53 protein-coding genes, 2 tRNA genes, 2 rRNA genes, 9 pseudogenes and 1 riboswitch (2 of these 67 only partly in view) are annotated in these 57,671 nt (G+C 41.1%); of the genes and pseudogenes, 22 read left to right on the forward strand and 44 right to left on the reverse strand.

The annotated features are described in order from the left end of the window. The 4 genes from M1D69_RS17990 to M1D69_RS18005 form a co-directional block, all read right to left on the reverse strand. Positions 1 to 640, reverse strand: a 23S ribosomal RNA gene (locus tag M1D69_RS17990) (it extends 2,288 nt beyond the left edge of the window). A 169-nt stretch (positions 641 to 809) separates the two neighbouring features. After that, positions 810 to 2,359 (reverse strand): 16S ribosomal RNA (locus tag M1D69_RS17995). The 16S and 23S rRNA genes sit together here with 2 tRNA genes alongside, the layout of an rRNA operon. A 105-nt stretch (positions 2,360 to 2,464) precedes the next feature. Further along, positions 2,465 to 2,538: transfer RNA gene (locus tag M1D69_RS18000), tRNA-Gly, on the reverse strand. Positions 2,539 to 2,551: 13 nt separating this feature from the next. Next, a tRNA-Arg gene (locus tag M1D69_RS18005) sits at positions 2,552 to 2,628 on the reverse strand. Positions 2,629 to 2,962: 334 nt separating this feature from the next. Between M1D69_RS18005 and M1D69_RS18010 the strand changes: the two genes are divergently transcribed. Then, positions 2,963 to 3,817 (forward strand): manganese catalase family protein, encoded by an 855-nt coding sequence (locus M1D69_RS18010; protein WP_458105300.1) that lies wholly within the window; start codon positions 2,963 to 2,965, stop codon positions 3,815 to 3,817. A gap of 57 nt (positions 3,818 to 3,874) precedes the next feature. On the opposite strand, the gene M1D69_RS18015 is transcribed toward M1D69_RS18010, so the two are convergent. From M1D69_RS18015 to M1D69_RS18050, 8 genes are all read right to left on the reverse strand, one after another. Further along, complete coding sequence (locus M1D69_RS18015; RefSeq protein ID WP_458105299.1) at positions 3,875 to 4,963, reverse strand: glycoside hydrolase family 26 protein; 1,089 nt, start codon at positions 4,961 to 4,963, stop codon at positions 3,875 to 3,877. A gap of 19 nt (positions 4,964 to 4,982) precedes the next feature. Beyond that, positions 4,983 to 5,930: a mannose-6-phosphate isomerase, class I gene (manA, locus tag M1D69_RS18020; protein WP_458105298.1), complete on the reverse strand. Its 948-nt coding sequence runs from the start codon at positions 5,928 to 5,930 to the stop codon at positions 4,983 to 4,985. Continuing rightward, positions 5,927 to 6,826, reverse strand: a complete 900-nt coding sequence (locus M1D69_RS18025; protein ID WP_458105297.1) for an ROK family protein — start codon at positions 6,824 to 6,826, stop codon at positions 5,927 to 5,929. The genes manA and M1D69_RS18025 overlap by 4 nt, the downstream gene beginning before the upstream one ends. A 28-nt stretch (positions 6,827 to 6,854) precedes the next feature. Continuing rightward, positions 6,855 to 7,568, reverse strand: coding sequence for a transcriptional regulator GmuR (gene gmuR / locus M1D69_RS18030; protein WP_044161575.1), 714 nt, complete (start codon positions 7,566 to 7,568; stop codon positions 6,855 to 6,857). Positions 7,569 to 7,718: 150 nt separating this feature from the next. After that, positions 7,719 to 9,116, reverse strand: a complete 1,398-nt coding sequence (locus M1D69_RS18035) for a glycoside hydrolase family 1 protein (RefSeq protein WP_458105296.1) — start codon at positions 9,114 to 9,116, stop codon at positions 7,719 to 7,721. Positions 9,117 to 9,134: 18 nt separating this feature from the next. Next, positions 9,135 to 10,460 carry a PTS cellobiose transporter subunit IIC gene (gene celB, locus M1D69_RS18040; RefSeq protein WP_458105295.1) on the reverse strand — a complete coding sequence of 442 codons (1,326 nt, stop codon included), beginning with the start codon at positions 10,458 to 10,460 and terminating at the stop codon, positions 9,135 to 9,137. Positions 10,461 to 10,477: 17 nt separating this feature from the next. Then, positions 10,478 to 10,810 carry a PTS lactose/cellobiose transporter subunit IIA gene (locus tag M1D69_RS18045; protein WP_105955091.1) on the reverse strand — a complete coding sequence of 111 codons (333 nt, stop codon included), beginning with the start codon at positions 10,808 to 10,810 and terminating at the stop codon, positions 10,478 to 10,480. Further along, on the reverse strand, positions 10,810 to 11,121 hold the full coding sequence (locus M1D69_RS18050; protein WP_458105294.1) for a PTS sugar transporter subunit IIB: 312 nt from the start codon (positions 11,119 to 11,121) through the stop codon (positions 10,810 to 10,812). Before M1D69_RS18050 ends, M1D69_RS18045 begins: the two co-directional genes overlap by 1 nt. 178 nt (positions 11,122 to 11,299) lie before the next feature. After that, positions 11,300 to 11,399: riboswitch (purine riboswitch) on the forward strand. A 54-nt stretch (positions 11,400 to 11,453) separates the two neighbouring features. Here M1D69_RS18050 and pbuE point away from each other — a divergent pair. Further along, positions 11,454 to 12,620, forward strand: a complete 1,167-nt coding sequence (pbuE, locus tag M1D69_RS18055) for a purine transporter PbuE (RefSeq protein WP_105955092.1) — start codon at positions 11,454 to 11,456, stop codon at positions 12,618 to 12,620. Positions 12,621 to 12,636: 16 nt separating this feature from the next. Here pbuE and M1D69_RS18060 read toward each other — a convergent pair whose 3' ends face one another. Further along, positions 12,637 to 13,203 (reverse strand): YdhK family protein, encoded by a 567-nt coding sequence (locus tag M1D69_RS18060; protein ID WP_458105293.1) that lies wholly within the window; start codon positions 13,201 to 13,203, stop codon positions 12,637 to 12,639. 219 nt (positions 13,204 to 13,422) lie between these two features. Beyond that, on the reverse strand, positions 13,423 to 14,400 hold the full coding sequence (locus tag M1D69_RS18065; protein ID WP_458105292.1) for an HD domain-containing protein: 978 nt from the start codon (positions 14,398 to 14,400) through the stop codon (positions 13,423 to 13,425). A 117-nt stretch (positions 14,401 to 14,517) separates the two neighbouring features. On the opposite strand from M1D69_RS18065, the pseudogene M1D69_RS18070 reads away from it, so the two are divergent. From M1D69_RS18070 to M1D69_RS18085, 4 genes and pseudogenes are all read left to right on the forward strand, one after another. Next, positions 14,518 to 14,948 (forward strand): annotated as a pseudogene (locus M1D69_RS18070) (GNAT family N-acetyltransferase); the annotation flags it as partial. A 19-nt stretch (positions 14,949 to 14,967) separates the two neighbouring features. Then, positions 14,968 to 15,304 (forward strand): annotated as a pseudogene (locus tag M1D69_RS18075) (DUF4944 domain-containing protein); the annotation flags it as partial. Positions 15,305 to 15,907: 603 nt separating this feature from the next. After that, positions 15,908 to 17,296, forward strand: coding sequence for an alkaline phosphatase PhoB (gene phoB / locus M1D69_RS18080; protein ID WP_458105291.1), 1,389 nt, complete (start codon positions 15,908 to 15,910; stop codon positions 17,294 to 17,296). 63 nt (positions 17,297 to 17,359) lie between these two features. Continuing rightward, complete coding sequence (locus M1D69_RS18085) at positions 17,360 to 18,067, forward strand: membrane lipoprotein lipid attachment site-containing protein (RefSeq protein ID WP_458105290.1); 708 nt, start codon at positions 17,360 to 17,362, stop codon at positions 18,065 to 18,067. Positions 18,068 to 18,182: 115 nt separating this feature from the next. On the opposite strand, the gene M1D69_RS18090 is transcribed toward M1D69_RS18085, so the two are convergent. The 3 genes from M1D69_RS18090 to M1D69_RS18100 form a co-directional block, all read right to left on the reverse strand. Further along, the gene (locus M1D69_RS18090) at positions 18,183 to 19,349 is read right to left on the reverse strand and encodes a macrolide family glycosyltransferase (protein ID WP_458105289.1); all 1,167 of its coding nucleotides are present in this window, start codon (positions 19,347 to 19,349) and stop codon (positions 18,183 to 18,185) included. 462 nt (positions 19,350 to 19,811) lie between these two features. After that, a complete protein-coding gene (locus tag M1D69_RS18095) occupies positions 19,812 to 21,074 on the reverse strand; it encodes a glycoside hydrolase family 18 protein (RefSeq protein ID WP_059334605.1) in 1,263 nt (420 codons plus the stop codon). Positions 21,075 to 21,211: 137 nt separating this feature from the next. After that, positions 21,212 to 21,886, reverse strand: a complete 675-nt coding sequence (locus M1D69_RS18100; protein ID WP_458105288.1) for a GntR family transcriptional regulator — start codon at positions 21,884 to 21,886, stop codon at positions 21,212 to 21,214. Positions 21,887 to 22,138: 252 nt separating this feature from the next. On the opposite strand from M1D69_RS18100, the gene M1D69_RS18105 reads away from it, so the two are divergent. Next, positions 22,139 to 22,876, forward strand: coding sequence for a sulfite exporter TauE/SafE family protein (locus M1D69_RS18105; protein WP_458105287.1), 738 nt, complete (start codon positions 22,139 to 22,141; stop codon positions 22,874 to 22,876). 40 nt (positions 22,877 to 22,916) lie between these two features. Here the strand turns inward: M1D69_RS18105 and M1D69_RS18110 are convergent, their stop codons facing one another. The 3 genes from M1D69_RS18110 to M1D69_RS18120 form a co-directional block, all read right to left on the reverse strand. After that, positions 22,917 to 24,122, reverse strand: coding sequence for a Bcr/CflA family efflux MFS transporter (locus M1D69_RS18110; protein ID WP_024120381.1), 1,206 nt, complete (start codon positions 24,120 to 24,122; stop codon positions 22,917 to 22,919). A gap of 198 nt (positions 24,123 to 24,320) precedes the next feature. Then, positions 24,321 to 24,644, reverse strand: coding sequence for an AzlD domain-containing protein (locus tag M1D69_RS18115; RefSeq protein WP_458105286.1), 324 nt, complete (start codon positions 24,642 to 24,644; stop codon positions 24,321 to 24,323). After that, complete coding sequence (locus tag M1D69_RS18120) at positions 24,641 to 25,366, reverse strand: AzlC family ABC transporter permease (RefSeq protein WP_458105285.1); 726 nt, start codon at positions 25,364 to 25,366, stop codon at positions 24,641 to 24,643. Before M1D69_RS18120 ends, M1D69_RS18115 begins: the two co-directional genes overlap by 4 nt. 118 nt (positions 25,367 to 25,484) lie before the next feature. On the opposite strand from M1D69_RS18120, the gene M1D69_RS18125 reads away from it, so the two are divergent. The 3 genes and pseudogenes from M1D69_RS18125 to M1D69_RS18135 all read left to right on the forward strand — a co-directional run bounded on the left by M1D69_RS18125 (position 25,485) and on the right by M1D69_RS18135 (position 27,261). After that, positions 25,485 to 26,042 (forward strand): helix-turn-helix domain-containing protein, encoded by a 558-nt coding sequence (locus M1D69_RS18125; protein ID WP_044161601.1) that lies wholly within the window; start codon positions 25,485 to 25,487, stop codon positions 26,040 to 26,042. A gap of 81 nt (positions 26,043 to 26,123) precedes the next feature. Continuing rightward, positions 26,124 to 26,616: pseudogene (locus M1D69_RS18130) on the forward strand (MarR family transcriptional regulator). A gap of 15 nt (positions 26,617 to 26,631) precedes the next feature. After that, on the forward strand, positions 26,632 to 27,261 hold the full coding sequence (locus M1D69_RS18135) for a nitroreductase family protein (RefSeq protein ID WP_458105284.1): 630 nt from the start codon (positions 26,632 to 26,634) through the stop codon (positions 27,259 to 27,261). 40 nt (positions 27,262 to 27,301) lie between these two features. Here the strand turns inward: M1D69_RS18135 and M1D69_RS18140 are convergent. From M1D69_RS18140 to M1D69_RS18150, 3 genes and pseudogenes are all read right to left on the reverse strand, one after another. After that, positions 27,302 to 27,595, reverse strand: a pseudogene (locus M1D69_RS18140) (SDR family oxidoreductase); the annotation flags it as partial. 37 nt (positions 27,596 to 27,632) lie between these two features. Beyond that, positions 27,633 to 30,290: an MMPL family transporter gene (locus tag M1D69_RS18145; RefSeq protein ID WP_458105283.1), complete on the reverse strand. Its 2,658-nt coding sequence runs from the start codon at positions 30,288 to 30,290 to the stop codon at positions 27,633 to 27,635. Then, on the reverse strand, positions 30,287 to 30,745 hold the full coding sequence (locus M1D69_RS18150) for a MarR family transcriptional regulator (protein ID WP_458105282.1): 459 nt from the start codon (positions 30,743 to 30,745) through the stop codon (positions 30,287 to 30,289). Before M1D69_RS18150 ends, M1D69_RS18145 begins: the two co-directional genes overlap by 4 nt. Positions 30,746 to 30,912: 167 nt before the next feature. Here M1D69_RS18150 and dinB point away from each other — a divergent pair, with 167 nt between their 5' ends. From dinB to abc-f, 3 genes are all read left to right on the forward strand, one after another. Beyond that, a complete protein-coding gene (dinB, locus tag M1D69_RS18155) occupies positions 30,913 to 31,422 on the forward strand; it encodes a damage-inducible protein DinB (RefSeq protein WP_458105281.1) in 510 nt (169 codons plus the stop codon). Between the two features lie 178 nt (positions 31,423 to 31,600). Continuing rightward, positions 31,601 to 32,980, forward strand: coding sequence for an amino acid permease (locus M1D69_RS18160; RefSeq protein ID WP_458105280.1), 1,380 nt, complete (start codon positions 31,601 to 31,603; stop codon positions 32,978 to 32,980). 321 nt (positions 32,981 to 33,301) lie between these two features. Then, positions 33,302 to 34,936, forward strand: a complete 1,635-nt coding sequence (gene abc-f / locus M1D69_RS18165; RefSeq protein WP_458105279.1) for a ribosomal protection-like ABC-F family protein — start codon at positions 33,302 to 33,304, stop codon at positions 34,934 to 34,936. On the opposite strand, the pseudogene M1D69_RS18170 reads toward abc-f, so the two are convergent. From M1D69_RS18170 to M1D69_RS18190, 5 genes and pseudogenes are all read right to left on the reverse strand, one after another. After that, positions 34,925 to 35,243, reverse strand: a pseudogene (locus M1D69_RS18170) (hypothetical protein); the annotation flags it as partial. The gene abc-f and the pseudogene M1D69_RS18170 sit on opposite strands and share 12 nt — an antisense overlap. Before the next feature lie 94 nt (positions 35,244 to 35,337). Next, a complete protein-coding gene (locus M1D69_RS18175) occupies positions 35,338 to 35,811 on the reverse strand; it encodes a GNAT family N-acetyltransferase (protein ID WP_458105278.1) in 474 nt (157 codons plus the stop codon). Positions 35,812 to 35,966: 155 nt separating this feature from the next. Beyond that, positions 35,967 to 36,311: a DoxX family protein gene (locus tag M1D69_RS18180; protein WP_458105277.1), complete on the reverse strand. Its 345-nt coding sequence runs from the start codon at positions 36,309 to 36,311 to the stop codon at positions 35,967 to 35,969. After that, complete coding sequence (locus M1D69_RS18185; protein ID WP_458105276.1) at positions 36,308 to 36,907, reverse strand: TetR/AcrR family transcriptional regulator; 600 nt, start codon at positions 36,905 to 36,907, stop codon at positions 36,308 to 36,310. Before M1D69_RS18185 ends, M1D69_RS18180 begins: the two co-directional genes overlap by 4 nt. Positions 36,908 to 37,066: 159 nt before the next feature. Then, positions 37,067 to 37,402 carry a thioredoxin family protein gene (locus M1D69_RS18190; RefSeq protein ID WP_229043621.1) on the reverse strand — a complete coding sequence of 112 codons (336 nt, stop codon included), beginning with the start codon at positions 37,400 to 37,402 and terminating at the stop codon, positions 37,067 to 37,069. 329 nt (positions 37,403 to 37,731) lie between these two features. Here M1D69_RS18190 and M1D69_RS18195 point away from each other — a divergent pair, with 329 nt between their 5' ends. Then, positions 37,732 to 38,316: a DUF421 domain-containing protein gene (locus M1D69_RS18195; protein ID WP_229043622.1), complete on the forward strand. Its 585-nt coding sequence runs from the start codon at positions 37,732 to 37,734 to the stop codon at positions 38,314 to 38,316. Between the two features lie 291 nt (positions 38,317 to 38,607). Here M1D69_RS18195 and M1D69_RS18200 read toward each other — a convergent pair whose 3' ends face one another. Next, complete coding sequence (locus M1D69_RS18200; protein ID WP_229043627.1) at positions 38,608 to 39,027, reverse strand: Lrp/AsnC family transcriptional regulator; 420 nt, start codon at positions 39,025 to 39,027, stop codon at positions 38,608 to 38,610. Positions 39,028 to 39,318: 291 nt separating this feature from the next. On the opposite strand from M1D69_RS18200, the gene M1D69_RS18205 reads away from it, so the two are divergent. Continuing rightward, the gene (locus M1D69_RS18205) at positions 39,319 to 40,080 is read left to right on the forward strand and encodes an MBL fold metallo-hydrolase (protein WP_229043623.1); all 762 of its coding nucleotides are present in this window, start codon (positions 39,319 to 39,321) and stop codon (positions 40,078 to 40,080) included. An 85-nt stretch (positions 40,081 to 40,165) separates the two neighbouring features. Here the strand turns inward: M1D69_RS18205 and M1D69_RS18210 are convergent, their stop codons facing one another. After that, complete coding sequence (locus M1D69_RS18210; RefSeq protein WP_458105275.1) at positions 40,166 to 40,939, reverse strand: GNAT family N-acetyltransferase; 774 nt, start codon at positions 40,937 to 40,939, stop codon at positions 40,166 to 40,168. Between the two features lie 368 nt (positions 40,940 to 41,307). On the opposite strand from M1D69_RS18210, the gene M1D69_RS18215 reads away from it, so the two are divergent. Beyond that, the gene (locus M1D69_RS18215) at positions 41,308 to 42,201 is read left to right on the forward strand and encodes an alpha/beta fold hydrolase (protein ID WP_458105274.1); all 894 of its coding nucleotides are present in this window, start codon (positions 41,308 to 41,310) and stop codon (positions 42,199 to 42,201) included. A 119-nt stretch (positions 42,202 to 42,320) separates the two neighbouring features. Here M1D69_RS18215 and pdxR read toward each other — a convergent pair whose 3' ends face one another. Beyond that, positions 42,321 to 43,769, reverse strand: coding sequence for a MocR-like pyridoxine biosynthesis transcription factor PdxR (gene pdxR, locus M1D69_RS18220; RefSeq protein WP_458105273.1), 1,449 nt, complete (start codon positions 43,767 to 43,769; stop codon positions 42,321 to 42,323). 133 nt (positions 43,770 to 43,902) lie between these two features. On the opposite strand from pdxR, the gene M1D69_RS18225 reads away from it, so the two are divergent. Then, entirely contained in the window at positions 43,903 to 44,802 is a 900-nt protein-coding gene (locus M1D69_RS18225; protein WP_458105272.1) for a DMT family transporter, read from the forward strand. Positions 44,803 to 45,005: 203 nt separating this feature from the next. Here M1D69_RS18225 and M1D69_RS18230 read toward each other — a convergent pair whose 3' ends face one another. Continuing rightward, a complete protein-coding gene (locus tag M1D69_RS18230; RefSeq protein ID WP_458105271.1) occupies positions 45,006 to 45,431 on the reverse strand; it encodes a MaoC family dehydratase in 426 nt (141 codons plus the stop codon). Positions 45,432 to 45,922: 491 nt separating this feature from the next. Then, positions 45,923 to 46,208: pseudogene (locus tag M1D69_RS18235) on the reverse strand (mannose-6-phosphate isomerase); the annotation flags it as partial. Positions 46,209 to 46,229: 21 nt separating this feature from the next. Here M1D69_RS18235 and M1D69_RS18240 point away from each other — a divergent pair. Continuing rightward, a complete protein-coding gene (locus tag M1D69_RS18240) occupies positions 46,230 to 46,688 on the forward strand; it encodes an N-acetyltransferase family protein (protein ID WP_458105270.1) in 459 nt (152 codons plus the stop codon). Between the two features lie 126 nt (positions 46,689 to 46,814). Here M1D69_RS18240 and M1D69_RS18245 read toward each other — a convergent pair whose 3' ends face one another. The 4 genes and pseudogenes from M1D69_RS18245 to M1D69_RS18260 all read right to left on the reverse strand — a co-directional run bounded on the left by M1D69_RS18245 (position 46,815) and on the right by M1D69_RS18260 (position 50,040). Continuing rightward, positions 46,815 to 47,705 carry a Vgb family protein gene (locus M1D69_RS18245; protein ID WP_458105269.1) on the reverse strand — a complete coding sequence of 297 codons (891 nt, stop codon included), beginning with the start codon at positions 47,703 to 47,705 and terminating at the stop codon, positions 46,815 to 46,817. Between the two features lie 182 nt (positions 47,706 to 47,887). Further along, a complete protein-coding gene (locus M1D69_RS18250; protein ID WP_458105268.1) occupies positions 47,888 to 48,760 on the reverse strand; it encodes a YitT family protein in 873 nt (290 codons plus the stop codon). Positions 48,761 to 48,960: 200 nt separating this feature from the next. After that, positions 48,961 to 49,080, reverse strand: a pseudogene (locus M1D69_RS18255) (MerR family DNA-binding transcriptional regulator); the annotation flags it as partial. 327 nt (positions 49,081 to 49,407) lie between these two features. After that, the gene (locus M1D69_RS18260; RefSeq protein WP_458105267.1) at positions 49,408 to 50,040 is read right to left on the reverse strand and encodes a type 1 glutamine amidotransferase family protein; all 633 of its coding nucleotides are present in this window, start codon (positions 50,038 to 50,040) and stop codon (positions 49,408 to 49,410) included. A 543-nt stretch (positions 50,041 to 50,583) separates the two neighbouring features. On the opposite strand from M1D69_RS18260, the gene M1D69_RS18265 reads away from it, so the two are divergent. Continuing rightward, the gene (locus M1D69_RS18265) at positions 50,584 to 51,474 is read left to right on the forward strand and encodes a DMT family transporter (protein ID WP_458105266.1); all 891 of its coding nucleotides are present in this window, start codon (positions 50,584 to 50,586) and stop codon (positions 51,472 to 51,474) included. A 91-nt stretch (positions 51,475 to 51,565) separates the two neighbouring features. Here M1D69_RS18265 and M1D69_RS18270 read toward each other — a convergent pair whose 3' ends face one another. From M1D69_RS18270 to M1D69_RS18285, 4 genes are all read right to left on the reverse strand, one after another. Continuing rightward, positions 51,566 to 51,982, reverse strand: coding sequence for an NUDIX hydrolase (locus tag M1D69_RS18270; RefSeq protein ID WP_458105265.1), 417 nt, complete (start codon positions 51,980 to 51,982; stop codon positions 51,566 to 51,568). 434 nt (positions 51,983 to 52,416) lie between these two features. Further along, positions 52,417 to 53,034, reverse strand: a complete 618-nt coding sequence (locus M1D69_RS18275) for an FMN-binding negative transcriptional regulator (RefSeq protein WP_458105264.1) — start codon at positions 53,032 to 53,034, stop codon at positions 52,417 to 52,419. 23 nt (positions 53,035 to 53,057) lie between these two features. Next, a complete protein-coding gene (locus M1D69_RS18280; RefSeq protein ID WP_105955134.1) occupies positions 53,058 to 53,576 on the reverse strand; it encodes a GNAT family N-acetyltransferase in 519 nt (172 codons plus the stop codon). A 23-nt stretch (positions 53,577 to 53,599) separates the two neighbouring features. After that, a complete protein-coding gene (locus M1D69_RS18285) occupies positions 53,600 to 54,052 on the reverse strand; it encodes a MarR family winged helix-turn-helix transcriptional regulator (protein ID WP_044161669.1) in 453 nt (150 codons plus the stop codon). Between the two features lie 114 nt (positions 54,053 to 54,166). Here M1D69_RS18285 and M1D69_RS18290 point away from each other — a divergent pair, with 114 nt between their 5' ends. The 3 genes and pseudogenes from M1D69_RS18290 (at position 54,167) to M1D69_RS18300 (ending at position 55,930) form a co-directional block, all read left to right on the forward strand. Then, positions 54,167 to 54,811 carry a YczE/YyaS/YitT family protein gene (locus tag M1D69_RS18290; protein WP_458105263.1) on the forward strand — a complete coding sequence of 215 codons (645 nt, stop codon included), beginning with the start codon at positions 54,167 to 54,169 and terminating at the stop codon, positions 54,809 to 54,811. 212 nt (positions 54,812 to 55,023) lie between these two features. Further along, positions 55,024 to 55,134, forward strand: a pseudogene (locus M1D69_RS18295) (hypothetical protein); the annotation flags it as partial. A gap of 19 nt (positions 55,135 to 55,153) precedes the next feature. Further along, a complete protein-coding gene (locus M1D69_RS18300; protein ID WP_458105262.1) occupies positions 55,154 to 55,930 on the forward strand; it encodes a hypothetical protein in 777 nt (258 codons plus the stop codon). 218 nt (positions 55,931 to 56,148) lie between these two features. On the opposite strand, the gene M1D69_RS18305 is transcribed toward M1D69_RS18300, so the two are convergent. The 3 genes and pseudogenes from M1D69_RS18305 to M1D69_RS18315 form a co-directional block, all read right to left on the reverse strand. Next, complete coding sequence (locus tag M1D69_RS18305) at positions 56,149 to 56,742, reverse strand: YdeI/OmpD-associated family protein (RefSeq protein WP_458105261.1); 594 nt, start codon at positions 56,740 to 56,742, stop codon at positions 56,149 to 56,151. Positions 56,743 to 57,072: 330 nt separating this feature from the next. Continuing rightward, positions 57,073 to 57,450 (reverse strand): hypothetical protein, encoded by a 378-nt coding sequence (locus M1D69_RS18310; RefSeq protein ID WP_458105260.1) that lies wholly within the window; start codon positions 57,448 to 57,450, stop codon positions 57,073 to 57,075. 197 nt (positions 57,451 to 57,647) lie between these two features. Beyond that, a pseudogene (locus M1D69_RS18315) lies at positions 57,648 to 57,671 on the reverse strand (tetratricopeptide repeat protein); its annotated part runs 187 nt beyond the window's last position; the annotation flags it as partial.

The following is a 57,671-nucleotide window of genomic DNA, read 5'->3' on the forward strand; positions in this document are numbered from 1 at the left end:
GGATCGTAACTCGCCGGTTCATTCTACAAAAGGCACGCCATCACCCGTTAACGGGCTCTGACTACTTGTAGGCACACGGTTTCAGGATCTCTTTCACTCCCCTTCCGGGGTGCTTTTCACCTTTCCCTCACGGTACTGGTTCACTATCGGTCACTAGGGAGTATTTAGCCTTGGGAGATGGTCCTCCCGGATTCCGACGGAATTTCACGTGTTCCGCCGTACTCAGGATCCACTCTGGAGAGAACGAAGTTTTGACTACAGGGCTGTTACCTCCTATGGCGGGCCTTTCCAGACCTCTTCATCTACCTCGTTCCTTTGTAACTCCGTATAGAGTGTCCTACAACCCCAAGAGGCAAGCCTCTTGGTTTGGGCTAATCCCGTTTCGCTCGCCGCTACTCAGGGAATCGCATTTGCTTTCTCTTCCTCCGGGTACTTAGATGTTTCAGTTCCCCGGGTCTGCCTTCTCATATCCTATGAATTCAGATATGGATACCACTCCATTACGAGTGGTGGGTTTCCCCATTCGGAAATCTCCGGATCAAAGCTTGCTTACAGCTCCCCGAAGCATATCGGTGTTCGTCCCGTCCTTCATCGGCTCCTAGTGCCAAGGCATCCACCGTGCGCCCTTTCTAACTTAACCGTTAAAAAGAATCACTATGTGATATCTTGTGTTACTAATTGAATGTGATGTCTACTGTTATCTAGTTTTCAAAGAACACGTTTCGAAGGAATGATCCTTCAAAACTAAACAAGACAGGGAACGTTCTGTTTATAAGACCCAAGGTCTTATATTCCGTAAATATCCTTAGAAAGGAGGTGATCCAGCCGCACCTTCCGATACGGCTACCTTGTTACGACTTCACCCCAATCATCTGTCCCACCTTCGGCGGCTGGCTCCATAAAGGTTACCTCACCGACTTCGGGTGTTACAAACTCTCGTGGTGTGACGGGCGGTGTGTACAAGGCCCGGGAACGTATTCACCGCGGCATGCTGATCCGCGATTACTAGCGATTCCAGCTTCACGCAGTCGAGTTGCAGACTGCGATCCGAACTGAGAACAGATTTGTGGGATTGGCTTAACCTCGCGGTTTCGCTGCCCTTTGTTCTGTCCATTGTAGCACGTGTGTAGCCCAGGTCATAAGGGGCATGATGATTTGACGTCATCCCCACCTTCCTCCGGTTTGTCACCGGCAGTCACCTTAGAGTGCCCAACTGAATGCTGGCAACTAAGATCAAGGGTTGCGCTCGTTGCGGGACTTAACCCAACATCTCACGACACGAGCTGACGACAACCATGCACCACCTGTCACTCTGCCCCCGAAGGGGACGTCCTATCTCTAGGATTGTCAGAGGATGTCAAGACCTGGTAAGGTTCTTCGCGTTGCTTCGAATTAAACCACATGCTCCACCGCTTGTGCGGGCCCCCGTCAATTCCTTTGAGTTTCAGTCTTGCGACCGTACTCCCCAGGCGGAGTGCTTAATGCGTTAGCTGCAGCACTAAGGGGCGGAAACCCCCTAACACTTAGCACTCATCGTTTACGGCGTGGACTACCAGGGTATCTAATCCTGTTCGCTCCCCACGCTTTCGCTCCTCAGCGTCAGTTACAGACCAGAGAGTCGCCTTCGCCACTGGTGTTCCTCCACATCTCTACGCATTTCACCGCTACACGTGGAATTCCACTCTCCTCTTCTGCACTCAAGTTCCCCAGTTTCCAATGACCCTCCCCGGTTGAGCCGGGGGCTTTCACATCAGACTTAAGGAACCGCCTGCGAGCCCTTTACGCCCAATAATTCCGGACAACGCTTGCCACCTACGTATTACCGCGGCTGCTGGCACGTAGTTAGCCGTGGCTTTCTGGTTAGGTACCGTCAAGGTACCGCCCTATTCGAACGGTACTTGTTCTTCCCTAACAACAGAGCTTTACGATCCGAAAACCTTCATCACTCACGCGGCGTTGCTCCGTCAGACTTTCGTCCATTGCGGAAGATTCCCTACTGCTGCCTCCCGTAGGAGTCTGGGCCGTGTCTCAGTCCCAGTGTGGCCGATCACCCTCTCAGGTCGGCTACGCATCGTTGCCTTGGTGAGCCGTTACCTCACCAACTAGCTAATGCGCCGCGGGTCCATCTGTAAGTGGTAGCCGAAGCCACCTTTTATGTTTGAACCATGCGGTTCAAACAAGCATCCGGTATTAGCCCCGGTTTCCCGGAGTTATCCCAGTCTTACAGGCAGGTTACCCACGTGTTACTCACCCGTCCGCCGCTAACATCAGGGAGCAAGCTCCCATCTGTCCGCTCGACTTGCATGTATTAGGCACGCCGCCAGCGTTCGTCCTGAGCCAGGATCAAACTCTCCGATAAAGTAGTTTGACTGACTACGCACATCACTGTGCGATTTTATGATAAAACTTGAATTAACAGGTACGTTTTGTCTTGTTTAGTTTTCAAAGATCATTTGAGAAATAATGGAGCGGGTGATGAGAATCGAACTCACGACATCAGCTTGGAAGGCTGAGGTTTTACCACTAAACTACACCCGCATGTATATTATATTGGCGCGCCCGAGAGGAGTCGAACCCCTAACCTTTTGATCCGTAGTCAAACGCTCTATCCAATTGAGCTACGGGCGCTTATCGAGCGACTTAACTATCATACTATTAATCGATGTTAAAGTCAAGAAGTTTTTTGAATGTTTTTCAAATCTTTTTGATTCGACTTTATCTATTATACACATTCTGAAGTGTTTGTAAACACCTTTTGAAAAACTTTTTTATTTTTCATTTTGTTCTGTGCTGTTCATCAGCGACGTTTAATAATATACCATGTGCTTTTTTATCGGTCAATACTTTTCTATACTTTTGTTTCATTTTTCTCATTTTCTTTTCAGCTGTTGGTTAGTCCGTATAGTTTATCTGATTGTACAGATGATATAAAAAACAAAATAAATAAGAAAAGAGGCGTGTTATGTTTTACTACAAAGAAGAACTAATCAATATCATTAAACCCGATAATCCAGATCCGGCCGCTGCTAAAGTACTGCAGGAAATATTAGGCGGACATTACGGGGAAATGCGTACAATGATGCAATATTTCTTTCAAAGCTCCAATTTCAGAGGAAAGCAGAAACAATATCGTGATTTGCTGCGCGGCATCTTTTTAGAAGAAATTGCCCATGTAGAGCTTGTGCAAAATACAATCAATGCCTTGTTGGATGAATCAGGCGGTGCTGGAGTCGGCAGCCAGGGTATAGATCACGCCCCCCTTGATGAAGCAGTTAAACATGCTAATCCTCATCATTATATTATTGGCGCACAGAGTTCACTCCCGGTTGATGCGGGCGGCAATCCTTGGAACGCGTCGTGGGTGTATAATCACGGAAACTTAATCACTGACCTGTTGGATAACTTGTTGCTTGAGTCTACTGGTGTTCTCCAAAAAACAAGAATCTATGAAATGAGCTCTAATCAGACGTTCCGGGAAACACTCGCTTTTCTTATTGTTCGTGACAATGCTCATCAAAATGCTTTCGCTAAAGCGCTTGAGACTTTAGGTGTTGACTGGGCTAAGCTTTTACCAGTTCCGAATTACGACATTAATAAATATCCAGAGTGCAGAAAGTATGTTGAATTAGGCTACCATAATGTACAGTTTAACTTCAGATTAGATGAAACAAGAATTGCAGAGATCTTTCAAGGAACATCTCCAAGCAGAAATGGCGGCGAGCTGCAAGTAACTGAACCTCCGGCTGGATTTCCTGTTCCGGTTCTTCCTGAAATGCCGAATGAACATAGTCCCGGCTTAGGGGATATGAACGCCTGATGAGCAAAAGGTTCTCAAGGAAATCCTCGAGAACCTTTTCTTAATGTAAAACGTTTTTTATTCAACTATAGGTGATAATGTATCACCGTTCCATACTTCTCCCTTATTTAATGTCCAGCTATCATTGTAGAGAGATGAAGCGCCTTTGTTCACAGCCGGGCTCCATTCATCATTCCAGGCCAGAAAATAAGTGGTTTTAGGGTATTTTTGTTTTATCGCACTCATAAACAGGCTGTAATCAAAGCTGCCGTTTGCTGTTTGCGGACCAACTTCTGTGAAGGCAAATGGTTTATTAAGTGCTGTGAGCTGGTCGTATCCGCTTACCAAATATGGATCTTGAAAGTATGCATCTAACCCAACTATATCTACGTATGAAGCTCCAGGGTAAAAATCTGTTTTAAAATCTCGATTAGCGTCGGGAGAATAAATCCACAATAAATGATCCAATCCTCTTTCGTCAGTCATATAATGATAGATTTTGATGTAAAGCTGTTTATATAAGTAGATTCTTTCATCATCCTTTTGATTATATGACGTAATCCCCCACCAAAACCACTCGCCGTTCATCTCATGCAGCGGCCTGAACAGAACGGGTACGCCTTGGTTTTCCAGCTCTTGAAGCCCATCAGCAATTTTGCTGAGCATGGCGTTCAGCCGCTTCCCCTCTGTTGTAGAAGAGTCTAACAGTTTTTTATACTGATCGTTGGTAATCGGTGTTTTATAGTGTCCTGACTGATAAGCAGGATTCGCTAGATGCAGACTGATCTGCGGAATCCCTCCGCTTTTCCAATACGAAATTAAATCACTGTTGCAGCTTACGTCTATAGAATCTTCAATGTTTGAGGTTTCAAGCCATCCTCTAGCGTAATCACAGCCGTAAATGGCAGGTGATTGTCCGGCTGAGCTTCGGATTCTTTCTGCTTCGGCCATGGAGAATGTGTCATGACTGTAACCGCCAAACGCACCGGAAAGGACTCTGTTTTCAGAACGATTCGGCAGGTGGGCGAGCCAATTCATCACATCTTTTGTTATCTGCTGTGCTTTAGGATTAACAGGTGACACAGTATGTGCTTGGATCGGCTCAGACAAAACGGCAGACGAAAATGAAAATAAGATGAACAAACAGATGATAGGTTTCTTTAACACAGAAATTCCTCCGTTCTTATTAAGGATGAGATATGATCAGCTCGCAAGTTCCTTCTATTGAAAACTCGCCAAAATGGGCAGGCAAAATAAAGTGTGAGCCTTTATTGCATTCATACTGCACACCGTTGTTTTCTATTATCCCTGAGCCTTCGACAACACTGCACAGCAAATAGGTTTGAGGAGAAGGAAAAACCGGCTTGCCGCTGACATTCCATTTGTAAACTGAGAAATAATCTGACTGAACATAAGACGTAATCACGGCATCCTTCATTTCTTTTATCGCTGGTATTGGTTCAGAATCCGCATGCGGTATGTTTACAACTTCCATCGCTTTTTCTATATGGAGATCCCTTTTTTGGCCATGGTCATTACAGCGCTCATAATCGTATACTCGATATGTGGTATCAGAATTTTGCTGAATTTCAAGGACGAGGGTGCCCTCACACAATGCATGCAGCGTGCCGCTTGGAACATAAAAGAAATCTCCCGGCTTTATGTTGATGCGCCTAAGCAGTCCGTTCCAGTCACCGCTTTCTATAAGCTGTTTGAATTCTTCCTTCGTGCTTGCGTGATGTCCCAAAATTAGTTCTGCACCTTCTTTGCAATCAATAATATACCAGCACTCTGTTTTTCCGAGGTCTCCGTTTTCGTGCACCATGGCATAATGATCATCAGGATGCACTTGTACGGAGAGGTCCATGTCGGCATCAAGTACTTTTACCAGTAACGGAAACACGCTTCTTTGCGGAAAGCCGAAAAACTCCGGGCATTCTTTCCACACTTGATCTAGTGTTTTTCCTGCCAACCGGCCATTTTGAACAGTCGATGATCCATTGGCATGGGCCGAGACAGCCCAGCATTCGCCGGTTTTTTCTGAAGGGATGCTGTAGCCGAATCTATCACGAAGCGCTGTGCCGCCCCATATCCTTTCTTTAAAAATCGGCTGTAAAAATAAAGGATGCTTCATGATGGAACCTCCCCGGATGCTTCTTCTGCTTTTAATGCCTGATCGGCTAAAACAAACGTTCCGATGATTCCGGCATTTCTGCCTAAATGGGGAGCTACAATATACTCATTTATAACTTCTGATAATTCAGAAAAATTAAAGTAGCTGTTCATTATTTTAGGTACATATTGATAGATATAAGGGAACAACTGACTCTGATTCATGACGCCGCCGCCAAGAATAATTTTTTTGGGTGCCAGGATGAGGATATATTGTGCCAGCGCCTGCGCAATGTAATATCCTTCAAGTTCCCAGACCTCATTAACATGTGATAAATCTGCGGCCTTTTTTCCCCATCGTGCCTCTATAGCAGGACCTGAAGCCAGACCCTCGAAGCAATCCTTATGATAGGGGCACTTTCCTTGATACGTGTCATCCGGATGGCGGCGAATATAGATATGGCCCATTTCAGGATGTGATAATCCTTGCAGAAGCCGCCCTTCTATAATCGCGCCTGCACCAATGCCGGTGCCGATCGTGATATATAAGCAGTTGTCGAAGTCTTTAGCTGCGCCGAAAAGAAATTCACCGAGCGCCGCAGCGTTCACATCCGTACTGAATCCAGCAGGAATATTCATTTCTTCTTTTATCGTTTTCAAAAATGGATAGTGCCTCCAGCCTGGTTTAGGCGTGGCAGTAATGGTTCCATATGTTTTACTGTTTACATCTGTATCAACGGGACCAAAGGAGCCGATGCCGATTGCCTGTAGCGAGAATTGGCGAAAATATTGAATGACTTTCTCTATCGTTTCATCCGGCATCGCTGTTGGTATCTCTATTCTGTCAATGATCGTTCCATCTTCTGTTCCGACGGCACATACAAATTTTGTGCCGCCTGCTTCAATACCGCCAAGCATGCAGATGGCCTCCTTGTTATTTCCGCGATCAGCGCCTTACGTTTACCGAAGTGACGACAAATTTGTCATGCCGATGACGTGAAAAGGAATATTCAAATGGAATTCCGTTATCTAAAAAGCCCACGTGCTCAACTTCAAGAATGGGATCATCCTGTTTGCAGCCCAGATGCTGCTGATCCATCTCATCAGATTTACAGGCTCTGATTTTCCGGTGCGTTCCGGCAATCTTTAGCTGGAGCCCGTTTGTAATGTGTTCATAAATAGAGTGGTGCAGCACCTCATCATTAATGCCGGGTATTAAGTGTGTCGGCATATATGTTTTTTCCAATACATATGGCTCGCCTTCCACAATTCGCAGCCGTACAACATAATAAACCGGCGTTTTCTGATCAATTGATAAATGAGCAGCCACTTCCTCAGTGGGAAATTGCACCTCGAACTGAATGACTTTGCTTTTGATTTTTTTGTCTTTTAACAAATTGGTCAGACCGAGGATTTCATTGCTGACGACATGGACATGATCATCCTGTATCGCAGATTGAATGATAAAGGTTCCGTGACCGCGTTTTCTGAATAACAGTCCTTCAGCAACTAAATTATCAAGAGCTCTTTTCATCGTCATGCGGCTTGAATTGAACTCTTTTGCAAGAGATACTTCATCGGGAATCGGCTGATCGATGGGATATACGTTATTTTTGATTCGTTTTCTCATTTCATTTGCAATGATTTCGTATTTATTCATTGGTATCCTCCGGCAGCTTTAAAAATTTCGATATCGAATAAACTTCTTTACGGATATCATAAGTTCTTTTTCCTGTTTCATCAATGTTATGGCTATTTGTTGTCTCTGTTAGGAATCTTGACCGCCGGAAGACCTTTTTGCTATAGCAACCTAAAAACCATTTTTCTCAGCAACCTCTTTGAACCATTTTCCGCTCTTTTTGACAGTTCTTTCTCCGTCTTTCTCCAGATTGACTGAAACAAATCCGTATCGGTTTTTGTAAGCGTTTGTCCATGACCAATTGTCCATAAACGTCCATAAGTGATAGCCTTTTGCGTTTGAGCCTTCCTGTATAGCGCGGTGAATCCATTTTAAGTGCTCTTTGATAAATTCAATTCGATAGTCATCTTGAATCATGCCCTGTTCGTCTCTGAAACGCTCTTCCCCTTCAACACCCATGCCGTTTTCAGAAATAAAGCACTCGATATTCCCGTAATTTTCTTTTAGATTGATCAGGATATCATAAACGCCTTTTTCGTAAATCTCCCAGCCTCGGTGAGGATTCATTTTGCGGCCCGGCATGACGTAAGGATCGAAATACCTGTCAGGCAAAAACGGCGCATCCGGATTTGGCAGGTGCTCTTTTGCTTTTACACGTCTTGGCTGATAATAATTCACACCTAATAAGTCAACCGTATGCTGTTTAATGATCTCAAGATCCTCTTTCTCGTATACAGGCATAAAGCCTTCAGTTTTTAAAATGTGTATGAGTTCTTTTGGAAACTCGCCTTTTACAGAAGGGTCTAAAAAAGATCGGTTAAAGAACGCATCTGCTATTTCTCCCGCTTTTACATCCGCCGGGTGGCTGCTTCTCGGATAGGATGGCGTCAAATTTAAGATGATGCCGATTTTTCCATCCTGCTTCATCTCTCTGTAAGCCTGAATGGCGCGGGCGCTTGATAACAACGTGTGAAACCCGACTTGAACGGCTTCTTTAAAATCTACCTTGTTCGGATAATGAAAATCATATAAGTATCCGCCTTCTACCGGCACGATCGGCTCGTTATGGGTGAACCATTTTTTCACCCGATCGCCAAACAAACGAAAACAAGTTCTTGCATAGTTTTCATAAGCGTCCACCGTTTCTCTGTTTGCCCAGCCGCCGATGTTTTGAAGTTCCATCGGCATATCGAAATGAAACAAATTGACAAAAGGTTCTATCCCGTTAGCCGTGAACTCATCAATGACGCTGTTATAAAAGTCCGCGGCTTTAGGGTTGATCTCGCCTGTTCCGCCCGGTATTAACCGCGACCATGAAATCGACATGCGGAACGAGTTGTGGCCAAGTTCCTTCATCAGCCTGATATCGTCTTTATAGTTGTCGTAAAATTGCGATGTGGATGCAGGTCCTACATGATCAAAAAAGCGATGAGGCTCTTTTTCAAACCAGTAATCCCAAATATTCTTCCCTTTTCCGTCTCGATCGGAGGCACCCTCCGTTTGTGTCGCTGAAGCAGATGATCCCCACCAAAAATCTTTCGGAAAACGATACTGTTCTGTTTGAGTCAAGTTCTCTCTCTCCTTCTGTCACATTTTGATGCTGTTATCATTTTGCTTTGCTGTTTCCTGAACAGCCTGTTCCTTTTCTTTTGCCAAATGTAATTTATCCATTGCTTTCAGGAACGGGAACCATATCACAAAGACAATCATCAGATTGACAAGCTGCATCACGCCTCCCATGATTGAGTTTGTCGCCATGATTCCATTAATAAATAGCGGGACCGTCCATGGGACCGTGACACCTGTTGGAGGCGGAACAAGTCCGGCGGACATAGCCAGATAGGTGACGAGTGTGACAACCATCGGCGCCAAAACCCAAGGCACAAGGATGATCGGATTCATCACAATCGGAAGTCCGAAGATAATCGGTTCGTTTACGTTAAAAATCCCTGGAGCAAGGCCGAGTTTTGATACTTGCTTCATCTGCCTGCTTTTCATGAATATGAGAATCGTAAATACAATCGCCAGCGTCATCCCGGTTCCGCCCATTCCCACTGTATAAATCTCCATAAACGGTTTTGAGATGATGTGCGGCACTTCTTTTCCCGCTGTGTAGGCTGCCAGGTTTTCCACCTGCAGTGTATTCCAAATCGGGTCCATCACAGAGTTGATAATGATTTGCCCATGCAATCCGAAAAACCAAAGAATTTGAATAAAAAATACAGCAATCAGCGTCGGAATGATACCGCTTCCAAGTCCGACAAGCGGAGCCTGAATCGCATGATAAATGACATCATGCATGTTGGTTTTGAAAAGCTGGGTGACCAGAACGTTAATCAGCAAAAACACAGTCAATGTGATAAAAGCCGGAATAAGTGCGGCAAATGATTTTGCTACAGCCGGCGGAACCCCGGCAGGCATTTTGATCGTCAGGTTTTTTTGAACGATTCTTCTGTAGATTTCACCAGAAAGAAATGCCGTGATCATACCCAGAAACATTCCTTTGGCACCGAGGCGGTCTACCGGAATGACCCCGGTTATGGCATCTCCTGTTTCCGGCTGAACGATAAAAGGCGTCAGCAGCAAAAAGGAAACCAAAGCGATCGCACCGCCAAACACAGCTTCGACCTGATAGCTTTTTGAGAGATAATAGCCTATACCAAACACGACGAAGACAGACATAATCCCCATGGTCGCCGTAGACGCAATGCCAAAATTGGACTGAAACGATGTGAGCATTGAAGCATTCATGATTTTACTTAAAAACGGCAGGTTCGTTAACACCACAAAAATGGATCCGAATATCGTAAGCGGGAAGGCCAGCATAAACGCATCGCGCAACACCTGCAAATAACGGTTATTATTTAACCTCCCTGCAATTGGAACAAGGAACTGGCTGATTTTTTCAAACACCCTATCCACCCCGATTTTTATATATTCTTTGTTTTAAAGATGCCAAGCAGCTCTTTTACCAATTCTTTCATGGTCAATGTTGACATCAGGTGATCTTCCGCGTGCATCAGCAGCAATGAGAAATTGGCTGCTTCGCCGCCTGATTCTTTCTGTATCATTTGAAAGTGAATGTCATGGGCTGCAGATAGAGCATCCTCAGCCTGGGCAATAAGGGCATCTGCCTCCCCCCTGTTTCCTTCCTTGTAGGCGCGCAGTGATTGAATGATGCAGCTTCGGGCATTGCCGCTGTGGAGAATAAGCTGAAAGCTGATTTGTTCGTCTGTTAAATCGGTGATTTTTATCTGCTCCATCATTGTTGCCCCATTAATGACAAAGCCTGTTCATAAACTTTTTGGCCATCAGCCATTCCGTAAGCCATCATGTCAATGACCTCAACCCGAATGTTGTATTGGTCGGCTTCTTTTTGCAGTTCGCTTTTCAGAAAGCTCATTTGCGGGCCGATTAAAACCGCATCCGCCTTTTGCATATCTTCTTTCGCTTTATCTTGGCCGACTGCCCAGATCTCCGCTTCCTCTCCGATGGATTGCGCGTATTCTTTCATTTTTGTCACCAACAAACTGGTGGACATTCCCGAACTGCACGCCAGTAAAATTTTCTTCAATGGATGACCCCCCTCTTTTATTTAAAACGCTTACAAAATTTATTATAGTCATTTAACTTTAATTGTCTATACTTTTATAAAAATAAATATATTCATATTTTTTCGTTCAACTATTTATCAAATTTTTCTATGGAAGATTCGCTCACAATATGTTAAACTCATCCTCGGAAACTAAATCAATTAAATAGCTATTTTTACTTGTATAACCTCAATAATATGGATTGAGGGTGTCTACCAGGAACCGTAAAATCCTGATTACAAAAATTGTGTATCACTTTTTTTGTAATCAGGATTTTTTTATTTGTCAAAAAATTTATGTAAAGGAGTTTGTTATGAATTTTAAAGTTTTTCTGCTTGCAGCTTCTACGATTGCAGTCGGATTGGTTGAGTTAATTGTGGGTGGGATTCTTCCTCAAATCGCAAATGATTTACACATTTCCATTGTTTCGGCCGGACAGCTGATCAGTGTGTTTGCGCTGGGATATGCTGTTTCAGGGCCGCTGCTTTTGGCAATGACCGCGAAGGTTGAACGGAAGCGTTTATATTTAATTGCGTTATTTGTTTTCTTTTTAAGTAACCTTGTCGCCTATTTCAGCCCTAATTTTGCGATGCTGATGGTATCAAGGGTATTGGCGGCGATGAGCACAGGGCTGATTGTTGTGCTTTCCTTGACAATTGCGCCGAAAATTGTGGCGCCTGAATACAGAGCCCGCGCAATCGGCATCATTTTTATGGGATTCAGTTCTGCCATCGCATTAGGTGTGCCGCTTGGAATATTGATCAGCAATTCCTTCGGATGGCGCATTTTATTCCTTGGCATCGGGCTTCTGGCGCTTGTCTCTATGCTGATTATTTCGATCTTTTTTGAGAAGATACCGACGGAGAAAATGATTCCATTCCGGGATCAAATCAAGACAATTGCCAATGCAAAAATCGCCAGCTCGCATCTTGTGACGATGTTTACATTAGCGGGGCACTACACTTTATATGCTTATTTTGCCCCGTTTTTAGAGACGACTCTCCATCTAAGCTCTTTCTGGGTCAGCATTTGCTATTTCCTTTTCGGAATATCTGCCGTGTGCGGAGGTCCTTTTGGAGGAGCGCTTTCTGACCGGCTCGGTTCCTTTAAGAGCATCTTGCTGGTGACCGGTTCCTTCGCCATCATTATGTTCTTATTGCCGCTGTCAACGTCGTCTATGATTTTCTTTTTGCCTGTTATGGTCATTTGGGGATTGCTGAGCTGGAGTCTGGCTCCCGCACAGCAAAGCTATTTAATTGAGATTGCACCGGACACGTCTGACATTCAGCAAAGCTTTAATACGTCTGCGCTGCAAATCGGGATTGCCCTTGGTTCAGCCATTGGCGGTGTTGTATTGGATCAAACGGGGACTGTTGTGTCAACAGCTTGGTGCGGAGGATCGATTGTTGTGATCGCCGTTCTGTTTGCTTTATTTTCTTTAACAAGACCTGTTCATACCGTAAAAAAATCCTCCTTGTAAAGGGAGGATTTTTTCATTATTTAGCTGAAAGCTCGTCTTCAGTTACCCACTTATGATTTTTTACTTTTTCTCCGCTTGTTGTCGATGTATAGTCCACCATGTATACCGTTGTTTTTTCTGCGGAGTCGATTTCAGCAGTTGCTCCCTTCATGCCTTTCATGTGAGAAGCCTCTAAGATCGCCTGATCTCCGGGGTTGAGGGGTTTATCTCCTGCATCTTTTATCTCTTCTTGAATCACCCATTTGTGATGATCAACTCGCTGTCCTCCGGTTGTCGGTGTATAAGAAACAACATATGCCGTTGTATCGTATGCGCCTGTAACTGTTGCTTCGGCGCCCTTCATCCCTTTCATATGAGAAGCATTGATGATGACCTGTCTGCCTATTTTATATTTAGGATGTTTCGATTCCGTTAATCCCTCTGGGACTTCAGCAGATCCGGAATGATCCATTTCTTCGTGTGAGCCGGAGTCCGAATGACTTTCATGAGTGCTTTCTTTTTTGCTATCGCTATTGCCGCATGCTGATAAAACAAAAATAAGTGACATCAAGAAAATTCCAAGTGCCTTTTTCGAAATCTTCATGTTCATTCTCCTTTGCTTCATTTTTTGGTGTGAATGTAATCTGCAGAAACAGAATGGCCTTCACATCTGCCTGTCAAACATGATCTTTTCAATAATACTATACCCCCGGATGGTATGTAAATGCGCTGATATTCTCATAAAATATACTGCTGTTTGTCCTATTCCCCGTGATCCGCAGAATAAAACGCGGAGGATAAAGCCGCGTTTGCGCGGCTTCGGTTAGTTCTTGATTACTTTGACATACACGCCTTTTTTTGCTTTCTGATAAGCGGCCTCTCCCATTTTTCTGATGTTTTGAGACACTGATGAGGATGTGATCCATTCATTATGATGGAAAACAGAAGGGTCGATGAGACGCATTTTCTTTTTTCGATGAAAATCGTAATGAATGTCATCCTCTTTTACTTGTATGTAAGGATGTATTTTTTCAAGCAGTCTCCGTACTTCTTCATTTTCTGATGAATGCAGGATGTCTAACACCTCTTGGTCTGTTTTCAGCAAATCTTCGGCGGCGATGACATTGTGCTGCAGCGCAGCCTTCAGCGTTCGCGCTAAGTATTCATATCCATATACATTCACTGGGTTCATAAAGAAATCGATTACTTCCTTGTAATACACTCGCACGAACCATTCGGCTGTTCCGATACCATCTGGAAACACCCTTCCGTTTCTCACAATGAGGCGATCTAAAAAGATTTCCGCTTCGCGGAGCGTGATCTGTCCATATTGATACATGTCACGCAGCGTGTAGTCTATGCGATCAGCACACAGCTCCGGTGCGGGCTGTTCGAGCAGTGTCCATCTTGTATCATTTAATAAAAGATCGTCGGCATCATAACCGTGTTTTTTTAGAATTCCAGGGATATCGGATTGGCTAATGACTTGTTGAAAAATGTTTTCATGATAATCTTCCGCTTCATTTTCAAATACAAAATCGATTACATGAGAAAATGCTGTGTGCGACACATCGTGGAGAAGACCCGCGATCTGCTCTTCTATGGTTCCCCCCAATCTTTTGATTAGAAGCATAACGCCAATGGAGTGCTCATACCGGGTCACATTCCACTTTGGATTGACTAAAAAGCTGGCGCCGCCTTGATAAACCCCTTTTAATCTTTGCACGGGTGCGCTTTTTATGAGTTCTTCCAGTACTCCGTCTATTTGTTGCCTGCCGTAAAGCACATCGTTTATTTCCATACTGTCACCTCAAAATCTATTTTTTTCTTTCTATTTTTTGTATATATTGTTAGTAAACAAAAGAAAGAGGTCAAGATGAAGATCATCCCAAAGTAAAGAGTTAGCCAAGCAGATAGGACTGATTTCTTTGCCGCGCATTGGGGTACGCCTAGAGAAAATGTCCAGCGATACATCTCAATATGATGCATTGGCCGGTTATGATGCTTTAGATGAGGATGGGGACATCATCGGTTGATTACATACATCACATATGGAAAAGACTGAAATATTTTTTCATTGGATAGTCTGATTGAAAAGAAAGGAATTGCACAGCATTGCTGAGAAAGGCTGAAGAAACAGCCAAGCAATGGCTGTGTAAACAGATAAAGCTCATCACAACAAATGATAACATACACGCGATGGCATTTTACCAAAAGCGAAGCTATTGATTCACCGCATTGTTTCAAAACGCAGTTGAAAAAGCCAGGCGTACCAAACCGGAAATTACCGAAAAAGCTGAAAATGGAATTTTGATTTGGGATGAAATTCTTTTTTTAAAAGGAAATTGATTTAGGATAGGAGTTTTTTATGTCTCCTCATTATAAATATCCGCTCATTTTTACGGCTTCCATATTATGCGCTTTTACGTGATATATTTTGCCTATCAATTCATTCATCAGGCCAGATTGAATCCCCAAATTACATAGGAGAAAGCAAGGACAAACATCGGGAGGCTGTTTTTACTAAGAACGAAGATGCACCAAATGAATACAGCGGCAATCTTTATTGGATTAGTGATCAAGCTAAAGCAGACAACACATATTTGGAATCGCTCATTGTGAAAAAAGATGATGAGGTGCTGCTCCATTCTAATACAGAAACACCGATAAGTAATTATTCCGGCGGCAGTTTTCGTGACGGAAGCAGGGTAAGCAACATTTTGATACCGTTTTTTCGCTTGATGAAAAAACTTTATTTCATCATTAAAGATTCACAATCCGGAGTCCAGACCGAGCCATAATGGTTGCTGGATAGAAATAGCCAACAATATATTTAGGGCAAAGACAGTACCTGTGAAAATCGGTGAAGACAGTTGCACCGAGTACACTTTCAAACGTCTCATTGGCTGTCTCCCCTCCTCTTTCAAATACTAATAATAGGTATCCAGTTTTATTTTTCTGCAGAAAAGACTCCTTCCGTATAAAAACGATTTTCTCGTAATATCTTAATGTATACGAATCATTCCATACTTTTGCGAAACCGCGCTAATCGAAAACATCTGATTAATCCTCTCTGAATTAAAAACAGCTCACTCAAAATCAAGGGAAGAAGAAAGATAGAAAGAACCTGTCTGAAATTCCTTTTTGCTTTCCAATTGATAAACAATAATCAACTTCTTACAGTTCCCTTTTCCATCATAGTTAGTCATCTTGTAAACTCAATCTTTAAAATCGATTAATACTAGCTTAACACTTTAAAAATATAATGGGTTTGTCATTGAGGATCATATTTTTAGGAGGTTATTCAGTTGAAAAAATTCCCGAAGAAGCTGCTGCCTATTGCGGTGTTATCATCTATTGCGTTCAGCAGCCTAGTCAGCGGCAGCGTACCTGAAGCCAGCGCCCAGGAAAAGAAAAAGGGGAATCAAAACGAAATTAAGAATGTCATCGTCCTGATCGGTGATGGGATGGGTGTATCTTATACGTCCGCTCACCGTTACTTAAAGGATAATAAAAAGACAAAGGTTGTTGAGCCTACAGCTTTTGACCAATACCTTGTCGGCCAGCAGACGACTTACCCTGAAGACCCTGAACAAAATGTAACGGATTCTGCTTCTGCCGCAACCGCTATGTCAGCTGGGGTTAAAACATATAATAATGCAATTGCAGTGGATAATGACGGTTCAGAGGTCAAAACAGTTCTTGAAGCGGCAAAAGAAAAAGGAAAATCGACCGGCCTTGTCGCCACTTCAGAAATTACTCACGCCACTCCGGCTTCTTTCGGCTCACATGATCACAGCCGGAAAAACATGAATTCTATTGCAGACGACTATTTTGATGAAATGGTGAACGGCAAGCACAAAATTGATGTCCTTCTAGGCGGTGGAAAAAGCAATTTTGACCGCAAGGACCGTAATTTGGTAAAGGAATTCAAAAAAGCGGGATACAGCTATGTGGATAACCGCAAGGACATGCTGAAAAACAAGGACAGCCAAGTTCTCGGCCTATTTGCTGACGGCGGCCTGCCTAAAAAGATCGACCGCACGAAGGATATTCCTTCATTAAAAGACATGACAAACACAGCTCTCAAAAAATTAAGCAAGGACAAAGACGGTTTCTTCCTCATGGTTGAAGGAAGCCAGATTGACTGGGCGGGGCATGACAATGATATCGTCGGCGCCATGAGTGAGATGGAAGACTTTGAACAAGCCTACAAGGCAGCGATCGATTTCGCCAAAAAAGACAAGCATACATTGGTTGTCGCAACGGCTGACCACTCAACCGGCGGGTACTCCATCGGTGCGGACGGCATTTACAACTGGTTCAGTGAGCCAATTAAAGCGGCAAAACGCACGCCTGACTTTATGGCAGAAAAAATCGCCGGCGGCGCAGATGTTGAAAAAACATTAAAAACGTATATTGATCAAAAGAAATTAGCTTTAACAGCATCTGAAATTCAATCTGTTGAAAAAGCGGCAAAATCGAAGGAAGTCCTTGATATCGATAATGCGATTGAGGAGATTTTCAATAAACGCTCCCACACAGGATGGACAACAGGCGGGCACACCGGCGAGGATGTTCCTGTCTATGCGTACGGACCGTCCAGTGAGAAGTTTTCCGGCCAAATTGATAATACTGAAATCGCCAAAAATGTTTTCGACGCTTTACAATACAACATTAACATCAAAGATAAGTAAGAGAATACAAGGTGTCCGTTGCTTGTATAAGGAACGGGCTCTCTTTTTAATGGAGGACTCTTGATGAAAAAGACTCTATCGATCTTATTTTTTATCATCATGCTTGCGGGCTGTTCATCAAACGCCAATTCTGAAAAACAAAATACAGCCGGAGAGCAAACAGCAAAAGCCGCACCGCAAAGCACTTCTTCTCAAAAAAACAGTATAGATGAGTATCAGCCTAATGCACAGGTAACAGATGACCGGTCATTGCTGAAGGTAAATCAAACGTTTTCTGATGACAAAGGAGAAGCCGTCTTAAAAGATATCAAACAAGTCAATCAAACGTATAAGATTGGAAACGTAGAGTTAACAGTAAAAGAAATGAAGCTGATCCACTTACGTCCGGATTACAGCATGATTGATTATTTTCATGTATTAACACACGATGAAGAGTTTGATTTCGTCAAAGTTTTCGTTGATATCAAAAACACATCTTCCGAGAAAGTGAATTTTGCCCCGATTGCATTGATGAAAACAAATACAGGTGAAACCTTTGATTGGAACAAAGATATGTACCTCGAAGAGTTGAATGGTGAATTAGAAGGCGGCGCCGAAAAATCCGGCAATCTCGGCTTTATTGTAAACGCAGCAAGCGGACATGCCCATGATGAACCATCAGCTGAGAAGAAGAAAAAAGAGATCAAGTGGATTGAAATCACAACAAGTGACGTTTTTGACCAAAACCATAAGAAGATCAGTGATTCTCAAAAGATCAAAATTGCATTTTAATCATTGCCTCCTGTACATCGTACAGGAGGTTTCGTCTACGGATAGATATGAAAAAAACCGCTATTCAACACAGCGGTTTTCTTTATACACTTTTTCTATTTGGTGTTCTGATGAATCACTGATCAATTCGCTCCATCACTTCGTCCATATCCATACACTCTTGAAAGCTTTGATTGATTCTTTTAATGCCCTCCAAATATTGATCGTTTTGTAAAACTTCCTCTATCCCCTGTTTCAATAACTGCGCATTTACTTCATCCTTAGAGATCGTATAGCCCGCTTGGAGTTCAGAGAGACGCTGCGCTACCATTGGCTGATCCTTGTCATGAGGCATTACAACCAAAGGCACGTTAAAATGAATGCCTTCATTGACGCTATTCATGCCGCCATGTGTAATGAAAACGTCTGAGTGTTTCAGCACTTCCAGCTGAGGCACATACGGGGCAATGATAAAGTTTTCCGGTGCCTGTTTTAATTTTGTGAGATCTGCTTTTTCTCCCGCTGCAATAACGACTAATCCATCAAAATTAGAAAAAGCGTCAATACAAAGGTTGAAGAATTCTTCTGTTTTGTCCAGTACCGTACCCATTGAAATATAGATGACCTTTTCATCTTTTAGCTGTTCAACAGGAAAATCCGTTTTGGCTGCTCTTTTTGGAAAGCTTGGTCCGATAAACAGACATTCATCCCCAAAACGATCGCTTTCGGGCTGAAAATAACGGCTTGTGTATACGACATTCAGTTCGCCTTTATTGTTCATGAATTGAACCAAGTTTTTCGGGGATACGCCGTATGTTTCTTTCATCTCTGCCAGCAGATTTTCACACTCTTTATCCATTTGTAAAGGCACTTCTGAATCCGGATGCAGCGGCAATATCTTTAAATGCTCTTCATCGAATAAGAAGGAAGCAGATGAAGAGATGCCCGGGATGTTGAGATAGTCTCTGACCAGCTCTCCCGCACCGAATTTATCATAATAAACAAAGTCAAACTGAATGCTTTTTGACAACTTCTTTACGACATGTAAAATGTCCAGTGAGGTTTTGATATGTATTTTCAGGAAATCTAGAATGCCGTTTGGCGAAGCGACTTGAATAGGTGCTGTTCTCAGCAAATCCTGATGAAGGTGGACAGTCGCTCCCACCGCTTCTAATCTTTCTTTATATTTTTCAGTGGATATATAGTGAACATCATATCCTCGATCGGCAAAGGCTTTCGTAATGCCTAATGTAGGATTTACATGGCCTTCTGCCGGAAAATTCAGGATCAATCCTTTTTTCATTCTGACAACTTCCTCTCACTCGTATTCCGTAAGCTTTCATAAGATGATATGCAATTTGTGCCTGATTAGACTGATGATCGTTCTCACTATCGATCATAATGGGGGAGACTGACGCCATGCAAGTGACAAATGATCGAATTATTCTGCCGCTTTAGGCTGATGCGGTTTTACGGCTATCAATCCGTTACGATAAAGGATATCACCAGCGCTGCCAGCCAGTGAAATGACAATATGTCGGGAACTCAGGACTGCTTGAGGAACCGCATTCAAAAAAAGAAGCCTATGTCCTCCTTTGTGTGAGAATGGCATTTATCTGCTTCTTATTTTCAACACCGTGAACGATTATCATCTGGTTTTAACGAAGCAGCTTACATGCGAGAAACAACGCAGGGCAGGCTGAGACGGTAAAAGCATTGAGCAGCCGCTTAAAACATCACTAAAAAGACACCGTACCCGGTGCCCTTAAACCTTTCTGATCGTAAAAAATTTCCGCAGAAGCCACGGAGCTGGTGTGAATCCGAGTGTTAACTGCCAAGCGCCTATTGCTTGTAATCCATATTCGCGGACGATCAGCATCTTTTGGCTCATGCTCCTGACATCTTCAAACCATACCTCATGCGTCCGCCCCTGCTCATCTCTGTAGCGAAAAAACGGCGATTGATATTCGTTTGAATATTGAATAGGGGCTTGGTACCTCATCGCTGTTTCAATTGATTTTTGATTTGAGATAGCTGAAGCCACTGTTCCCGGCTGATAAGGGATGATCCAATTGTAGCCGTAGAGCGGGACTCCGATTATGATTTTTCTCCGCGGCACCTGGGCAATCGCAAATTCAATTGTTCTTCTTATTTCAGTAATCGGCGCAACAGGCCCCGGCTCGCTTCCCGCATGATGCCAGTCATACGCCATGATAAACATATAATTGACAACCGCTCCGATCCCTCCGTAATCATAGCCCCTCAGCCACGGAATATCATCGCTTGTTTTTGCCGGAACCGCTATGGTCAGCACATACCCTCCCGGCTGCAGACGATCTCTCAGCTGACGCAAAAATCCTGTGAACAGATCCCGATCTGCGGCGCTCACTTGTTCAAAATCGATCGTCACGCCGCCATATCCCCTTGTGGATACCAAGTTATAAATATTGTTAACCAGATTGGTTCTCGCAGTTGGATTGTTTAACACTTGGTGCACGAGTTCCGTACTGAAGCCTGCTGAGGTCAGATTTGTTATTGTAGCAAGCGGCGTCACCCGTCTTCTCCATGTAGTTTCAATAGCGGCTGCGTCATTCAATTGGTTTGCAATGTCGCCATTAGGCGCAATATGGTATTCGAAAATGGAAATCGAAGACGAATACGGGGCGTAATCATTGATTAAATCACGATCTAGACCCGGATTGCGGAGCACGTAAAAGCTTAACGTTCCCGCAATATAGTTTGAGATATTAGGAATCGTCAGTCTCATTCCTGCTTGCAAGACATTTGGATTTATAGCGGGATTTGCGGCTCTTAGCCGTTCTGCCGGAACAAACGCTTTTGCCGCAATAGCTCCGAGCGTGTCTCCCGGCTGTACTGTATATACATAAAGAGGGATGAGAAGAGCCTGCCCCGGCACAATATTCGTTTCTTCTAAACCATTCACACCCCGTATTTGATCAACAGAAGCACCGTATCTTCTGCCTATGGAAAACAAAGAATCACCCGGCCGGACGATATGGATAAACATGTCTAACCCCCATTATTCGTTAGTCAATCATCATAGAATCTTATTAATGGGTTTCCTTATATATGATTTACGATTGATTAAAGTGATGAGAGCAATAAAAATACCAAGGACTCATCCTTGGTATCTGTACATGTCATTTAATTTTCTTTTCCTTCTTCAAGCACACGCTTCAAATGTTCTGAATCATGATTGAAATGAGCCATCATATATTCTTTGGCTGCTTCTTTGTTTCTCTTTTTTATTTCTTCAAATATGCTGCGGTGTTCACGCAGGATCGTTTCAGGGCGGTTGTCCCCTTTATAATTAAGGATTCTGCAAAAGTGAATCAGATCGTTTACATGCTCAAGCAAGTTTTTTAAATGTCTGTTATGGCTAAAATCGACAAGCAGCTGATGAAACTTTTGGTTTAAGCTGATCATTTCAGTTTCTTCCGCTCCGTTACGAATAGCGTTTTCTGTTTCTTCAAGCTGTTTTTCAAGCGTTTGAAGCTCTTCGTCATTCGCTTCGTCTATGACTAATTCGACAGCAAGCAGCTCGAGAGGAATTCTGATTTTATAAATTTCATCTACATCTTTAGCCGTTAAAGAAGCGATTGAAAATCCATTCCGGTCATCTGCTCTTAACAAGCCGTCTTTCTCAAGCAGCCGCATAGCTTCCCGTATCGGAGAGCGGCTGACGCCGAAACTTTTAGCCAGCTGTGTTTCATTGATCCGTTCCCCCGGCTTAAAAGTCCCGTTAAAAATCATTTTTTTCAGCTGGAAATAAAATTGCAGGTAATAAGGAGTCGGCTTGTCTAATTTAAAATCATCCATATAAATAATACCTCTTTTGAATAGATTCAGGGGCTGTTCTTCATCAAAATCATATAACAGATGATAAAGGGAAGCAACAAACCGTCTTGTCAAATTCCAAAATTTACGGTACGATATGTTTGCCAAACGACGGTCGACGGACTACTGCAAACCAACGAGATGATTCTCTCATCGGCTGCCGGACACTTCGCCTCAGCTACCATCACTCAGCTTCATTACATTTACAGCTCAGAATACAATGGAGGAAAAAATATGCTCATTATTCTTGTTATGTTTCTTCTCGGAATCATTTTAGGCTTTATTGGTGCCGGGGGAGCCGGCTTTGTTATTGCTCTTTTAACTCTTGTTTTCCATATTCCGATTCATACAGCTTTAGGCACTTCCCTCGCCGGCATGGCTTTCACCAGTTTATCAGGGGCCTACAGCCATTACCGGGAAGGCAACATCCAATTAAAAATCGGTTTAACGGTCGGATGCTTTGCTGCCGTCGGGTCATTTTTCGGGGCAAAGCTGACATCTTTTATTCCCGCCGATTTGCTTCATTATTTGACAGCGGGAATGTTATTTTTATCAGCGATTCTCATTTTAATCAGATTATTTATTTTAAAAGAAAAACCTCAAGGGAATCAAAGCAATGTTGCTATGTATACAAAAGCCGTGATTTTAGGAATCGTAGCAGGCATACTTTCCGGCACATTCGGCATCGGTTCTGCTCCTTTTATCCAGATCGGTTTAATGATTATGCTGAACCTTTCCATCCGTCATTCTGTCGGAACGACGATGCTTGTCATTATCCCTCTTGCTGTAGGCGGAGGTATAGGGTATATCACGGAAGGATTTGTTGATTATGTATTGCTGGTCAAAGTCTTGATCGGAACCATGTGCGGTGCGTATGTTGGCGCGAAATTCACCAATCTCATGCCAAAGGCCGTCTTGAAATCCGCAATCTTTTTGACTCCGGCCATCGCCGGCCTGCTTTTGCTATTTTAATAAGATCAAAAAAACCTGACATGCCGTCAGGTTTTTTTGATTAATTCTGCTTCACGCTCTCTTTAGTTAATCTAAAAAAGGCGAGCGAACCGATAACTGCTGTAACAAACATGATCGCTCCCATCGGAACAGCTGTCGTCTCATCAATGCCCACAAGAGGCGAAACGATGGAGCCAAGGAGCAGCGGGAGCATTCCCAGCAGCGCACTTGCACTTCCGGCGCGGTGCCCCTGTTTTTCCATGGCCAGCGTAAACGTGCTCGTCAGAACCATGCCGATCGTAATCATATAGACAAAAATAGAGATAACCAATGCAGCGAGAGGACCGTGAATCATCGTCATCGTTAATAGCACGGCAGTCGCAATCATAGCTGTAATGACCGCCATGCGGAGCAGGCTTTTTTCATGAATGATTCCGCCAAAGCGCCCGATAATAAAGCTTCCCGTAATAATCGCCAGGCCGTTAATGCCGAATAAAATACTAAACACCTGCGGCGACACTCCGTAAATATCCTGGTACACAAAAGGCGTACCGGATACATAAGCAAAGCTTCCCCCGTGAACAAATCCGACAGTTAACGCGTAGCCCATAAAAGAACGATCCTTCAGCAGGCTCCCCATTGTTCTGACAGATGTTCCAATTGAGCTTGGAATTCGCTTTTCGGGCGGCAATGTTTCTTTTAGCCTCAGCGCAATAATCAGTACAAGCACAAATCCGATGATTGTTAAAAAGTGAAAAATCGTATGCCACGTTGCAAACGGCAGCAATAAAAGAGCACCGCCTGTCATTGGCGCAATCATTGGCGCGACTGCGGTAATCACCATTAACAGTGAGAAAAATTTAGAAAGCTCTCTCCCTGTGAACACATCCCGCACGATTGCCCGAGACAGCACAAGTCCTGCAGAGGCCGTAATCCCCTGTAAAAAACGGGCTGCCACCAGTGTTGTAATGTTTGGTGAAAGCGCACAGAACAGAGAAGATAACGCAAATAAGAAAATACAGATTAATAGCGGTTTCCGTCTTCCCTGCGCATCACTGACCGGCCCGACAATCACCTGGCCGATGGTAAGCCCGATCAGACAGGCTGTTAAACTTAACTGTACAAGCGAGGCACTGGCCGATAAATCATCGGCAATGTCAGGAAAACTAGGCAAATACATATCTATATTAAGCGGGCCCAATATAGCAAGCATGCCGAGCAGAAATGCCAATGCCAAACGCTCTTTTCCAGTTGGATTTTGCAGCATCCTATCAAAACCTTCCCTTCAATCTATTATTTATCTGAAACAGATGTCACTCCAACAATTGATTGAAGCTGTAAAACATTTGTATATTGTACCATAACTTTCAGCCAGTGAAAGCCGCTTAAAGATTGAATCAAAGACACAAAAAATACCAGGGTCTGCTCCCCCCTGATATCGTGAGTTTTGATGAAAACAGCTGTATTATACCCATAAGCGCAAGCCTGCCATCAGAACAACACCGCTGATGACTGTCATACACAAACTTTTTGTTTTCAGTGCAATCAATAGAGTAGGAATCAATACAACTGCTGCCTGCCAATTCAATTTCAGAGAATCATTGGATTGAATCATGCAATCCTTCACAACAAGTGCCGTCAATATACAAACCGGCACATAGGAGAGCCATTTCAGCACAGGCTCCGGCAAGGAAATATTCCGCACAACTAAAAATGGAATCACGCGGGGAATCATGGTGACCAGCGCGCAGCCGATAATCACCATCAGGATGTATGTATTTACGCTCATTTATCTGTCACCACCCCGATTGTCGCTACGATGATCGTTGACATGATCACAGCGAGATGTGACGGCATAAAGAAAGAGAAAATAATCATCGCAATCACCATATAAATAATGAGAGATACATAGTGTTTAATCTTTGCAGGCACAACATGTTCCATCTGCAAAATCAGCAGTGCTAAAAACATAGCCGTCACCGCAAAATCGAGTCCGAACGTTTCCGGATTGGTAATCCATTTACCAAAGACCGCCCCTGCCACACAAGAGAGCACCCAGCACGCATATGCAGTGAGATTTAAACCGAACATCCATCGGTCACTAATTGGTTCTTTTTTTACAATCTTATTTGAAGCAACACCGAATGACTCATCTGTCACCATCATGCCGATTCCCACATTTTTCACTAGCGAATACTTTGAAAAATGAGGAGCAAGCGCGGCACTTAATAGAAAATTTCGTGAATTTACGATAAACGTTGTCAGGATAATAGCGGACATCGGACTGTTCGCTGCTAACAAAGCACAGATAACGAACTGGGAGCCGCCGGCAAAAACCAAACCTGACAACAGCGTAATCTCAAGGACGCTTAAATGCGAGGCAATCCCCACGATTCCGGCAGCCAAACCTATACTGATGTAGCCGATCAGCGTCGGGACACAATCTTTAAACCCTTGTAAGAACGATGGCTCGCAAGTTTGGGCATGAGTGATTTCTTTCTCTGATATCATTCTGTTTCTCCTCCTCGTCCAACATATTATACACATATATGTTATAGCTTACAACTGTCTGTAATAGCTGATTTTAATATGTTATAATAAAGTGAATATGACGTAAGGAGATACATGTATGGATGATATCCAAGCCATTATCGCAAAGAATCTTGTCAAACTCAGAAAAAGCAGAAACCTGACTCTTGATCAAGTTTCTGAGTTAACGGGCGTCAGCAAAGCGATGCTCGGACAAATTGAGAAAGAAAAATCGACCCCGACTGTCACCACTCTCTGGAAGATCGCAAATGGGCTGCAAGTATCTTTTTCTGTTTTTCTGAAAGAAGACAAGCCGAAAGTAAGAAAAATCAATCTTAAAGATATTGAACCTGTTACAGATAATGAAGAAAACTACATTGTTTACCCCTTTTTTCCCTACAATCCTGAAACAAAGTTTGAAATTTATGTTGTCGATCTGAAACCGGGATGCATACATGAAGCAAAAACACATTTAGGAGAAGAATACATTTTAATCAAAGAAGGCGAGTTAACCGTCAATCTGCAGGATCAGGAGCATTCGCTAGTACCAGGAGACGCCATGCAGTTTACGGGATCCACGCCGCACAGCTACATCAATTCATCACAGAAAACGGCCAGCTTTTTTCTGCTGATGTTTTATCCTGAGCCGCAAGGATAACAAGAACCTCCCACCTTATATGTTGGGAGGTTTTTAAATGTGCAAATGGCTTGCAAATTGAAATCAATCGTTGTATATTAATTGACGTGTCAATCATTGATATATCAATTATTTTTTGACAAGAAAGAAGGGATGGGTTTTGGCATCATTTTGTTCTGAGGAAGCCGAGATTTTATATCAGCTGCAAGGCGTGAACAAAGTGATTGGCGTGAAGTTCGAGGCATGCACGGGCATCAGCCAATCTCGTTTGGAATTGCTGACATTGCTTTATCATGCGGATGAGATCAGTCAAAGCGACCTTCAAAAGAAAGTCAATATCGACAGCGCGGCCGTCACAAGACACCTAAAACAGCTTGAAGCCAAAGGCATGGTATCAAGACGGCGCAAGCCCGAAGACAACCGGATTACCCTTGTGCGGTTAACAGATCAAGGAAGAAAACGAATCGAGTCTTCTAAGAAAGAAAAGGAGCGTTTCATGAAGGAAATGCTCGCAAATGTAAGTGCTGAAGAGCGCCGCGTGCTTATTAATGTGCTTGGGCGCATGCGAAACAATATAGATAATATCGAAGCTTAAAAGGAGTGTATCAACATGATCAAAACAAACGATTTTATGGAAATTATGAAAGGACGCCGTTCCATTCGCAATTATGATCCGGCATTGAAAATCAGCAAAGAAGAGATGACAGAAATCCTAGAGGAAGCCACAACTGCGCCATCCTCTGTCAACGCGCAGCCATGGCGTTTTCTCGTCATCGACAGCCCGGAAGGAAAAGAGAAGCTCGCCCCGCTGGCAAGCTTTAACCAAACACAGGTCACAACTTCATCTGCCGTCATCGCTGTTTTTGCAGACATGAACAATGCAGACTACTTAGAAGAAATTTATTCAAAAGCCGTGGAGCTCGGTTACATGCCGCAGGAGGTAAAAGACAGACAAATCGCTGCCCTCACTGCTCATTTTGAAAAGCTTCCGGCACAGGTGAACCGTGAAACGATCCTGATTGACGGCGGCCTTGTTTCTATGCAGCTTATGCTGACTGCACGCGCGCACGGCTATGACACAAACCCGATCGGCGGCTACGATAAAGAAAACATCGCGGAAGCCTTCGGATTAGACAAAGAGCGTTATGTGCCTGTTATGCTTCTTTCCATCGGAAAAGCTGCGGACGAAGGATACGCTTCCTACCGTCTGCCGATTGATACTATTGCAGAATGGAAATAAAACAAAGCTCCCAAGAATGACTCTTGGGAGCTTTTTCATTTTAAATAAATCCGCCGTTCACCCGGATCGTCTGGCCTGTGATCCATTGGGATTGTTCGCTCGTTATAAATTCAATCACATTTACGATATCTTCCGGTACCGCATGAATGGTGATTTGTTTTACGGCTAATTCTTTGGCAAGCTGACGGGTGAATTGCCCAAGCGCCTTTTGTTCCCGCATATGATGTATGTCAGAAACATTTGACCGACAACAAATGCAGAAAAGTTGTTGATTCTCCCCTTTTCCTTCATTGCTTACTGACAGGCGAAACGTGCCTTTTACATTTACAAAAAAGAGTGATGAACAAATGAATTGTCACCACTCTTTTTTTCTATTCTTTATTTTTCTTTCTGCCAAACGGCCACCAGTTTCCTTCTCCAAATGTCACAATGATTGCCGGCATCAAGAGCGGAAGAATGACAAGGCCGTACAGGAGCAGCCCGATAATGATGACACTTGCCACCTGCATCAGCGTATTAACGCCTGATGTCATCATCGCCGCGAATGTACCGGCCAAAATAATAGCCGCGGTGATGATGACAGAGCCCATTTTGCTCATTGACCTGATGACACCTTGATGAATGCCAAGCTGAACCTCTTCTTTAAAGCGGTCAAGCAAGAAGATCGAGTAATCTACCCCTAACGCGATCAATATAACAAAACTGAAAAACGGTACCGCCCAGCTGACTCCATCATTGCCCAAGATATTCACAAAAATCAATTCCGTCATTGAAATCGAAGTGTAATACGTAAGCAGCAGTGAAGCGATCATATAAATCGGCATCACCATTGACCGGAACAAGACGGTCAATACGATAAACAGCCCGAGAATCATGATGACCATCGTTCTAGAGAAATCCGTTGTAGACAGCTCTTTTAAATCGGCATTGACGCTCGTTACCCCGCCGTAAACAATTTGAGTGTCCTCCAGAGGCGTGCCGCCGACTTCGCCGGCTACCGCTTTTTTGATCTGGTTTATGGTCGTAATCGCTTGTTCTGAATACGGGTTTGAATCCAAGACGACGCTTAATTGCACTCCCTTGCCGTCTGCAAAGGAATACCGATCAATTGATTTCTTAAAATCCTTATCTTTCAGGACTTGATCAGGAATAAAAATCCCTGTATCCCGAACGGTTGAGCTTTTGCTCATGTCCTCTAACATATCACTGGATGCCGTAATCCCGCCGGTGATTTTTGTCAGTCCATGATTTGCGCTCTTCACACCTTCGGCAAGCTGATTCAGGCTTTCTGTCAGCGTCCCGGCCTGTTTCTGCTGGCCTGAAAGCTGCTCGTTTGCTTGCTCAAGTCCGGTTTGAATTTGTCCAAGCTGTCCGCTGATTGCTGTGAGCTGCGGCACCGCCTGTGCGGTATTGCCGGTTTGAGAAAGCTGTTTGCTGACAAGCTGCAGCTGCTGATTGATTTTTCCCAAACCGTCAGCTGCATCTGACAGTGAGCCTCCGGAGCTGCCATTCGCGGCCGTTCCGGTTTGCCCAGACATTTGATTCAGCCCATCTTCAATATCCGTTAACCCGCTTTGGACATCAGCAATTCCCTTTACTGTCTTATCCAGTCCGTCTGACACAGAGCCTAGCTGTTTATCAATATATAAATCTTTGATTTTTTCACCCGTCGGCTGGGTAATGGTCATGACGGAATCAACATGTTCAACTTTCTCAATGGCTTTGCTGATATTTCCGAGATAAGGGATCGTCTCAGCGGTAGTGAGATCCTTGTCTCCTTTTATCACCACATTCACCGGAAATGCTTTTCCTTCACCAAACCCATGCTTAATGGCTTCAAGACCTTTGATGGATTTGTAATCGCTGCTGATTTCCGCCGTTGAATCGAATGAAATCTGGTCATCATAGGTCAAAATGAACGGAAGCGTGATGATGACTGTTATGACGAGAAACAGAAACGGACGGGCAACAGAATGTCTGCCGAGAAACGCCCACAATTTATTGTCACTGTGCGACAGCACTTTCTTAGACGGCCAAAAGAGCTTTTCACCGAGTGTCACCATAAATAAAGGCAGCAGAGTGAAGAGGATGATCATTAAAATGCCAACCCCGACAGCAACTCCCACAGCTGATTGGAAAATGGCAAACTTCGCAAAACCAAGGGCTGAAAACCCGATCAATACCGCAAACCCGCTGATAAACAATGTTTTTCCGCCTGTACGGTAAGCAATAAGGGTTGCCTCTTTTTTGTCATGCCCGTTTGCCAGTTCTTCACGGAAACGAGTCAGAAGAAGAATACAGTAATCTGTTCCAATCCCAAACAGGATGGCAACTAAAAAGGTTTGGGTAAATGTCGAAATAGGAAAATCAACATGATAAACTAAAATGCCCAGTATAGATTGACTGATTACATACGAGAAACCGACAATCACAATCGGGATAAAAGGCGTCACAACAGAGCGGAACACGATCAGCAGCAAGCCGATAATCAAACAGACTGTGATCACTTCCGTTTTCTTAAGCCCATCCTCTGAGCTGTGCGCAAAATCCTGATTGATAAGAGACGCTCCCGTAATATATGCCGTCAAATCATCGGGAACGATTTGATAAATATCATCAGCAATATTTTCCGCTTTCTTATCAGATCCGGTGATCGTTACGGGAATAAGAATGGTTTTCTTATCCTTTGAAATCAATTGATCTTTGATTTCTTTTTCACCTGTCAGCGGAGATGTTACCTCTTCAACACCATCAATCTTTTTGACGTTATCGATTATGCTGCGGAGCTGATCCTCTGTATCTTTATTTAGCGCACGATCTAATGTGAAGACAATGCTTATCGAATTATTGTTTTCTCCGGCTTTTTTCAGAATAGCATTTGCTTTTTCTGAAACGGAATCAGCCGGCAGCTGTGACTGCCCCTTTTGATTGGCCAGCTCCGTTAAGTTGGGAGAAAATAAACTCAATATAACAGTCAGCGCTAAGATAACCGCCGCAATGGCCCATTTGAATTTGACAATCGATTTCATTCCGTAAGATCCCCTCCTTTAAATTTGCTTTTTAGAATGGTAAATATGTCAATGAATGATTGTAAGTGCTCCTCATCTATATCGTGCATCAGCTCTTTGAGCGCGTGAAAGATAGCTGAATCCAATTCTTCGATAATGCTTTCACCGTTTTCTGAAATTTTGATTCGTTTCGTGCGTTTATCACTTTTTACCGGACAGTCATCCCACTCAACCAATCCCTTTTCCAGCAGCTTCTTCAATCGGTTAGAAATCGCGCTCTTATGCACGTTTTGATACATGGCCAGGCTGCCGGGAGAAGATGGGCCCTTGACTTTTAAAATTTTTAACAGGTCGGCCTGTTCTCTGGAGATGTGTTTGAATACATCCTGATCGACTTCATGATGTACAAACTCTGTACCTTCAAGTAAAACTTCTACGAAAAGATTGATCGCTTGGCATAGCTTCTGTTCATTCAACGTCTTTCCTCCTGCATTTTAGTTTACGCCCCTAAACTTTCGATCGATGCTACATAGTTTATCCCCCTAAACTATGTTCTGTCAATACATTTTATTCACAGAAAACTCCCTAAAGAATGTTTGTTCGTATACAATAGAAACGATAAACGCGAAAGGGGAAAATTCACATGTCTGATCTAGCATTACAATTGTATGAATATAACGTATGGGCTCATCAGCAAATATTTAATCGATTAAAAGAGCTTCCACAGGAGGTTTATCGTCAGGAGATCCAAAGTGTGTTCCCGTCAATATCCCATGTATTGTCCCATGTTTACCTTTCGGATCTCGGCTGGGCGGAGGTGTTTTCCGGAAAAAGTATGAACCATGCTTTAGCATTAGCTGAACAGCTTACAGAACAGACAGTGGCGAAGGAACTAGCGGAAATGGAAGCCTTGTTTCTAAAATTGTCCGAGCGATATACAGCTTTTTTCAAGCAAAAGGAACAGATCCATAAACCCCTTCAGATTGAAAATCCCGCCGGCGGAATCATGAAAACGACTGCTTCTGAACTGGTGCCGCATGTTGTAAATCACGGGACATATCACCGCGGCAACATAACAGCGATGCTGCGTCAGATAGGGTACGCATCTGCTCCGACTGATTATGGGCTATATCTGTATATGAAAAAAGCATAAAATGGCGTAATCAAAAGCGGCTCCCACTATTGAGCCGCTTTTTTCGTATCTTGTGATGAATCGATAAACCTTAAAATTTCCTTCCATATTTCCTGTATAGTAAAAAAGATAGAAATTTTAGTGTTATAATAGTATCTAAAAACATGTTTAAACAATTTTCAATGGAGGAACACACAAAGTGACAGACGACATGACGCAAGATCCTAATATAAATCAGCAGAAACTGTCGAGAGGCCTGAAAAACAGGCACATCCAGCTTATTGCGATCGGCGGAGCCATTGGGACAGGCCTGTTTCTCGGCTCGGGAAAATCGATACACTTTGCAGGACCGTCAATTTTATTTGCTTACATGATCACGGGGATCATTTGCTTTTTAATTATGAGATCGCTTGGAGAACTGCTGTTGTCTAATCTGAACTATCACTCTTTTGTTGATTTTGTTCAAGATTATTTAGGCGATATGGCCGCATTTATCACAGGCTGGACCTACTGGTTCTGCTGGATTTCAATCGCGATAGCCGATTTAACTGCGGTCGGGCTATATACCCAGTATTGGCTTCCCGGTGTGCCGCAATGGGTTCCGGGCTTAATCGCTCTTATTATTTTACTGATTATGAACCTGGCTACCGTCAAGCTGTTTGGAGAATTGGAATTCTGGTTTGCATTAATTAAAGTCATTGCCATCTTGGCGCTGATTGTGATCGGTCTTTTTATGATTTTCAAAGGCTTTTCCACAAGTTCAGGTGTTTCCAGTTTCTCAAATCTCTGGAGCCACGGAGGCATGTTCCCGAATGGAATACACGGGTTTATCCTCTCGTTCCAGATGGTTGTGTTTGCCTTTGTCGGCATTGAACTCGTCGGGCTTACAGCGGGTGAAACAGAAAATCCGGAAAAAGTCATCCCTAAGGCGATCAACAATATCCCTGTAAGGGTGCTGCTTTTCTATATTGGGGCGCTTCTTGTGATTATGAGCATCTATCCATGGGATGTCATCAATCCTAGCGAAAGCCCATTCGTACAGGTCTTTGTTGCAGTCGGCATCGTCGGTGCTGCAAGCATTATCAACTTTGTTGTATTAACGTCAGCTGCCTCAGCCTGCAACAGCGCTGTATTCAGTACAAGCCGCATGGTCTATTCACTGGCGAAAGACAAAAATGCGCCGGAATCAATGGCGAAACTGACACCGCGCAAGGTACCGAGAAACGCGTTGTTCTTTTCAGCTATCGTGATTTTAATAGGTGTCACATTGAACTACATCATGCCGGAAGGCGTATTTACCTTGATCACAAGTATTTCCACCGTATGTTTTATCTATATTTGGGGAATTACCGTTATCTGCCATATGAAATACCGTAAAACAAGACCTGAATTGGCGAAAGTAAACAAATTTAAGCTGCCGCTTTATCCATTTACGAATTACTTAATTTTGGCGTTCCTGGCGTTTGTCCTTGTTGTACTGGCATTAGCACAGGATACTCGGGTTTCCTTATTTGTTACACCGGTTTGGTTTATTTTGCTGATTGTGATTTATAAAGTAAGAAAATTAAAGCAGCAATAACCCTTTTAAGCTCCTGCCTCAGAAATGAGAGCAGGAGCTTTTTTGATGAAAATGACCTTTGCTTTCGAATTGAAAAATATGCTATATTGTTTGTAATAAATTGAGAAGGGATGATGGGTGGACAATGATTAACTAATCTTATTTTTAACGATTGAAATCGCATATTTCAAATCATAAAAAAATAGGATTAGTCTGCCCATTTTCTATATACGTACGCGCTATTTCTGAAGAATAGCTTATTTAATCATGGCAAAGGCACGGCTAATCCTTCCAAAACATTTGGGAGGATTTTTTTGTTCTCCCTTAAAGCGAGGGATATAGATGAAAGAACAATTAAAACTAATAAACGTCAGCTATGAAGTAAAGGATCTCACCGTTTTTAAAAACGTAAATGCCAGTGTTCAGCAAGGAGATATCATTGGGATTATCGGCAAAAACGGGGCTGGAAAATCGACGCTGCTTCACCTGATCAACAAGGACTTAACTCCGTCACAGGGACAAATCCAATGGATGCAGCACGGCTTAAAAACGGTGCTGGTTGAACAGGAAACTGAATCGTATTCCTTTGAGAATCAGACACCTGCCGAAGTGAAACTGCTGGAGAAATGGCACGTGCCAGCCCGTGATTTCAGCCAGTTAAGCGGCGGAGAAAAACTGAAAGCACGGCTGGCAAAAGGGCTATCAGAGGATGCAGACCTTTTCCTGCTGGATGAACCGACAAACCATCTTGATGACATAAGCTTGCAATTTCTCATTCAGCAGCTGAAAAATGTTAGCGGCACTGTCATTCTCGTTTCGCACGATCGGTATTTCTTAGATGAAGCTGCCACGAAAATATGGTCAATCGAGGACCACACGCTGACTGAATACAAAGGGAATTACTCTGGTTACATGAAGTTCCGGAAAGAGAAAAGACTGACACAGCAGCGCGAATATGAAAAACAGCAGAAAATGATTGAACGGATTGAAGCACAAATGACAGAACTCACTTCATGGTCGGAAAAAGCCCACGCACAATCGACGAAAAAGGAAGGGTTTAAAGAATACCATCGTGTAAAAGCAAAGCGCACAGATGCCCAGGTCAAATCGAAACAAAAGCGGCTTGAAAAAGAACTCGAAAAAACAAAGGCTGAGCCTGTCGTTCCGGAATATACTGTTCGTTTTTCAATTGATACAACTCATAAAACAGGAAAACGGTTTTTGGAGGTTCAACACCTGACGAAGTCATTTGGCGAAAAGACACTGTTTCAAAACGCCCGCTTTACGATTCAGCACGGAGAAAAGGTTGCCATTACAGGCCCGAACGGCAGCGGAAAAACAACCTTATTGAAAGTCATTCTTGGACAGGAAACGGCTGAGGGAAAGGTGTGGATATCACCATCAGCAAAAATCGGTTATTTAACACAGGAAGTATTTGATTTGCCTTTAGAACAAACACCGGAGGAGTTATTTTATCAAGACACGTTCGAGGCGAGAGGAAACGTGCAGAATATCATGACGCGATTGGGATTTACCGCTTCTCAATGGACAGAACCAATTCAACATATGAGTATGGGCGAGCGTGTAAAGTGCAAGCTGATGGCTTATATCTTAGAGGAAAAAGACGTGCTGATATTAGATGAACCGACCAATCACCTCGACCTGCCGTCACGCGAACAGCTGGAAGAAACACTGTCACAATACAGCGGCACACTGATTGTGGTTTCACACGACCGTTATTTTCTCGAGAAAACAACAAACAGCAAACTCGTTATTTCAAACAATGGCATCGAAAAGCAATTGAATGACGTTCCTTCAGAAAGAAATGACCGGGAGGAGCTTCGTTTAAAGCTTGAGACAGAAAGACAAGAAGTACTGGGAAAGCTCAGTTTTATGACGCCAAATGATAAAGGGTACAAGGAGCTGGATCAGGCTTTCAATGAGCTTACGAAACAAATCAATGAACTAGATCAATAGCGTTTTAGGGATACCAAGGGCTGTTCGCCCTTGGTATTTTTTAAGCTTTCGTCTCCAGCCCTCGCCGCAGGAAATGTCTAAAGACCGCTCAAATGTTTGTTTATTCTCGTAAACCAGCTGAATGTCGGCCCTTCAAAAAGCGTAATAAAGGCTATCACACACTTCTCGGGCGGACAAGTGATGCCCGATTCTTTAAAAACAAGTCTAATCCGGCTTTTCAAAGCATGCAGAAACATCAGGTACTGGGCTGAAATAAAATTGCAGGAGCCTTAAACGACATTGCCAGCAAAAAGGCTACATAGGGCATTCCGGGACTCAAAAAATACCAATGATAAACGCTGCTTCTTCTTCAACAATCTCGGACTAAACGCGTCCGCTAAGCAGGCCGACACTTTCACCTGCTAAACCAGCTGTCTCCGCATTTTGATATTTGTCATGATATACCCCATTTTCTGATAAAGGTGGACGGCTGTTTCATTGTGCGCAAACACATGGAGAGCAAGCCTTTCCGCTCCCAATTGCCTCGCCTTATCATCTAACGTGTGAAGCGCCAATTGAGCCAGCCCTTTACCGCGGAAAGCTTCATACAGGCCAAATGAATAAATAAACGCCTCTTTTTGCGGATGGTGCGGGTCAGCATACAGCCAGAGCCAGCCAATGTTTTCTCCAAGGTCATTCCTGATGTTCCAAAAATGATGATTGCTGCTGTTTCGTCCATTCGGAATCATGTTCTCATATGCCTGTTCCGATTTCTCAAACGCCTCTTTTTCCGTCCAAGTTCCCGATTGTATGTTTTGTTTCGCGTAATTTTGCACGGACATCCCGCGAAATGCTTCGAACTCCTCCACAGTCATGTCTTCCAAAGTTAACGCCATCCTGTATTCCTCCTTTATGAAAAAAAGTCCAGCTGGTGCCGGACGAATAACGTACAAATGAAGATCTATTTCTATTATTCGATTTATACCTGTGACTTTCTATTATTCGATAAGAGAAGGAGATCTCCTGCAAATTGGTTTGTTAAATGAGTAGATTACGTGGACTCCCAAATGATTATACTGATAGAAACAATCAAACAGATCATTGCAGGGATCGTCATGAGTACTGATTGGCGCGCTCGAACAATGTGTGCATGAACCGCTCCCGCCATGAGAACGATAAACAGGACGCCTGCCCCAAATGCTGCATACCAATTCCAAATTCCCGCTGTCATAGCAAATGCCCCCGCTATTTCAAGAATACCAGTAACAGTCAGAAACCATAACGGATATTGATAATGCCGCCAATGCTCCACTTGAAAGGGCACGCGGAACACCTTTATGATGCCTCCCGCGAGCATAAAAGCTGCCAAACTGACCTTCATGATGATAGATATCATCTTGCGTCACTCCCTTTTGGAAGCATCCCGTATATTAAGAGATTGACAACCTGAGCTGCGAGACTTGCCGGATCTTTGATTCCGGTTAACAAATATGAATCGGTCAAATGTTCAATCATGCCGATCAAGCATTCCGCCACGGTTTCCATTTCCAATTCGGAACGAAAATAGCCAAGGCGCTGTTCTGCTTCTAAGTTGCCTTTCAAAACCATCGCGACATCTTGTTTCAATTGTTTCGCTTCTGGGTTGAGAAAAAAACCGATCCTTGTTAAATCCTTGTCCTCCGCCAGAAACTGAAAAACAGTTTCCACAGCAGAGAGCACTTTGTTTGTTAGATCGTTCGCATGTAATCCGGTTTCCAGGAGAAGTGATTCTGTCAGCTTTCTTAAGCGAGAGTGGAAATCATTGATTAACTCCAAAAAGATGGCTTCTTTACTTTGAAAGTACAGATAAAAGGAAGGCTGCGTCAGTCCAGCTCTTTTCACTATGGCACTTACCTTCGTTTCATGAAATCCCCGAATCGAAAATTCCTGTGCAGCAGCTTTGAGCAATCGTTTCCGGCTCTCCTCCCCTTTACGTCCTTTTCTGCTTTTCACATCGGATCAGCCTCCACAAAAAGATACTCTTTAGTAACATTACTCATGAGTATTATTTCATGCACTTGGATTTTATGTCAATGAATTTCATATTCAGCTGCTTCCTTCATAAAAAAATAACGAACATGACTTGCTGCCATGTTCGTTTAACTGCGCATTTTATTCCTCATATAATTGATAAACTCTTTTTAATTTCTGTTCCAGCTGTTCAAAATGCACGAAACGCGCTTCTCTCAGAAATTCAGTACCCTCAATAAATAAAAGAAGAACGGGAACGGTGAAGACCGAAAATCTGCCGGCAACCTCCTCCACACTATCAGCATTAACGTGTCCTAGTTTGATATGCGGAAACTGCTCCAGCAATTCTCTGAGCTGCGGCAAAACTGCGTGGCATACTATACAGCTAGGTCTTGATATATAGATAAAACTTAACTGGTGACGGTTTATAAAATTCTCTATTGCATTCAGTGATAGTAATTCAGTAACCTCTTTCATCCCATTCCTCCTGCTGATTGGTATTTACCTGCCTGAAATATACGGGACCAGCCTTAAGAATGTCCATATATCTGCTTTATTTTTATACAACCTGTCCAAAATTGTAAGACAAATCTTTTCACCTAATCTAAGTCGCTTGGAACGCGAACCGCTGTAAGGCAACTTTATCGCTGTTTATTCTCATGCGGGCAGCTTGGCAACATACAAAGTCATTCATCATGCTGAATGAACAACCAGGCTTTCGGATATATTAACGTTCAAATGGTCAAAGACGCTCTGCAGTTAGCCTCCGGCGTTATAATCCTTTACATTACTGGTCAGGTGGTAGGATGAGTTTTACTTGGGAAGCATTTGTCCTCATAATATCCGGTGTGATTTTGCTTAGAATTTCAGGAAGAAAATCAATTGCGCAAATGACCTCGGCACAAACGGTTGTCATGATTTCGATCGGAACCATCATTGTTCAGCCGATCATCGAAAACAGCCTATTAAAAACACTAGTTGCAGCTGTCATTTTTACGCTCTCACTCCTTTTTATGGAGTGGATTCAGCTAAAGTCTAATTTGATTGAAAAGCTGTTAACCGGGAAAGCGACAATTATCATTCAAGATGGCCAATTACATGTAGACAATTTAAAGAGAATGAGACTGACGTTAGATCAGCTGGAAATGCAATTGAGACTGCACGGCGTTTCTACTTTACAGGATGTCAAAAAGGCGACGTTAGAAGCAAACGGTCTATTAGGCTTAGAATTAATTGATGAAGCCAAGCCTTTAACAGTCAGGGATTTAAAAAAGATTATTCACCCCGACTTTATCAAAGAAGATGTTCAGCCATCCCATTCAAAGAACCGAAATTTATTTGATGAAATCGATCATGAAAATGTAAATTCAAGCCCTAAAAAGCTGCATTAAAAAAGACGCCTGTGATTGGACGTCTTTGTGTGCCTTTTTTCATCAATTGTCGGCCATTCAGTTGAACAGCTGGTGCAGCGCCTCCCTGTTCCAAAGAACACCACAGATCCAGATGATATACACGTAATTTGTTAATCACTAATTGGAATAAGAATGGATTCCAATTACAGATGATTCGCCACAGTCTGATTAAATGTCTTTATCACTTCAGTATCCTTCCGCCTTATAACAAAAACCAAAGGCTGACACCCTTGGTTTTTTTAGCATTTATATATTCTTACTTTATGCATTTTATTGTTTCATGTTATTAATAATAATAGACAATTTATAGTTTACATGCTTATTTAAGCCTACCAAAAATTCATCCAGCAATTCGTTAGAGGGAAATCTGCATTCCAGAAGATAACAGCCATCCCCGCTGATTTTATAATTATTGATGACGTATGTCTCTTGCGTTTTGATAAAGGAAAGATAAGGCTGATGGTGCGTGCTTTTTGTATAGATATTAATCAAGGCATGGATAGAATATCCCAATTTGTCTTGATTCACTTTAATGGTATAACCCTCAATCACTCCGTTATCTTCTAATTTGGCAACCCTGGATGCAGCGGCTTGGCCCGTCAAATGAACTTTCTCTCCTAATTCTTTCATTGTAATACGGCTGTTTTTAGATAACTCTTCTATTATTTGCATATCCGTGTGATCCAACATCATATCCTATCCTTTCCTTTCAAAAACAAATGAAAACATCGTATGCGCTAAGTAAATTGGCACCTATGTCCGAGTTCCAAAAAACACATTCACTTTTTTAAAACCCGCGTACTATTTTGGTTGTCTCCTGCATTCTCTTCAATCAGCATGCACTCTAGCCCGTTCGATGTTCATTTGTAATAGGTTCTTTCAACATTCAAGTAAAACGGCAAAAAGACTTGATTTCATCCATGTATTTGGCGATTGGTCATAGTATAAGCTATACGTATATCAAAGAAAAGGAGTTTTAATATGAACATTCAACAAATTCGTAATGCCACACTTGTTGTCGAATATGCAGGCAAAACGTTTTTAATAGATCCAATGTTAGCAGAAAAGGGCACTTATCCTCCATTCCCAAATTCACCACGACAAGACCAAAAAAATCCTTTAGTCAGCTTGCCGACATCAGTGGATCATATCATCAACAATCTTGATGCAGTCATTGTCACTCATTTGCATTTAGATCACTTTGATGATGCAGCCAAAGACATGTTGCCAAAAGACATAAAAATGTTTGTACAAAATGAAGAAGATGCGAAAGAAGTCAGAAACGCCGGTTTTCAAAATGTCGAGATTCTCACAACCGACACAGACTTTGAAGGTATTCAATTAATCAAAACCAAAGGCGAACACGGCAGAGGAGATATTTTAAAACTTGCCGGTCTTGTATGCGGTGTCGTGTTCAAACACCAAAGCGAGAAAACGTTATATGTAGCCGGAGATACGGTTTGGTATGATGCGATCCAAGAAGAGATCGATACACACCAGCCAGAAATCATTGTAGTGAACGGAGGAAACAATCAATTCTTTGAGGGCGGCTCTCTCGTCATGGGGAAAGAAGATATCCATGAAACGCATCAAGCAGCCCCTCATGCAAAAATAATCGTGAGCCATATGGAAGCGGTCAACCATTGGGCATTATCCAGAGAAGAAGTAAAAGGCTTTATTCATGAAAAAGGCATGTCATCTCATGTACTAGTGCCGGATGATGGCGAATCATATTCATTTTAAATGGCGAAAGAGTTCATGTGAATAAGCATGATATGCTCCGTCAGCTTGGTGCTCAAGAAAAGGCCCTTCCTTAGAAGGGTCTTTTTCAACCTGATTTTTTAAAAAAAATGGTGTATTTGGTTGATATCTCAAATCCTAGTTTTTTTGCTGCATGAATAGATGATTTGTTGCTGACATCACAATCCCAGCTAGGGCTGACGCCGTTTTCGAGACAATCATTGATAAACTTGCTCCCAGCAATATAAGCGAACCCCATCCCTCTATATTCTTCGTGTGTATAGATATCCATTTCTGCACGATCGCCGCCTAGAAATATGGAGGTGCACTCACTGACAACATAATTGTCATACAAAACAGCGAATCCAAATCCGTTTTTTAAAAAATTCGAGACTGAACCCCAATATTCCTCATAATAAGCTTTTTGAAATGCAGTGCTGCTTGAAATGATATCTTCATTTATTCTTTTTAATGTAAACCCCTTTGGAAGCTGAAAAGCCTTTTTGACAGAAATTTGTTGAGAAAACGCATATCGCATCATTTGATTCAACTCATCAGGCAGTACAGTTTTTATTACGCTGTCCCATGAGCGATTGGGAGAAAACAGAGTAAATCTTTTTTTGGATTTGGCTCTCTTTTTGTATAATTCAACGATAAACTCATTAACATTTTGATTCCTTTCATCCCCTGCAACATAATAAATTCCTGAGCTGGTTCCTATCAGAAACGATTGATCATCTGCATAAACAACTCCCGGAATTGTTTGTTCTAATATTGAATAAACAAATGTCGGGCAACATGTTTCTTTATAATGTATCAATGTTTTGACTTTACTATATTGTTCTTTTTTTATCTCCTGCAACCTGTACCCTCCTATCACTTTCCCTCTTTTATTCTATCCTTAAAAGAATTCCCCTCTTTTAAGGACACTTCTGTAAAGAGCTCTCACCATGATTCAGTATGATACTTCAGCCTGATAAGGTTTGTTCTTAACGTTTCTAAAGGTATTTGTTGCATGTTTGTTAAAGTACTGCGACTTTCTCGGAAACGATTGATTTCTGTTATATGTATTCTTAGACTTCTGTATCAAATTATTTATCCCCAATTTCATTTAGTATTTGATGCAAAACGAAAACTGTATTATATTGTAAATAGTTCTGTTATAATCAATTACTTTACTTTTCTGCACGTAACAATACATTCTTTTAAAAAGGACGGGAGGAAATTTGCATGTCAAACCATTCACCAATGTTTCCCCAATTAAGTGACAATGGCATTCACTATTTTCAAACTTATGATGAAAGCCTTGGTCTTTGGCCAGTTCCCTACAAAGCATATTATGTATCCACTCGTTTCGGTCAAACTCATGTGATTGCAAGCGGACCAGAGAATGCGCCGCCACTCGTATTGCTTCACGGGGCACTATTTAGCTCCACGATGTGGTATCCCAACATTGCGGATTGGAGCAGCAAATACCGAACTTATGCAATCGATATCATAGGTGATAAGAATAAAAGTATTCCTGCAGATTTATGTGGTACAAGAACGGGTTACGCCGATTGGCTTCTTGATGTGTTTGATTATCTAGGGGTCGAAAAGCCTCACATGATCGGACTCTCACTTGGCGGGCTTCATACTTTGAATTTTATTTTACGTGCGCCAGAGAGAGTAAAAAGTGCAACTCTTCTTAGCCCAGCGGAAACATTTTTACCATTTCATCACGATTTTTATAAATATGCGCTTAGTCTCACAGAACCAAATGGAGTTGAGAGTTTCTTAAAGTGGATGATGATAGATCGCAATGTGTTACATCCACTTTTTGTGAAGCAGTTTCATGCAGGAGTTATGTGGCAGGATGGAGCAAGACAGCCAACCCCTAAAGCCGACGGATTTCCGTATGTTTTCACCGACGAAGAATTAAAATCAGTAAAAGTCCCGATTCTATTATTACTAGGTGAACATGAAGTCATTTATGATCCGCATTCAGCCTTACAGCGCGCATCTTTATTAGTGCCTGGAATTGAAGCAGAAATCATCAAAAATGCGGGCCATGTTTTATCATTGGAACAGTCTGAAACCATAAATGAACGAGTTCTGAGCTTTTTAGAACAGCCAGTAAGATGAGGAGACACCCACCACTCCACATATTATCTTATAATTTCTAAGAACGTATAAAAATAAAAACATACCAACATTGTTTGGTATGTTTTTTGATAGATAGGTTCTCAACATTGAATGCATATTTATTTACTTGCCAGTTCCTTAATGATCAAACTTAATTCATAAATTCCCTTTTGGAGATCTTCAAGGGATGCATAAGCGTATGACAAGCGAATATAATTGCCTTTTTCCTGAGCATAAATACTGCCAAGATTGAGAAGAATCCCTTTTGTTAAGGCTTTTTTATAAAGTAATTTCATAGATATTGAGGGCAATATTTTTAACCAGATAAAGAATCCTCCTTTTGGAATAGTCCAAACAGCTGCATTCTTCATATTGGTTTCTAAAGCGCTCGTAACAAATTGCCTTCTTATCTTTAATTGATGTCTCACCCGTTTTAAATGCCGCTGATATTGGCCAGATGTAAACCATTCCGCCGCTACTCTTTGAGACAACGAACTCGATCCGTAATCTGTCTGCATTTTTATGTCAGATAAACGTTCAATCACTGGCTCTGGCCCGACTATCCATCCAATCCTTAAGCCCGGGCTTAGCGTTTTCGATAAACTTCCTACATATAGCACATGGCCGTTTTTATCTATTGTTTTAATAGGATATGGCGGAATGTCATCTATCCACAGCTCACGATATATGTCATCTTCAATAATGGGAAGCTGCGTTTTTTCGCTTGCGGCAAGGATTTCTTTCCGCCGCTCTTCTGACATTAAGATACCAGTCGGATTTTGAAAACAAGGGTTTGTATATAATATGGCTCTTCCCCGTTCCCCCTTTGTCATATGAATATGGTTTGGCAAAAGCCCCTCTTTATCCATAGGAAGTCCAGTCAGATTCATTCCGGCTGATTGAAATACATGTAATGAATAAAGATAAGATGGCTGATCAAGAAAAACAGTTGAACCTCTTTGCAAAAGCCCCATTGATATAAGCTGTAAGGCTTGCAGTGCTCCTGAAACAATAAGAATGGATGAAGGTGAAGCATGAATCCCGATTGTTTTTAAATAATCACTCAATGCCTCTCTTAAAGGCAAGTATCCTTTTGGTTCCTCATATCCGAACGCCTCTATGTTTTGAGATACCTTGCCCATAATCTCTTTCATAGCAGACAAAGGAAAAATCTCATTTGAAAGTTCTCCTTTGCTTAGCTGTATAAGATCAGAATTTGATTCTGATTGATTGATCTCTTGAACAATTCTTCGGCTTGGCTGCTGGATTCCCGACGTTACATATTTCTCCCAATTGGGTGCAGAATTCTTAGCCAACAGTGTCCAAGTATTGTTGATGACAACTGTCCCTTTGCCCATTCTGCCTTCAATCAACCCATCTGCCATCAATTCCTCTAACGCTGTGATAACCGTGCTTCGATTTACATGAAAGTCTTTTGCAAACGTTCGCTGGCTTGGAATCTTACTTCCAATCGGCCACTCTCCATTTCCTATTTTCTCTTTTATATAATCAATGATTTGTAAGTACTTAGGAAACTTTCTAACCGTTTTTTCTTCTGTAAAGCTCATCAAAAGCAGTCTCCTTCAACTAAAGTGGTTGGGTCAAAAATTATGTAACTGGTTGAAGCCATTTTATCAAATCTCTATTAGTATAAAACACACTAAATAACTGGTTGGTTTTTGTAAAGAAGGAGTGAAAATCATGAAAAAGAAAACTGTTCAACTCATCATATCTTACAGTCTTATGATCGGTTTGTGGGCATCAGCTTTTCCGGGAATTCGTGTAGGTCTGGAATATTACACACCCGAACACCTTGCTTTATTTCGTTTGTTAATCGGATCTATGGCATTGTTGCTTTTTGCTGTGCTGACTAAAATGCGCTTACCTGACATGAAAGATTTCCCTGTCATCTTATTATTAGGGTTTTTAGGTTTTGCACTCTATCACATTTTGCTTAATATCGGTGAAAAAACAGTTAGTGCCGGGATTGCAAGCTTACTCGTAACCACAGCACCAATCTTTTCTGCGGTGTTGTCTCGTCTGTTTTTTGGTGAACATTTTGGTTTTTCTAAATGGATTGGCTCTATCATTAGTTTATTGGGTGTGTCATTTATTTCATTAGGGACAGGAGACCATGCGCTTTCAATGAAAGGAATTATGTTCATTCTGCTGGCAGCTTTTGCAGAGAGTATTTATTTTGTTTTTCAAGCCCGTTATATAAAAAAGTATGGTTTTATTCCATTTGTAACGTTCACGATTTGGGGTGCATCCTTACCAATGCTTGTTTTTCTTCCAGGCTTATGGGGGGAGTTTGTAAACGCCTCAATGAACTCCACATTGTCTATCGTTTACTTAGGTTTATTCCCGACGGTCATCCCATACTTTGCGCTTGCATATGTAACTTCAATCGTCGGTGCTTCTGAAGCAACGATTTCACTTTATGTAACACCGGCTTTGACGTTGGTGATTTCCTGGATGTGGATAGGGGAAATGCCTTCACTTATTTCACTGCTAGGCGGAATGGTTACTGTCAGCGGGGTCTGTTTCACCTACATGAAAGGAAGCAAAATAAAGATGTTAAACGAGATGAAAAAGTTCTAATTTCCTTTCTGTCTTGATGCACGGTATCGGTCGGTACCCTGCTTCATATCATGACATGAATGAATAAAAAAACATACCAATCGTATTTGGTATGTTTTTTCTAAGATGAGCCCTTAACATTGTAAATTTAAAAGAAAGCATATCTTCATTATACTCGCATCGTTTGATCAATTGGTGATCAAAAACCTTTACTATTACATTATTTATTGCTTAATCAATACCGATAACTCACCTTCGAATACTTTTTCTTCTTTATGATTATAAGTAAATAACAATACAGTAAGTATTCCCGTTCCACTTTTCTTTGGTTTTTTATCCAGTACCTCAACGACTGTATGCAATTCATCATCTGGATACACGGGTTTTATGAATTTAATATGATTCATCTCTGTTCCAGCAATAATATCGTCGCCATAGAAGCCCTCTTCAATCCAAAGCTTAAAAGAAATAGCTAACGTTTGTATGCCAGAAGCGATGATTCCATTAAATCTGCCTTTATTCGCTTTTTCCTCATCTACATGCATATATTGAGGGTCAAATTCTTCCGCAAACCTCATTACATTTTCTTTTGTTACCCTAAAAGACTTTGTATGAAATACTTGTCCAATCGCAAATTCATCCAATTTCATAAATACACCTCTTATCAAAATATTCTTTCATCAACTATCACATAAAAAATACTGTATCATATTTCATGTAGATCATCCTTTACATTCTTACCTATAAAACTTGTCAGATCAAATGTTCATTTTGAGAAAAGAAACTTTTGCAATAGCCAACGTGACAGCTCAAAGATTTTGCATTTGAAATAAAAAAACTGCGTTTATAATAGGATAGCTTGTTTTTTTACAAACAAATCATTCAGAAACACATTTCGTTTTCTTCTCTTTTGGTCCATAAAGCAGCTTTTATAGGTTGTCTTAAGCAACGTGATTGTTGTCTGCAGTTAATCTGCTGGACATCATACTCCCAATTGCAGATAAGATAAAAGAAACCATCGAAGGGGTGTCATAGTGAGCGAATATGAAAAAAGATACCAGCTGGTATCTTTTTATATTGAAACATTCATTTAGATCAAAATGAGATCACCTTGGTTTCTGAAACTGGTCATAATGTTATTTTATAGATTAGATACGATACACTCCGCATCCCCCGCGAGTTTGAATTCCCCAAACCCGTAAGGCAGCAACATATGATCTCCTTTTTTAAGGTCATATGTACGCTCGCCGGAGATTATCCGGCCTTCTCCTTCGATGACGCTGACAAGAAGGAATGATTTTTGCTGTTTTAACCTTGCTGATCCTGTTAACTCCCACTTTTCCACTGAAAATATAAGGGCACTCCATCAATACGGCTATGTGCAAATCATCTGTTTGTTTATATTGAACCGTTTGCTGCTCTGGCGCGGAGAAAAAAGGAGAATGACTATGAGTATTGAGATAAAGGCGGTAACTGAAGAGAATCGTGAATCTATTCTGTCTCTTCATGTTCACAAGAGCCAAATATCATATATAGAATCAACCAAGCAATGTCTAGAGGATGCAACAGAATGTCAGTATTATAAACCTGCTGGACTTTATTACGAAGGGAAGTTAGTCGGTTTTGCTATGTATGGATGGTTTCCCGAGATTGATGAAGAAAATAAAAATGGCAGAGTGTGGCTTGACCGATTTTTCATTGACGAGCGTTTTCAAGGCCAAGGATTAGGCAGCAAGATACTTGAAGCTCTTATTCATCACCTTGCTGAGCTATATACATGTAACAGAATTTATTTAAGCATTTTTGAGAACAACATTCATGCTTTGCGCCTGTATCAAAAATTCGGCTTTACATTTAATGGTGAGCTCGATTTTAACGGCGAGAAGGTCATGGTAAAAGAGCTATAAGTACTTAAGCTGTTGAAAGGCTACATTGACGAGACTTCAGTTCATGTAACATGATGACGTTTCACGCAAATGAAAAAGCATACTATGTTCTTGGTATGCTTTTTATATTCTTTCAGCACTTTCTCTTCATTTCAGTAAACGCAGCTTTCCGATTTTATTGCATTCTAATGCGAACCATACACTGCCTTCTTTGTCACAGCCAATTCCGTGAGGTTCGCCATTAGAGGTTTTGATTGTATATTCTTCAAAGGTTCTCTCTTTTGTCAATCTTCCTATTTTATTTGCTCCCCATTCAGTGAACCATAAATCCGATTCGACTCCCGCCGCAATAGCATGAGGCCGGGCATTTGGTGTAGGAATATCATATTCCGTTATTTCGCCGGACATCGTGATCCTTCCTATTTTATTTCCCATTATTTCTGTAAACCAAAGGGCACCGTCATTTCCGTTTGCAAGACCTACTGGCCCTGCTCCCGGTGTTGGGATTGGGTATTCCGTTATTTCTTCTGACCGGGTTATCTTGCCGATCGCATTGTTTTGGTTTTCAGTGAACCAAAGTGAGTCATCGGGCCCCAACGTAATAAAAGAAGGATATGATTCTTTATTCGGCAGTTCGTATTCATGAATCACCCCTTCTGCTGTCAATCTCCCTATGCGATTTCCATTCATTTCAGTAAACCAAATATCACCGTTAAGACCTTCAGCAATTCCATATGGCGCTGAATTTGGATGAGGTAATGTGTACTCTGTAAATACGCCCATTTCTGAAAGCCTTCCAATTTTATCAGTCCCATTTTCAGTAAACCAAATATCACCTATTGAAGATATGGTCAAACACAGCACTCGTGCATCAGGAGTTGGAACAATAAATTCTTTGATTGTTCCATTTTGATGAAGACAACTGATTTTATTTGCTTTATGTTGAGTAAACCATACATTGCCTTCACGAGAGACCGCTATCCCATAAGGACCAGAATCCGCTTGTAACATATCTATTTCTTTCAGCTCAATATTCAAATAAATCCCTCCATTTAAGTACCCTTATACAAAAAAGCCTCCTATTCTCATTATACGAGACAGGAGGCAATGGAATTCCAGTACAGACTGCTGGTTACCTTATTTTCTGGGCGTGTAGACAAAACAATTTAATATAAAATTTCTGAAATATCTCACTTTTGGGTTTGAAGTTCTGTTTTTCTCTAATGACTCGTATGTCTTCTAAAATTACTGCCCTTCACTTCAGCTACATCATATACGGTAACAAAGGCATTTTTATCAATTTCATTAATAATTTCCTTTAGTTTTGTTTCTTCAAGGCGGTTGATGACACATGTGATTTCTTTAAATTTCTCGTGGGAAAAACCGCCATAAGCTTCTTTATAGGTAGCACTTCGTCCTAACTGATCACGTATTGTCTCTACCATTAATTCAGGCTGGGTTGAAATAATTTGAAAGGTTTTAGAACCACTTAAGCCTTCCTCAACGATATGTATGACTTTGGACGCAATGTAGTAAGCAATGACTGACAGTAATGCCCCTTGTAAGCCAAATACAATGGATACAAAAATAAACACAAAAAGGTTTAAGAATAAAATGAGATCGCTCGTTCCAAATGGCAACTTTCGAGACAGCAGCACAGCGAGCATATCAATTCCATCCAATGCGCCGCCGTTACGTAACGCTAACCCCATTCCCAATCCAAGGATAATCCCGCCAACAACGGTTATTAACAGGGTATCCCCCTCTATAATGGCTGGAGTGTGGTGGAAAAACATTGTGCCAGCGGCAAGTGTTACGATTCCGATAATGGATAATAATGCAAAGTCTTTCCCGATTTGCTTATATCCTAACCAGACAAATGGGATGTTTAATGCTGCAATAAGGACCCCTAGCGGCAAATCAAATAGCTGTGAACCAACGATACTAAGGCCTGTCACCCCTCCATCAGATACACTGTTTGGAATGAGCACTGTTTCCAGTCCATATGCCGCTATAATTCCTCCGATAATAACCATTATAACTTGCAGTACCCTTTTTATTTTAAAATGCTTATGTTTTTTGTTTGTATTCATCTCATTCCTCATTTCGAATATTTAGTCTTAATTTAAATATACCATAATAGGTTTATTTATACTAAAGACCATATACAGAAGGTATCAATATGTTCCCCAACAGTAACCAATAAATGAATTCCTCTGATAAGTTCCAGAACTTGCTTCTCCATGTTCATAACCCGCGGATTTCTTCCCTTGGTGTGAAAAGTATAAGCCGAAAAGGAAGGCTTGAAAACACCGCTCCTATCATAATAGCGCAATGTTTGAATTGAGATGTTATTGAGACGGGCTGTTTCTCCAATTGTAAAATAATCCTTCGTCTCCTTTCTAACTGTCAGCTCTTCAGAAAATCTTTCATCTACCTATTCACAAATACGGACTAAACCCTAAACGAACTAACTCGAGAAAATAGAAATCCCTAAAATCTGCTGAAAACAAGTTTTATACCAAACTGTCATGAATGAATACACGTATATCCGAAAGCCAATATTAGACTTTAGAAAAAAAGCCTAATCTCCCAAAAAGATTAAGCTTTTTCGCTTATACTCAGCCCTCAACACTGCTTTGTTTTATGAAAGCTTGTTGTCATTACAACATCACTTCTGAGCATTGTTAAAATGTTTGTCATCGTCGAAAGTATATAAAGCTCAGTTGAATGATTTCGCTCATCTCTCTATTGAATTCATTAATTCGTAGAAGTATTCAGGCCGATGAGTCTTATTGAGGTTATACCATGAATGTAATGTATCTGACGCAAATACATCTAATGTTTTCAATACTTCCATCGCAAATTCCAGAGGAGCTACTCCTGACGCAGTAATCAAATTCTCACCAGATACCGCAGGCCCCACCTCATAAAATGTCTCTCCTTTATAATGAGGACAGACCATTTTAAGATACTCTAAGTCATTGCTTGTATGCTTTCTGGAATCTAGGTATCCCATATTGGCGAGGCCCTCCGTTGCACCGCAAATTGCAGCAACAATAGTGCCCAGCTCTAAAGCTTCGCCAACTTTTTTCAAGATAGGCTGATGAATATCTTCTCCCCAAGTATTCCCTCCAGGTAAAATGAGAAGATCTTTACTCTCAAGAGTACACTCACCAACGGAAATATCTGGTTTTACGCTTAAACCTCCCATTGTAGTAATCATTTCTTGATTAACTCCTACTGTAACTACTTTTAAAGGTGCTGCATCTTTTTTGAAATATCTTCCTGAGTTTAGTTCGGCGATTAAATATCCATATTCCCAATCTGACATTGTATTACATACATAAAGATAAACTTTTTTCGTTTGCATCCCATCACACTCCGATCACAATTGATATAACCTATTATATATTACTTCCCTGACAGAAGTTATCGTATTTGATGACATTAATTCCGACAGAACATCAATAAGGCTTTTCTTTAAGGCTTATTCGCTAAAAATAGATTTACCGTATAAGTAAAAGTAAATAAGGTAAAAGGTCTTAGCAGAATCATTCTGCGATGAGAGTTCCTTTGGTGTGGTGTTCCGAGTAGAGATATTACCTCTAAATCTGTTATTTTATGAATTACCAGGAAGTCACAATTAATTACAAAACCCATAAGGTTTCATGTATAATCTATCTAGAACCAACTTTTTCGCAATATCAAAACTTTTAAAAAATTTAATATAAATAGGGGGATTAACATGCTACTCTCAAATACAAATCTATACACTTGGAAGCCATTTTCTACTTCACCGCCACCGCCGTTTACTCCAGCTGTTGAATCAGCAGTGAATAAGCTTATATTTAAAACAGATTAAGAATCTGCGAAATATAATATAAGCTGTTTCGCAGATTCGAAGGAGTAGACAATGAAATCTAAGATTCAGTTTATATTATCAATGATCATTTTCGGCACAATGGGTTTAGTTGTAAGATACATTGATTTATCTTCGAGTGAAACAGCTTTACTAAGCAGTTCAGTTGGATGTCTATTTTTAATAGTCGTGTTTATGATGATGAAGAAAACCATTCCATGGAAATTAGTCAAAGCAAATGCTTACATCTTATTTCTTTCTGGTATTGCATTAGGAGGGAATTGGATCTTTCTTTATCAATCGTACGATCATACAACACTTACTAATGCAACACTAGGGTATTACTTTGCACCTGTGTTTGTCATGATTCTCTCACCATTTGTCCTTAAGGAACAATTATCTGTCAAAAAAATGGTTTGTATTGGTGTAGCGATCATAGGCATGTTATTGATTGTTGGAAATGGCATAAGTGCATCTGGAACAGACGATCTGCTTGGGATCTTTTTTGGATTAGTTGCGGCTGCATTTTACGCTGCATTGATGTTACTAAATAAATTTATACACCGCATGGGCAGGTTAGAGATTACAATCATCCAACTTGGATTAACAGCATTGCTGCTCTTGCCATATGTGTTTTTCACAGAAGGATTCGGTATCTTTGGAGTATCTGGATCATCCGTTCCTTTTATCATCATTTTAGGGATTGTAAACACTGGGATTGGATTTTGGTTATTTTTCTCGGGTATGCAAAAATTAAAAGGACAGAGTATTGCTATGCTAAGCTATGTCGATCCATTTGTAGCTATATTAATTTCTGCCATTATCCTGCAAGAACAAATGACCATTGTTCAAATGCTAGGTGGCGCACTCCTTTTAGGCTCAACATTTGTTAGCGAGAATAAATCAATCACATTTTCCAAAACGATTAAAGAAAATATCAGCTAAGTAACGTACAAAACAGCGGGGAGCTTTGTTCCCCACTGTTTTGTTTCTTTTGTTTGCAACTTGACCCAAACTAGCCTGACGATTACTGCCATTACCCTATTGTTCCTTGATTATTATATAGGGCGTATCCTGTCAGCATTTTATTATGTCCTTCTGAGTAATACGGCATTCGTTCATTTGCCTGTTCAATGTCAACCCATTCAATTTGCAATATCTCGTTTGGCTTTTTAATCGCTTCGGTTCCTCCAACAATTCGCGCTTCAAATGTAAAAAGGATAGCGTGATGATTCCTCTTTACATATTTCGCTTCGTTAACAGCAATTAAATTCCCTATTTCTACTTCAAAACCTGTTTCTTCATGCACTTCACGTATAGCAGCTTCTATTAACGTCTCATCAGGTTCAACTCTTCCACCTGGAAGTGACCAGTGTCCTTCATGATTATCCACCATTAATATCTGATTACATTTACTTTTAATCAACGCATACACAACTTTTACTTCTTCCATGGGAATCTCCTTTATAGAACAAAATTCATCCTCGGTTGATTTGTTGATTTTCTATATATTACTATAAATGATAACTGGTTATTTTTGGTAAGAAGTCTCTCATAGCTGTATTTTCTGCATAAAAAAATAATACCAAAGGCAGTTAAACCCTTGGTATCATTGGGATGCAGCCGAGATGACTTGAACCTTCACGGGTTATTCACTAACAATCCCTCATTCTGAAAGCTTATTTTCATTACACTCCGTATATTCATTTTCCGTCGTTTCTATAAGTTTTTATGAATTGTGATTAGAAAACCGAAAGAGCCAGAAGCCTCTGCTAAAAACAGCAAGTGTTCCTTGAACTTTCACACGAGTTGAAGGCTCTGCAGAATCAAAAATTTGAGCAGTACCACGCATTCATCCAAAGTTCACTAATAAAAGGGGACTGATATTTAATCTTTTAATCTCTTTTCCATCAGTTCTGCCATTTGTTTCGAATTTGGATTTCCTTCATGTCGTAATTGATCAATGATATTCATGTAATCCTTTTCATTTCGGTTCTGACTTAATTTATATGAAGCCTGAATTTCTCCCACCTTCATCTTAAATCCGACAATACCTTTCAGCTGACTTTCTAAGAGCTGAGGAGAAAGCTTATCCCATAAAACTGGATTCTTGCGGTGTTTTTCGTATTTTTGCAGTAACATTGTCAGGTCATGTTTTAATTCTTCTTCGTTCAAAATGCTGGCTGTACCGTATACATGTACGGCTTGATAGTTCCATGTTGGGACGTTTTCCTTTTCATACCAAGAGGAAGAGATATAAGCGTGCGGTCCCTGAAACATAACAAGCACATCTTCACAGGTTTCAAATGTTCTCCATTGAGGATTCCTATAAGCAATATGCCCCGTTATATAGTAAGTATCTCCCTCTTTCATTAACTGCAATGGCAAATGAGTTGCAATTGGCTTCCCTTGTGCTGTTGTGACAATTGTGCCAAATGAGTTGTTTTGAACAAAGTCCCAAATGTCATCGGCATTTGTAACCTTATAGTATTTTGGAATATACATATAAACCCGCCTTTCATAAAAAGTTATACGAGTGTTTTGATCATGATAAAGTCTATTTGTTCTTCATCACCCATATAAAAAGAGTGGGCTCCAGTTTGAACAAACCCCATTTTTTCATAAAAAGCAATAGCATTTTCATTTTTTTCCCATACACCTAGCCAGATTTTCTTTTTATTAGATTCCAGCGCAATCTCCACAGCTTTATTGAATAGATATTTACCAAGGCCGTGTTTTTGAAATTTGTTCTTGATATAAATCCTCTCGATTTCTAGTGATTCATCACCCATTTCTTCAGATTGAGCCTCATTGGTATTGACCTTTAAATATCCAGCGACTTCATGATTAAAATAAACAAAAAAGAATTGTGAAGAGATATTAGATAATTCCTTTTCCAACTGTTTAGAATGAAACGCACTTTCCAAATAAGCTTTCATATTTTCAGGTGAATTCTGGTCTTTGAATGTATCATTGAATGTTTCAATACTTATTTCTTGGAGTATTTTTAAATCTTCATGGCTGCACTTTTTTAGTTTTACACTCATGCTCATATATGCTCCTTTTAAAATTAATAATCTCTCTTGTTCCCTTTTTTTACATACTCCCAGTCAACTTCTACATTTTTTCTCATTCTTTGAAGAAGGTGAAAAATGGTTTCTGCTTCTTTTTCAGAAAATCCTGCTAATGCGACACTATTCGAATGATCATTTTCTCTTTTTATAACGGGAAACACATCTTTCCCTTTTTCTGTTGGAAAGAGTTTTTTTATCTTTTTGTTATGTTCATCATCCATCTTTTCAATAAAACCGTTTATTTCGAGTTTTTTTATTGCACGAGCTGCGGTTGTTCGGTCTACTTTAATCATTTCAGCTAACTTTTCTTGAATGATTCCTGGGTTTTCACATATTCGGACAAGGTACAAATACTGCCCTTTTGTGAGGTTATATTCTTTAAATTCTATATTGCTTATCGAATCTAATGCCCTTGCAATCATTCCGATTTCGCGAAGAATTTCCTTCATCATGACCTCCTTAGTGCATATCTTTGTTGCAAATACAACAAAAATGACCTATATTGAATATAGCTTAACTTTGTTGTATTTGCAATAAAAATAATGAAAAAGAGGTCGAGTAAAGTGAAATATACCTTTTATGTATTAGGAATTTTCATTTTAACCCTTGGTATTTCCTTCACTATCCAATCAGACCTTGGAACTTCACCCTTTGATGCAGTTGTGGTAGGACTGTCTAAAAATGTGGGGCTTACAGTGGGAAGCTGGGAAATCATAATAGCGTTCATATTGATATGCTGTAATTCAATTTTAAATAGACAAAGACCGGAAGTTTTGGGGATGTTAACAGCATTTATAATGGGGATTGGGATTGATATGTGGCTTTTTTTATTGCACAATTTGCTAACACCTGACCTATGGTTCAGCAAAGTGATTTGTTTTGGAATCGGCTTAGTCGTTATAGGATTAGGAACTGCAACCTATTTGTACACAAATTTTGCACCAATTCCAGTTGACCGATTAACATTAATCATAAAAGACTTAACTAGAACAAATATCTTTTTTCCGAGAACGTTCATTTATGTCGTATTCTTGATAGTAGCAATCATTTTAAATGGACCAATTGGCGTCGGGACTTTATTAACCGTTTGTTTAGGGGGAATAATCCTAAATGCCTTTATGCCATTTACTGAACAAATATTAGACCGCATATTCACACACTCTAGTACATCACCACATGATGACAAAGATAAAAAGCATTCAATATAGGCTGCTTCATGTAAAGAGAAAGTGGTTTTTTATTTTCGCAGTTTCAAGACACAAATATGATAGGTGATTCCTCATAAAATCTACTCGTATATCGTGTGGCCATCATTTCAAAAAGCTGTCTAGATTTGTTACCACTCCTTAAACAATTTTTTCGAACTTTCATATCTATTCCATGGTAATATTTAGATATAACTAACTGAAAGGATTGGACAATGATGGTATTTGAAGCTAAGACTTTGTTTACTGAAGCTGAAAAACGAAAAAAAGATGATAAAAAACTGAAAAATCAACTGATTAAGCTAAGAAAAGCATGTAAGGCTGTTGATGGTGAGGAATGAAATAATGAAGAAACTGAGAACTATTTTTTATTGTAATGTTGTCCTGATGCTGCTCGTCTTATTGCTCGTTGGATGTATGGGTGGTAAAGAAGAAAAATCAAATAATGATTCTGCAATACAATCTGAAGAAAATAATGATAAGACTCAAGATAACAACCAAATAGGCAAGGATGAATCGGAGTCAACAGGATCAGAAGAAGCCCTAACAAAAGATTCAAATGAAAATTCTTCAAAAGAATCTGCAACAAAGGATTCAAATGAAAACTCTTCAAAAGAATCTGTAACAAAGGATTCAAGTGAAAACTCTTCAAAAGAATCCTCAACGGATGAATCAAATAAAAACTCTTCCAAAGAAGGAAAGAACAAGGAGAAAGACCAAGAAGACAATGCATTGGCAAAATATTCTTCTGAGAAAATCGAATATGCCCGAGTTTGGTTGCAGCTTGGAGCAAATCAAGAGATAGATGAATTGAATGTTCGACATATTTCGGCTGGCGAACCAATTAACCCGAATGATGACACCAGTGCTGGCTATCCTGAAGATGTTATCCAGTTAGCAGGTTCTCGATTAGTGGATGGATCTGTAACTTATAGCGGTAATGGCGATGGCACGATTAAAGTATACAACGTTTCTTTACGCTGGGATTCCTCAGATGATTTAAGTAAAGGCGTAATGCGGGAAGTGACTGAGGATATAATAAAAAATGCAAAAACAGTGTACGTTGATACAGGAGACAGTGAAAAAATCAAGCGCCTCATTGACATAATGGCTATTCATTAATTCATTAATCAGTAATCGTTTTATTCTAACGAAAATGCCAAACAAAATAAGGGACGGTTCTTTTATACATTGAACCGCCCCTCTGCATTTTATTCTGACACTAGAAATACCAAGGGACTCAAAATTCTTGGTATCACGGTTGCCTTCATCCTTCAATTCTTCTTTCATGACAGTTTCATAGAAATCTCACTTAGCAAATTGCCTTCCTGACGAATATACTAATCCTTTAATCCCTTTCCATCGAGAATTTTCTTCATATATTTTTCAACCCTTGACTCTCGAGTTTTGGATTGTTTGGCTTGAGAAAAATAAAGAATGTATGCTCTTTGCCGTCCCGGGGTCAATGCTTCAAAAGCCGTTTTCAAGGCAGGGATTTCATCTAATTTATGTTGAAGCTCTTCTGGAATGATGTATTCCGTATTCTTTTTAACATTCACTTCCAAACCGGCTTTTTCAACTTCAATGGCTTCATTAATATAGGCTTTCAAGATGGTTTCCAAATCGGCTATTTCCTGAACATTGGTGAACCGAATCTGGCGAGCCGCCTGTACATTCTCCGTTTGTTGGATGAGAATCCCATGAGGATCCTGTAACAAGGCGCCTTTGTGAAACAGAAGCGCACAATATTCTTTAAATCCATGTATTAAAACGACGTTTTTTTTATGAAACGTATAACAAGGATGCATCCACTTAAATTCTTCAGTCAGCTCACAATCAAGAACGATATTTCTCAACCGCTCATATTCTTCCTTCCACTTTTCAGCTTTACTTAAAAATTCATCAACCTTAGGATTCGTTCTGCTATTTGTCATCAGGACCCCCTCTTTTCCAAACCGTTTGCTTTTTCATTACGTTAGCTTCACCGGTTTGATCGTACTTTCCTCTAACAATTTTTTAGGCTCTTCACCCATTTAGATATCACGCTCTTGATTTTTCTTCATCCCCTTAATTGGTATTTTTGACATCACGGTATATGTTTTATTCTCCTATCAGCAATTATATAGGTTCCGGCTTTATATGTATTCATAGATTAAGCTTAATAAAGAAGCTTTTTATTACGATCATGTTGGTGTCACTGATCAATGGAAGGCCTCTTTCCTCGACATTAGGGATAAAGCCTTTCAATAAAAGCAACTATTATATTAAGATTTAACCTCTTTATTCCTATCAATGAATAGGGTTACTACAACACTAATTATGCTGACTAAAGTTCCTAAAACAGAAACAAGAATTGTCAAAAAGCCATTGGGAATAAGAAATCCAATTGGAATCATCCCCAGAAAAGTTAAAACGATAAAACATTGATATACTCCAGATATTATTCTTACAACCATGTTGCCAAAAAAGGACATGGCTAATGGAGGGATGAATAAAAATAAGACTATCCCAATTGATATCATTAAGATCATAGGCTCATCAAATGAAATGACATTATCTCCAGGGGAATCTTTAGCAGCCACTAGCATAACAACTATAGACATCATCAGTGTAAGTAAAACCAGAAAAAACCTTTTTAACATCGTTATGACTCCTTTTTTTATCAATGTACCTATAAACAGGTATCCTGCCTTTTTCCATTTCATAACCATTTTATATTATTCAATGAAAAAATATGCTGTCAAAACGCAGCTATCAATAATATTTATCACCACTTACTATTAATACATAAATTTACATATTAGTAAATAACCATATTATATTCATATGTGACGTTGCGATGCTTTACGTTTTTCTTTGCAGC

This window comes from Bacillus sp. PK3-037 (genome assembly GCF_054161355.1).

Bases quoted from the DNA above. Each gene is read 5' to 3' on its own strand.
- M1D69_RS18010 (WP_458105300.1), top strand. From the start codon at position 2,963: ATGTTTTACTACAAAGAAGAACTAATCAATATCATTAAACCCGATAAT.
- manA (WP_458105298.1), bottom strand. From the start codon at position 5,930: ATGAAGCATCCTTTATTTTTACAGCCGATTTTTAAAGAAAGGATATGG.
- M1D69_RS18025 (WP_458105297.1), bottom strand. From the start codon at position 6,826: ATGCTTGGCGGTATTGAAGCAGGCGGCACAAAATTTGTATGTGCCGTC.
- gmuR (WP_044161575.1), bottom strand. From the start codon at position 7,568: ATGAATAAATACGAAATCATTGCAAATGAAATGAGAAAACGAATCAAA.
- M1D69_RS18045 (WP_105955091.1), bottom strand. From the start codon at position 10,810: ATGGAGCAGATAAAAATCACCGATTTAACAGACGAACAAATCAGCTTT.
- pbuE (WP_105955092.1), top strand. From the start codon at position 11,454: ATGAATTTTAAAGTTTTTCTGCTTGCAGCTTCTACGATTGCAGTCGGA.
- M1D69_RS18060 (WP_458105293.1), bottom strand. From the start codon at position 13,203: ATGAAGATTTCGAAAAAGGCACTTGGAATTTTCTTGATGTCACTTATT.
- M1D69_RS18065 (WP_458105292.1), bottom strand. From the start codon at position 14,400: ATGGAAATAAACGATGTGCTTTACGGCAGGCAACAAATAGACGGAGTA.
- M1D69_RS18085 (WP_458105290.1), top strand. From the start codon at position 17,360: ATGAAAAAGACTCTATCGATCTTATTTTTTATCATCATGCTTGCGGGC.
- M1D69_RS18090 (WP_458105289.1), bottom strand. From the start codon at position 19,349: ATGAAAAAAGGATTGATCCTGAATTTTCCGGCAGAAGGCCATGTAAAT.
- M1D69_RS18095 (WP_059334605.1), bottom strand. From the start codon at position 21,074: ATGTTTATCCATATCGTCCGGCCGGGTGATTCTTTGTTTTCCATAGGC.
- M1D69_RS18100 (WP_458105288.1), bottom strand. From the start codon at position 21,886: ATGGATGATTTTAAATTAGACAAGCCGACTCCTTATTACCTGCAATTT.
- M1D69_RS18105 (WP_458105287.1), top strand. From the start codon at position 22,139: ATGCTCATTATTCTTGTTATGTTTCTTCTCGGAATCATTTTAGGCTTT.
- M1D69_RS18110 (WP_024120381.1), bottom strand. From the start codon at position 24,122: ATGCTGCAAAATCCAACTGGAAAAGAGCGTTTGGCATTGGCATTTCTG.
- M1D69_RS18115 (WP_458105286.1), bottom strand. From the start codon at position 24,644: ATGAGCGTAAATACATACATCCTGATGGTGATTATCGGCTGCGCGCTG.
- M1D69_RS18120 (WP_458105285.1), bottom strand. From the start codon at position 25,366: ATGATATCAGAGAAAGAAATCACTCATGCCCAAACTTGCGAGCCATCG.
- M1D69_RS18125 (WP_044161601.1), top strand. From the start codon at position 25,485: ATGGATGATATCCAAGCCATTATCGCAAAGAATCTTGTCAAACTCAGA.
- M1D69_RS18135 (WP_458105284.1), top strand. From the start codon at position 26,632: ATGATCAAAACAAACGATTTTATGGAAATTATGAAAGGACGCCGTTCC.
- M1D69_RS18145 (WP_458105283.1), bottom strand. From the start codon at position 30,290: ATGAAATCGATTGTCAAATTCAAATGGGCCATTGCGGCGGTTATCTTA.
- dinB (WP_458105281.1), top strand. From the start codon at position 30,913: ATGTCTGATCTAGCATTACAATTGTATGAATATAACGTATGGGCTCAT.
- abc-f (WP_458105279.1), top strand. From the start codon at position 33,302: ATGAAAGAACAATTAAAACTAATAAACGTCAGCTATGAAGTAAAGGAT.
- M1D69_RS18175 (WP_458105278.1), bottom strand. From the start codon at position 35,811: ATGGCGTTAACTTTGGAAGACATGACTGTGGAGGAGTTCGAAGCATTT.
- M1D69_RS18180 (WP_458105277.1), bottom strand. From the start codon at position 36,311: ATGATATCTATCATCATGAAGGTCAGTTTGGCAGCTTTTATGCTCGCG.
- M1D69_RS18190 (WP_229043621.1), bottom strand. From the start codon at position 37,402: ATGAAAGAGGTTACTGAATTACTATCACTGAATGCAATAGAGAATTTT.
- M1D69_RS18195 (WP_229043622.1), top strand. From the start codon at position 37,732: ATGAGTTTTACTTGGGAAGCATTTGTCCTCATAATATCCGGTGTGATT.
- M1D69_RS18200 (WP_229043627.1), bottom strand. From the start codon at position 39,027: ATGTTGGATCACACGGATATGCAAATAATAGAAGAGTTATCTAAAAAC.
- M1D69_RS18205 (WP_229043623.1), top strand. From the start codon at position 39,319: ATGAACATTCAACAAATTCGTAATGCCACACTTGTTGTCGAATATGCA.
- M1D69_RS18215 (WP_458105274.1), top strand. From the start codon at position 41,308: ATGTCAAACCATTCACCAATGTTTCCCCAATTAAGTGACAATGGCATT.
- pdxR (WP_458105273.1), bottom strand. From the start codon at position 43,769: ATGAGCTTTACAGAAGAAAAAACGGTTAGAAAGTTTCCTAAGTACTTA.
- M1D69_RS18225 (WP_458105272.1), top strand. From the start codon at position 43,903: ATGAAAAAGAAAACTGTTCAACTCATCATATCTTACAGTCTTATGATC.
- M1D69_RS18230 (WP_458105271.1), bottom strand. From the start codon at position 45,431: ATGAAATTGGATGAATTTGCGATTGGACAAGTATTTCATACAAAGTCT.
- M1D69_RS18240 (WP_458105270.1), top strand. From the start codon at position 46,230: ATGAGTATTGAGATAAAGGCGGTAACTGAAGAGAATCGTGAATCTATT.
- M1D69_RS18250 (WP_458105268.1), bottom strand. From the start codon at position 48,760: ATGAATACAAACAAAAAACATAAGCATTTTAAAATAAAAAGGGTACTG.
- M1D69_RS18260 (WP_458105267.1), bottom strand. From the start codon at position 50,040: ATGCAAACGAAAAAAGTTTATCTTTATGTATGTAATACAATGTCAGAT.
- M1D69_RS18265 (WP_458105266.1), top strand. From the start codon at position 50,584: ATGAAATCTAAGATTCAGTTTATATTATCAATGATCATTTTCGGCACA.
- M1D69_RS18270 (WP_458105265.1), bottom strand. From the start codon at position 51,982: ATGGAAGAAGTAAAAGTTGTGTATGCGTTGATTAAAAGTAAATGTAAT.
- M1D69_RS18275 (WP_458105264.1), bottom strand. From the start codon at position 53,034: ATGTATATTCCAAAATACTATAAGGTTACAAATGCCGATGACATTTGG.
- M1D69_RS18280 (WP_105955134.1), bottom strand. From the start codon at position 53,576: ATGAGTGTAAAACTAAAAAAGTGCAGCCATGAAGATTTAAAAATACTC.
- M1D69_RS18285 (WP_044161669.1), bottom strand. From the start codon at position 54,052: ATGAAGGAAATTCTTCGCGAAATCGGAATGATTGCAAGGGCATTAGAT.
- M1D69_RS18300 (WP_458105262.1), top strand. From the start codon at position 55,154: ATGAAGAAACTGAGAACTATTTTTTATTGTAATGTTGTCCTGATGCTG.
- M1D69_RS18305 (WP_458105261.1), bottom strand. From the start codon at position 56,742: ATGACAAATAGCAGAACGAATCCTAAGGTTGATGAATTTTTAAGTAAA.
- M1D69_RS18310 (WP_458105260.1), bottom strand. From the start codon at position 57,450: ATGTTAAAAAGGTTTTTTCTGGTTTTACTTACACTGATGATGTCTATA.